We start from the raw sequence: 56,452 nt of genomic DNA on the forward strand, positions 1-56,452 counted from the left end.
GCCCGCCGACGTCAGCGCGACGACCTCGGCGACGCCCAGGATCAGGCCGCCCGCGTACAGCATGGGCAGGGTGGTGGCGTCCGAGGTCGCCGCGACCAGCAGGAAGGCTATTACCGCCAGGCGCATGCCGTTGGCGACCCACAGCAGGCGGCGGCGGTCGACCCGGTCGACCAGCACGCCGACGTGCAGCGCCACCAGCAGCCACGGCAGCGTCAGCGTCAGCCCGACCGCCGAGATCTGGAGCGGCGAGCTGGTCAGGGCGGTCGCCATCAGCGGCAGGACGACCTTGGTCACGCCGTCGGCGAGGTTGGTGACGGCGGTGAAGGCGACGAGCACCGCGGTGTTGCGGCTGCTGGTCCGGTCGACGCCTGCCGGCACGTCCGTGGTCGTCATCCGCTCTCCTAACCACCTATCGCGTTAGCCGGTCAGTCCTGCTTCGCGGGTTACCCTAGAGGAGTCCGGGGTAACCATCAACCGGGTTAGGTGGTGGGAACATGATCGAACCGTCCCGGGCAGCGGAGCTGACCAGGTCGTTCGCCAACACCGTCGATCTGGAGGACGAGACCGACGACCTGGCCGGCGCCGAGGCGGCCGCGGCCTGGTTGCACGCGCGCGGCCTGCTGGACGAGCCCGTGCCGCTGACGACCGAGGAGCACCGCAGGCTGCTCGACCTGCGCGCCGGCGTCCGGTCCGCGCTCGGCCAGGTCCAGCCGGACGGGCTGGCCGCGGGCGAGGCCGTGCTCGCGAGCCTGCCGGTGCTCGTCAGCCTCACCGCCGGCGGACTGGTGCCCGCCCTGGGGCTGCCTCCCGTCGACCGGGCCTTGGCGCGCCTGGCCATCGCCTGGTCCGAGCTCGTGACCACCGGCGAGTCGCAGCGGCTGAAGCGGTGCGCGGACGACGTGTGCGGCTGGGTCTTCTGGGATGTGTCGCGCAACCACAGCAGGCGCTGGTGCAAGATGCGGGTCTGCGGCAACCGCGCGAAGTCCCGGCGCTACTCGGCCCGGCAGCGGGAGCTGCGCCTCCAAGAGGTCGACTGACCGGCTGCCCCGATCACGGCCAAGCGGGTGGGGACTGATCATCCAGCAACCCGACTCCGCACAACCAGGTGAGGGTCGGGTTGGACGTCAAGGGCTGCTGCGCCACCGGCCGGGTGAACCGCCCAGCCGCGGACGGCAGCGGCTGGGCGGTCTGGTCGACGTGCCCTACCTGCGCGGTTCGGCGGGCACAGGTCTTCACGTCAGCCGCCGGCCACGTCCGCACCGGCCACCATCCGGAGGAATTCGCGCGCGACCGCGGCGGGGGTGTGGGTGGCCACCTGAAGAGGCGCCTGCCGGGACGCGCGCCGGTAGGCCTCCGGATCGGCCAGCAGCTCCTCGGTCGCCTTCCAGAGCCGTGCCGGTCCGCTCTCCAGGTCGATCATCTTCAGGGTCGAACCGGTGAGGGCGGGCAGGTGGCCGAACCCGCTCACCACGTTCAGCTCGACCATCCGGCCCGCCTCGCCGACGAGCACGGGAAGGTGGCCGAAGTCGTACCCGACGACGGGGGTTCCCATCGACAGCGCCTCCGCCGCGACGTTGCAGAACGTCTCCGGGCTGGTGGACGGCACGAGCACCACCGAGGCGCCGCCGAGGAAGGGCTGCGCCCCGGTCCACGGGATCGCCGGCAGGACCTCCACGTTCGGCAGCTCCGCGGCCAACCGCCGGCACTCGGCGATCATGTCGTCCTGCATGCCGGCCCACAGCTCGAACGCCGCCGCGGCCAGCACGACCTGCACCGGGCGGTCGAAGCCCCCGGGATGGGCGCGGAGCAGCTCCGCCACGCCCTTGGACGGGTCGGCCCTGGCGAGGATCCGCACCGGACCGGTCTGCCGCAGCCGCTCCCGCTCAGCCTCACCCGGCGGATCGCTGGGGCACAGCAGGGCGTTGGGCAACGAGTGCCACCGACGTGAGTCGAGCCCGGCGCGGGCGGCCTCGTCGGTCAGGAAGTCGCTGATGGAGATCACGGCGTCCGGCTCGTGGGCGAGGCTCTGCTTCATGGGCTCGTCGACCCGGAGGAAGTAGACCATCAACGCCGTGCGCACGCCCGCCGGAGCCGGGGCCAGGTAGCCGAGGCCCACCCCGGCATCGGTCCAGCAGGCCACGTCGACCTGGTGCTCCTCCATCAGCCGCAGGACTTCCCGCCGCACCGGCTCCGGGTCGGCGGGCATGACGTTCGGGTCGTCGAACAGCACCGGCCGGGGCAGCGTCACCGTCTCCAGGCGGATCAGGTCCGGGCCGTCCTCCGGGCCGGCGGGACCGGCGGCGATGATGATCGCGCGGTGCCCGAGCTCGCGCAGCCCGTCGGCCAGGGAGGCGATCCCCCGCTCGACGCCTGCCGGTTCGTCGGGGTTGTGGGTCAACAAGACGATGGCGATGTTCACGGATGCTCCACAGTGGACGAGGAAAGCAGGGTGCGCGCCTCAGCGCCCGGCGAAGATCGTGGCGATGAGTTCTTGACGGGCCGGGCCGTAGTCCTCGAACGCGCCTCGGAAGACCGAGGAGGTCATCAGGGCCGGGGTCCGGACCCCTCGCATGCTCATGCACAGGTGTTCGCCGCGGCCGATGACGGCCACGTCGGCGGACCCGGTGGCCGAGACCACCTCGTCGGCGATGTCGCAGACCAGCCGTTCCTGCACCTGCAGGCGGTGGGCGTGGCGGTGGGCGATGCGGGCGAACTTGGACAGCCCCAGCACGTCGCCGTCCGGCTTGTACGCGATGGTCAGCGTGCAGGAGAACGGCAGGAGGTGGTGCTCGCACAGCGACCACACCGCGATGTCCGAGACCATGACGATCTGCCCCTGCGAGACGATGGGGAAACGCGCGTCGGCGTCTCCCGCGTCGTAACCGCTGAACTCGCGCCACCACCTCGCGAACCGCGCCGGTGTCTCCTTCAAGCCGTCCCGGTCCGGGTCCTCCCCGATCTCCACCAGGAGCTTGCGGGCCAGGTCTTCCAGGGGGTCCCGGACCGACTCCGGGCCTTCCAAAGGACTGATCACGGTCACTTCCCCCTCCGATCGCCCCACGCTGAGACGTGCAGCCTGGTAGTCAGATTCCACCCTCTGGCGATCACGGCGTCGCCGAGTTCGCCGAGAGTGCGGTGCACCTCGCCCCCGGTCCTTCCCTCGGGCATGATCCACACCGGCTCGGTGCCGTGCCGGTCCACCACGGACGCCACTTCGTCCAGGTCCGCGAGGGACCTGCAGACGAACTTGAACGCCGTTCCCGGTAGCGCGGCGAGTGCGGTGAGGGCGGCCGGCACGAGCCTGCGTGATTCGGGATCGCCGGAGTGCGCCAGTTTCGGCGAGACGTTGAACCGCGTCAGGTCGGCCAGTTCCCGGATCGGCACCACGGTTCCGTTGGTCTCGACCTCCACCTGGTGGCCGGAGTCGACGAGCGCGCGTGCCAGCGGCACCAACCGGTGCTGCTGGTTGAGGGGTTCACCACCCGAGATCACGATCAACCCCACCTGGTACTCCACCAACCGGCGCAGGACGTCGTCCCACGGCATCGCGCGGAGTTCCACCTTCGGGTCGTACACGACTCCCGTGTCACCCACTCCGGTCCAATCCCACGTGTACGGGGTGTCGCACCAGCGGCAGGACAGGTTGCACCCGCCCAGGCGCACGAACGCGCACCGCCGACCGAGCGACGGCCCTTCTCCCTGCACCGCTTCACGTAGGGCCGAAGATCTCGTTCACGACGAGCTTCGGACCTGCTGCGGCACCACCTCCCCCGACGTGCGCCGACGTCGCGGTCACGGTCGGTACTCCGCCCACGTCTTGGGCGTCTCGGAGACGTGGACGGCGCTCAACTCCGGGTAGTGGGGCGCCCAGCGCTCGTAGATCCAGCGCGCCAGGTTCTCCGCGGTGGGGTTGCGGTCCTCCAGCACCTCGTTCAGGTGGCGGTGGTCGACCTCGTCGTCCAGCCAGTTCTTGAACGTGGACAGCTCGCCGTAATCGCGGACGAAGCCGACGGCGTCCAGGCCGTCCGCCGCCGCGCCGAGTTCCACCTTCACCACGTAGTTGTGGCCGTGCAGCCGGCCGCACTGGTGCCCGTCCGGCAGCCCTTCCAGCCGGTGGCTGGCCGAGAACTGGAACTCCTTGCTGATGCGAAAACTCATCCCGAACCTCCTGGACCGATGCTGCCCGCGTCACGCGGGGCGGCGCATCACGGCGTTGACCGAGAGGCGGCCGGACGACCTCCGAAGAGCGCGGGGTGCCCGAGCGGGCGGCCCGGTCCGGTCTCGGTCGGGCGGAGGCGACACTTCGGGCGCCGCCGTGATGTGCGGAGGGCCGGGCGGGACCGAGAATCGGATCCCACGTGGTCGCCTGCCGACGGGACCGTCGACCTGTCGACGTGGACCCGTTTCGAGGAGGGGGTGGGGCTGTGCAGAAGGTCCTGGTCACCGGTGGCGCCGGGTTCATCGGTTCCCACTTCGTCAAACACCTGCTCCGGGACGGAGACCTGTCCCGGGTGACGGTGCTCGACGCCTTGACCTACGCCGGGGACGTCGAGAACCTCCGCGACGTGTGGGAGCGCCCGGCCTTCGACTTCGTGGAGGGCGACATCCGCGACGCGGCCCTCGTCGTCGACCTGGTGGAGGCGCACGACGTCGTCGTGCACTTCGCCGCGGAGTCGCACGTCGGCCGGTCGTTCGCGGCGGCGGAGGAGTTCGTGTCCACCAACGTCCTGGGCACCCAGACGCTCCTGGACGCGGCGATGCGCTTCGGCGTGCGGAAGTTCGTCCACGTGTCCACCGACGAGGTGTACGGGCCGCTGCCCACGGGGACCGCCCGCGAGGACCACCCGCTGCGTCCGACGAGCCCGTACGCCGCGTCGAAGGCGGCCGGCGACATGATGGCCGTCTCGTACTTCCACACCTACGGCGTGCCGGTGTGCATCACCCGTTCCTCGAACAACTACGGCCCGGGGCAGCACGTCGAGAAGGTCATCCCCTCCTTCGTCTCCCGCCTGCTCAAGGGCGAGCGCATCGGCCTGCACGGCAACGGCGAGCACATCCGCAACTGGCTGCACGTCGAGGACCACTGCCGGGCCGTCGACCTGGTGCTCCGCAACGGAGTTCCCGGGGAGATCTACAACATCGGCGGCGGCACCGACCTGACCAACAACGAGCTGGCCTCCCTCGTCCTCCGGGCGTGCGGCGCCGAGTGGAGTTCCGTGGACTACGTCGCCGACCGCCTGTCCAACGACGTCCGGTACTCCCTGAGCTGGGAGAAGATCGCGAACGACCTGGCCTACCTGCCCGTCAGGTCGTTCGCCGACGGCCTCTCGGAGACGGTGGACTGGTACCGCGGGAACACCGACCGGTGGGCCACCACCCGACCGCGGGTGAACGAGGACAAGCTCCCGGCGATGCACGGGGTCGATCCGGATGCGGGGTGAGGAGCGGTCCGCCCGTGATCACGCTTCGAGCGGGCTGCGGACCTGCGTGCCGATCCGACCGGCCTCGTGCAGGATCTCGGCGCCCCAACGGCCCCACACGCTCCGCAGCCGCGAGGTGACGAAGACGAGGTCGACGGAGTCGTCGGGCAAGGTGGTGCGGACCCCGATGGCGTGGCGCACCTCGCTCCGGGCGGAGTTCACGACGTCGGGGTCGAAGTCGAACAGCACCGCGGAGTCCAGCCACGGCGGGACGTCGCGACCGCAGCCGAACACCGCGACCCTCTTGTGGGCCGCCACCTCGCGCAGGTCCGCCAACTCATCGGTGACGTCGACCGGCCGGGCTTCGTCGAGCGCGTCGAGGTAGAGCAGGTGCTCGTCCTCGACGTTCCACTCGTGGTCGACCTCGAGCCCGGTACCCAGCCGGGCGAACCAGGACCACAGCAGCTCGACCACCGGTTCGGTGTGCGCGCGCAGGAACGTGAGGAGGTTCGCGGTGTTGCTGTCCGGGTTCGACGCGCTCGCCTTCGGGTGCGGCGCCTCGACCGCCCAGGCGTCCCGGCTCACGGCGAAACCCGTGCCGTGGCGGAAGAGTCGGAACGCGAGCTCCAGGTCTTCACCGCCCCAGCCGCGGAACTCCTCGGCGAAACCGCCGACCGCCCGGAAGTCCTCCGCGCGCACCGAGCAGTTCATCGACCAGAACCACTGCCACGGCACCGTGCAGCGGCTCAGGTCGAAGCCGAAGCGCTCGAACGCGAGGTGACGGGCATCCGCGAAGTCCGGCGACTCGCGGTAGTGGCGGACCGCCTCCTCGGACGTCATCGCGGCACTGGTCTCGATGACGGGGGCCGATTCGTCGGGCCGGTAGCCGAAGGTGTAGCCGATCACCGCCGTGGGCGCGTCGGGGTCGGCGTCGTGGACGGCGAGGTGCGCGGCCAGGAAATCCGGTCCTGGCAGCACGCCCGCGTCGACGAAGGCCAGCACCGGGGCGGTGGTGAGCCGCGCCCCGGCGTTGCGGGCGGCCGCGGCCCGGAACCCGAGGTCTTCCTGGAAGTGGTACCGGATCGCCAACCGGTCGGCGAAGCCGTCGACCACGCCGCGCGTCCGGTCCGACGAGCCGTCGTCGGAGACGACCACCTCGAACCCGGCCGCGGGGATCCCCTGCCGGACCAGGGCTTCGAGGGTGCCCTGCAGCAGGGCCTCCCGGTTGTAGGTCGGGATCACCACCGCGATGCGCGGCCCGTTCGGGTGCTCGGACGACACCGTTCCTCCGATCTCAGTCGTGTGCGGGGTTCGGCCGCGTCGCGTGCACGACGAACGTGCGGATCTCCGCCGGGATCAGCGGCGCCGGCCGAACGGTGACCTCGAAGCCCCGCGAGCGCAGCAGCGCGCCCACCTCGTCCAGCCGCCCGTCCAGGTCCTGCACCTCCAGCACGAACCGGTCGATCGACGCCCACTGCCCGGGGTCGACTCCCCGCAGCACGGTCAGCTCCGCGCCTTCCACGTCGATCTTCACCAGGTCGACCCGCTCACCGGGCACCAGGAACGAGGACAACCGCAGGACCGGCACGCGCACCGGTTCGCCGACGTAGTGCGCCCGCACGTGTTCCTCGGTCCCCAGCCGGGACAGCACCGCGATCTGGAGCTCCTTGTCCTGCGGGTACCTGGTCGAGTTGCCGGGTGCGAGCGGGTAGTAGTGGAACAGCACCTCGTCCTGGGCCTCGGCGCCCAAGGCGCACTCCTCGATCGTCACGTCCCGCAGGCCGTGCCGCTCCACGTTGCGGCGCAACGCCTCCAGCACCGCCGGCATGGGTTCGAAGGCCCGGATGCGGGCCTCCGGGCACCCGCGCTTGACGAAGTAGGTGAACAACCCGATGTTCGCGCCCACGTCGAGCACCAGCGCGTCGGGGCGCAGCCGGATGCCGTCGTAGCAGCCCTGGTCGAAGATCTCCTCGTGCTGCCACCGCGCTTCGCCCTCGTGCGGCGCCCAGAAGCCGACGCCTCCGCCGAAGGTGACGTCGAGCAGGTCCGTCATGCGTGTCCTCCTTGGTGCGGCGGCCACGTCCGCGGTCTCACGGAGCGGCGAAGGTCGTGGTGGCGTCGAGGTAGCCGGTCGGGTCCGCGACCCCGGCGTCGCGGAACGCCTCGCGCCGCTCGTAGCACGTGCCGCAGACGCCGCAGTGCACGTCGCCGCCCTTGTAGCAGGACCAGCTCAGCTCCAGCGGCGCACCCAGGGCGACACCGTGCGCGGCGATCTCGGCCTTCGTCCAGGCCATGAACGGGGCCTGCACCTCCGGTGTGGGGAAGCCCTCGTTCGCCACCGCGACCAGCCCGCGCAGCGCCTCGATGAACACGGGCCGGCAGTCCGGGTAGATGAAGTGGTCGCCGGAGTGCATCCCGAGTGCCACCACGCCCGCGCGGCGCGCGACCGCGATCGACACCGCCACGTTGGCCAGCACCGCGTTGCGGTTGGGCACCACCGTGGCACGCATCGAGTGCTCCGCGTAGTGGCCTTCAGGCACGTCGACCGCGCTGTCGGTCAGCGCGGAACCGCCCAGCAGCGCCCCGAACCCGCTCAGGTCGACGACCTGGTGGACCGCTCCGTAGTGCTCCGCGACCCGGCGCGCCGAGTCGATCTCGCGCCGGTGCCGCTGCCCGTAGTCCACGGTCACCGCGACGATGCCCCGGCGCTGCGCGGCGTAGTGCGCCATCAGGGTGGTGGAGTCCAGGCCGCCGGACAGCACCACCACCACGACGAACGGGTCCGACCGGCTCTCGTCGAGTTCCATCTGGCCTCCTGGCGCTGGTGCGTCGGTACGTCCGCGGTGCCGGTCCGGCGGAGTCGGCACGTCGCACCCGAGTGTGGTTCGCGGGTGGGGGCCGGCACATCACGGCCGATGCCGAGAGGGACGGCGCCGCGCCGCCGAAGTCCGCACCGGCCGCGCGGGGTGGTCGGGGCGGTCGGCCGTCACGCCGAGGGCCGTCGACCGACCCGCGCCGCGCCGTCGGTGAGCAGCTCCCACACGCCGGGGTGGCCGAGCAGGTCCGGGAAGTCGTCGCGCCCGGCGATGTCGAGCTTGCGGTAGGCGCTCGACAGGTGCAGCTCCACCGTGCGGCGGGTGATCCGGCGGGTCGCCGCGATCGTCTTGTTCGTCAGCCCGCGCACCGCGTCGAGCAGGATCTCCCGCTCTCGGCGGGTCAACGTCAGCACACCCCGCAGCGGCACGTGCTGCACCGCGTGGCCGCCTGCGGCGAGCAGTTGCCGCCGGGCCTGCTCGCCCAGCGCGACCGCGCCGCAGCGGTCGGCCCGCCGCACCGCCTCGGTCAGCGCGACCACCGCGTCCTGGTGCCTGCCACCCCGCGTGAGCAGCCGGCCGAGGTCGCAGTACGCCCGGACCAGTTCCCAGCCGTCGGGACCCGCCTGCAACAGCGCGATGCCCTTGCGCAGGAGCTGTTCGCCCACCGCGCCGCCGCTCACCCAACCCCACGCCCGCAGCGCGCGCCCCAGCTCCTGCGGAGAACCGGTGCCCTCGGCGAACCGGACCTGCTCGCCCGCCGCCCGGGTGGCCTCCTCCACCGAGCCCAGCGTGTCCAGCAGCGCGACCCCGTGCACCCGCCACAACAGCGAGCCCACCCGCGGCAACCCCGAGTCCTCGTTGAGCGCGTGCAGCTCGGCCAGGTCCCGCCGGGCCCGGGCCAGGTCGCCCTCCACGACCCGCAACCGGACCCTGACCAGCAGCACCTCCCGGTGGTACCAGGCGGGACGCACGGAACCGGCGTACCCGTGCTGCTTCAGCAGTGCCGCGGCCCGAGCCCGGTCACCCCGGCTGAGCCACACGTCCGCGGCGAGCGCCACCAGGTTCGCCCGGATCGGAGCCACCGCACCCGCCGGGCACTCCGGGAGGGTGTCGAGACCGTCGGTCAACCGCTGCTCGGCGGTGGCCAGGTCGCCGTCGGTCACGGCGGTCCTCCCGGCCACGAGCGCCAGGCCCGCGCGCAGGGCGGCGGACGGGTGCGGCACGAGCCGCCGCAGTCTGCGGACGCACGCCTCGGTCTCCTCCCGCTGCCCCGCGTCGGCCAGGACGACCAGGGCCGCGGTCAACGCCGCGGGGTGCGAGGTCAGCTCGTCGAGCCCGCGTTCGAGCACCCGGCGCGCCCGCCGCAGCGCCTCGTCCACGTCGCGGTCGAGCAGGCGCACGCACAGCGCGCTGACCGCCAGGACCGCCATGCGCAACTCCACCCCCCGGTGGCCGTCGGACGCGTCCGCGTCGTCCAGGAAGCGCTCGGCGAGTTCCACCGCCATCGAGGGCGGGCTGTCCAGGGCAGCGGACAGGAGGCGGTACAGGTCGGACCAGCCCTGCGACGCCGTGCCCTCCACGGCCACGGCCACCCGGTGCAGCACGTCCTGTCCGTCCGCCCCGGTGTCGCCGACCTGGACGGCGCCCGCGATGCGCGCGAGCAACCCGCGCCGGGTCGGCTCGTCGGGAGCATGCCCGAGCGCCGCCACGGCCGAGTCCAGCCCCGCCACCCGGTCCAGGCGCAGCTTGACGTCGATCAACATCAGGTGCGCGTGGCCGCGCTCGTCCCCCGACGCGGTGCGCACCGCGACCTCCAAGTAGCGCACGGCGTCCTCGTCGCGGTCCGCCGCACGGGCCGCGCGCAACAGGACGCCGACCGACCACTCGCCGATCGGGGGGACCGTCGAGGCCACCAGGTGGTCCGCGATCCAGTCGCCCGGCGCGCCGCGCTCGTGCAAGTGGGCGGCGGCGGCGAGGTGGACGGCGTTGCGCGCCACGAGGGTCGTGGAGGCGGCCACGGTGTTGGACAACAGCGGGTGGCGCAGCACGACCGCGTCGTCGTCGGTCACGAGCCGCATGCGCGCCAGGACGTCCAGCGCGCCCAGCGCGCGGTGCTGGTCGAGCCCGCTGAGACGCGTCAGCACCGAGGTGTCGGTGCTGCGGTGGCGGTCGACCAGGGACAGCACCTCGACCAGTACCCTGGCGTCGGCGTCCACCCGGTCGACCCAGCCGAGGATCCGGCGCGCGACCTGCGGCAACACGGCCGCGCGCACCTCCTCGGGGGCACGTGTGCCCCGCGGCCCGGCCGCCACCCAGGCGGTCAGCTCGACCAGCAGGAACGGGTTGCCCGCGCTGAGCCGGTGGCACTCTGCGATCAACCCCTCGGACGGGCGCGTCCCGGTGCGGGCCTCGAACAGGTGCGCGGTCTCGGACCGCGACAACCCGTCCAGCGCAACCCACCTGGCCCCGTACAGCAGTTCGCCCAGCTCCGGCGCCATCGCGACCGAGGCGCCCGGCCTCAGGGACGCGACCACCACGACCGGCAGGTCGGCGCACGCCGCCAGCACGCGGTGCAGCAGCACCGCCCCACCGGCTCCCGCCTGGTCCACGTCGTCCACGGCCACCACGAGGCAGGACCGCCCGGCTGACCCGACCACCGCGTCACGGACGGCAGCCGCCAGTTCGGCCGTGGGCTCCACCGTGCCCGTCGGCTCCGCCGCTCCGGTCGACGCGTCGTGCCACGCCGTGCGGAGCCGCTGCGCCACGTCGTCCGGGGACAGCGCCGCCAAGCCGCGCACCAGGTCGTCCACCAGGGCAGCCGGACCGCGACGGTCGCGCCACTGCCCGCTCAAGCGCACCGCCGCGTCCCCGCCGGCGCGGGAACCCTCGACGAACGCGTCGAGCAGCGCCGTGCGCCCCACCCCGGGCTCACCGGTCACCACGCACGTGACCAGCCCTTCCCGCGTGCTGTCGTCGCGTGCCGAGGTCAGCGCGCCGAGCTGCGCACGCCTGCCCACGAAGACCGCGGGCGACCGATCGCTCACGACGGTGTCCCGGGACGGGCCACCAGCACGGTCGCCTGGTCCCCTACGGCGTGCGGGCGGTGCCGGAAGTGACGTCGCACGCGTGGCCTCAGGGCGGCACGCATGTCCTCGACGCGGGGGTGCCCCTCGTACCAGAAATCGCCGAGCACCGAGCAGGCGGCGTCCACCCGCTGGTCGAGGGAGACCTCCGGGAAGTGCAGCGCGGCTTCCGTGCGGTGCAGCGAGAAGCGGTCGAATCCGTGCTCGGCCAACACCGCCGCGGCGGTCGCGAGGAGGTAGCCCTGGTGGTCGGGCTCCTCACCGGCCAGGGGGACGCAGACCTCGTTCAGCATCGCGACCAGCTCGTTGTCGGGTGAGCCCCCGATGAGCACCACCTTCGCGTCCGGGGCCGACGCGTCACACACCCTCGCCATCTCCCGCGCCGCCCGCTCCGGGTCGTCCACGTACGGCAGGACCCAGGTGGCGTAGACCGCGTCGAAGGCGCCGTCGGCGAACGGCAGTGACTCGGCGTGCCCGGGGTGCACGTCGATGACGCCGTCACCGGAGGCCTGCAACGAGGCCACCCGGTCGGCGTGGGGTTCCACGGTCGTGCACCGGCCCACCTGCGCCGCCACCGCGTGGGCGATCTCCCCGGTGCCGCCCCCGACGTCGAGCACGCGGCGGTTGTCGGCGACGGCCGCGCGGATGATCGCGATCTCCTCCCCGCGTTCGAGCCTGGTCGTGAAGTTCACCCAACCGTCCCTGCCGAGCCGGTGCGGACCGCGGTAGCGGGCGGGCCTGCGGTCCGCCGGACCGCACCACGGGTGCTCCCGGACCTCTGCGGCGGTCAAGCCGGGGCGAGGTGCGGACATCACTGGTTCGCTCGTCGTCACGAAGTCTCCATGTCACGGGGGCAGTTCGAAGGTCGTTCGACGTACGCACACCGCACCCCGGCGAAGGGTGGGTCGGTGCCGCAACCGCGTTGGCGACTCGGCCCGTTTTCCGTGCGCACCTCCATCGAAATCGACAATTTCATTCTTACTTAATCAAGTAATCTATGTCAATCCTCGACGGTCGCCGAAGTATGCCCAGAAATGCTTGGTTCCGCTCCCGACCCCTGATAAAATCGCGCCTTCCCCGAAGAACCGCAACTGTCCGTCAACAGCCGGGTAACCCGTTCGGAGCAGGGCGAACACCCGCCGGCGAGGCATATACCGACCGGTCGGACGTCTGTCAAATTCTACTTCACCGCGAATAACGCCGACGGCCCACGACGGCCTGGAGTTCATGGCGAAATTGCGCTTCTCACGTCCACATCACCAAGAGGGATTTATTGCCGGCAACCGACAGCCATTGCCGCCCGCGTAGACGACACCGGACGCGAACTCGCTATCACGCCGCATTGTGCGGCGAGTCGACAATCAGGCGAGCGGGTTATCAGGCGTCGCGTGTGAAGCGGTATTCGGGGCAGCAGTGCCGGCTGATGGCGGGGTGGGCCGCCCAGCCGCCCGGAGGCACCTCGGCCGCCGCGTAGGTGCGGGGCATGGTGATCTTGGCCCCGGTGAACGACCAGCGGTCACCGACCCGCTGCAACTTGCGGCCGTGGTGGAGCTCGTGGAAGGCGTAGTAGTGGAAGAGCTCTCCCTGCTTCAGGTAGTGGGGTTCTCCGCCAGGTGGATCTCCAACTCCGGGCGCACACCGCCGGGCAACGAGCCCGGACAGCGGGGCGCCACGTCCTCCCGCGCCGGTACCGGGGTGCCACCGATGGCGCTGAGCATGTTGCCCACCAACGCCATGTGGGACATCTCGTCGAAGAGGATCTCTCAGAGCGACGATCGCCGCGTCCTGGTCCACTGGCGTGCACGGCTCTCGTCGCACCACTCCCCCCGCAACGTCATTCCGAGTGCCTCGGGATCGTGCGGAACGTGCGGATGCGTTCGGCCAGGTCCCGCGCGGTCGGGTGGGACCGTCGCCGTTCCGCTTCGTTGCGCAGGGGGCGCAACCGCTCGACCGTTCGTGTCGACACCAGTCGCGAGCACAGGTCCAGCGCCTGGTGGCCCACCACCGCCGCCAGGTCCACCCGGTCCTCCAGCAGGTGGCACGTCGCCAGCGACATCAGGCTGAAGGCCCGGCTGCGGGCCATGTCCGGACCGAAGCCCTCGGCGGCGGCGGTCAACTTCGGCACCGCCAGACCCGCGTACTGGGGGTCCACCCGCTGGGCCAGCTCCGTGTAGACCACCCCGACCAACGACGACAGGTCGGTGGCGGTGAAGAACGCCATCCAGCCGGGCACCGCCTCACCACCGGAGGCGGCGAACCGGCCCTCCGCGGCGGCCAGCAACGCCAGCACGGCGTCCTCCTCACCCAGCCGCGCCTTCGCCCACGCCTGGTTCGCCTTCACCAGCGCCATCGCCCGCGCCGACCCGCTGGCCCGGGCGTGCGGCTCCGCGAGCCCGAACTCGGCCAGCGCCCCCACCGGGTCGTCGTGGTGCAGCCGCACCCGCCCCAGCCGGTAGTAGACGTTCGACGTCAGCGACGCGTTGCCGACCGCCGCCGACACCCGCAACGCGGTTCGGAAGCAGTGGCGGGCCGCGTCGACCAAGCCGATGTCGAACGACGCCCAGCCGGCGAGGGCGTGCAGGTCGGCCACAGCCGTGTGCAGCGGCCCGACCAGCCGCTCGGCCACCGGCACGCCCAGCATCGCCAACGCCACCGGCAACGCCGCCACCGCCTCGTCCCGCGGACCCACCCCACCGTGCCGGTAGTCCCGCGCCCGCAGGCGCCGCGTCAACTCCCCCAACTCCACGACGTCCGCGAACCGGACACGAGTCGGCCCGTGTTCGGGCACCGACGGTTCCGCATCGGACAAGGCATACCTCCCGGAAGGCACCACCACAACGATCGGCGGGCCGCCGGGGTCCGGGGCGGACATGCGCGAAAAGCCTCCCACGCCCCGTCGGCACCCGCCGCACAGAGCACCCGCATGGCTCAACTCCAGTGACGCTCGGCGATCGTCGCACCTGGGTCGACTTCGCAACCCCGCCGAGGAATGGGACAGGAAGGGCACTTGTCGGCGCAGTAGATGCCGGTGTCCCGGGCGACTGCCGAACCGGCACCGCGTTCGACTCCGCAGTCGCGTGCCGCTGCGTGGCAGAGGTGGTACCGCGACGGCGCGGTCGGCCCGCGGCGGCCAGGTGATCAGCCACGCGTCCACCAGGCCACGACCACCAGGAGATCACCTACGACCCACTGGCCCTGTCCCCGTGCCCGGTATCGGTGCCGGACACGGGGTTTCCGAGGGAATCGGTGGGAGTGTTCAACCAAGGAACATTCGAAGCGAGGACAAAGGAGTCCGCTCGATGACCTCACCCCTGCTATCCAGGATCGGTCGCGCCGCCGCCGTGGCGTTCGCGGCCGCCGCGACCACCCTCACCCTCACCGGCGGCGCGAGCGCCGACCCCGCCGCGGCGTCGGTGGCGTTCAAGGCCGAGCACACCGACCGCTGCCTCAGCAGCCACACCACCGGCCAACTGGCCTGGCGCAACGCGCAACCGGACCCCTCGCCCCTGCCCGTGACCTCGGTCGAGGTCACCGGTGAAGTGGCGCTGCGCGACATCACCCCGTGCGCTCCGCCAACCCGCGCCGTCGCGGTGGCCGTGTTCACCGCTTACAGCGGCCGCACCGTCGTCGACACCGAGCGCCAGAGCACCACCGGCGCGACCAAGTTCGAGTTCGCGCTCACCGTGCCGATCGTCCCGACCCCGGTCCCGGTACCCATCGACCGCGTCACCGTCCAGGTCTGCCACACCGCCATCACCCCCATCCCCGAACCAGGCCCTCTCACCTGCGGCGACATCTCCAGCTACCCGATCTGAGCCTTGCCGGAAATGTGATTGATCGACGCGACCCCCGCCGGTTCTCACCTGGCGGCGGTCGCGCCGATCGGGTCCTGCGGTCAGATTCCGAGCAGGGGGAAGAGGACGGCGCCGGCGGCGCCGAGAATGCCTGCCACAGCGCCGTTGACGATGCCGATGACGGAGTCGATCAGGCCACCGATGATGACGATTCCCATGATGCCGTGCTCCTGGTGTCGATGATTCACATGAATAGAGCGTCCGGTGTGTGTCGCCGAGGAGCGATCAGCCAGTGCAGTTGGGCACCGCGGGAACGGTGCCGACGCGGGCGTCGCGTTGGATGGCCCTGATGTCGTCGAGCACCGCGTCCATGGTGTCGGCGAGCAGTTCGTGCACCGTCATGGGATCGTCGCCCGCGACGAAGTGCGGGGTGTAGCCGTAGCCGCGCATCAACGCGGCCAGCTCGTCGTCGGGGATCCGGGCCGGCACCGACGGGTTGGCGATCTTGTAGCCGTTGAGGTGCAGCACCGGCAGCACCGCGCCGTCGGTCACCGGGTTCAGGAACTTGTTCGAGTGCCGGCTCGCCGCCAGCGGACCGGTCTCCGCCTCACCGTCGCCGATCACGCACAGCACGGTGAGGTCGGGGTTGTCGAACGCCGCGCCGAACGCGTGCACGAGCGCGTAGCCCAACTCGCCGCCCTCGTGGATCGAACCGGGAGTCTCGGGCGCGACGTGGCTGGGGATGCCGCCGGGGAAGGAGAACTGCCGGAACAACCTCCGCATCCCCTCGACGTCCTCGGTGACAGGTGAGCAGACCTCGCTGTAGGTCCCCTCCAGGTACGCGTTCGCCACCAGGCCGGGACCGCCGTGACCGGGGCCGGTCACGAACAGCGCGTCCAGGTCGCGCTGGTTGATCATGCGGTTCAGGTGCACGTACAGCAGGTTCAGCCCCGGTGTGGTCCCCCAGTGCCCGAGCAACCGCGGCTTGACGTGCTCGGGGAGCAGCGGTTCACGCAGCAGCGGGTTGTCGAGCAGGTAGATCTGCCCGACCGACAGGTAGTTCGCCGCCCGCCAGTAGGCATCGACCAACTCCAGGTCCGACCGGGTGCGGGTGGGAGCCGGTTCGGTCAGCGTCACGGGAACTCCTCGTCGGTTCGACCGCCCGTCGGACGACCGTCCCCATCACCTCCTCCGCGCCCTCGTCGCCGGGCAGTGCCTCAGGTCCCTACCCGACCGGGACCTGAGCCCCCTGCCGGGGGGCCTGGGACACGCGCCTCTTCGTCATGGTGATCCTCCTGACCGGACTGATACACCTTCGTGTGATTGACGAGCCGTCGACGAAAGGTGCGTGGGAAGATCGTCCCGCGTTTGCCCCAGACCCCGGCGGACCGGTTCCGTCGGCGTCCGGAGGTAAGGTGCTCGAACCCGCACACGAGTCCGACAACGCTGCCCTGAGCGCGTTAAAACCCCGGACGACCCTTCCGTCCACGGGCTTGTCGGAGGTTGCGGACCTGGAAGCGTTCACCAGGCGGATGTGGGCCCTGGATCACCGGTACGGCGGTGCTGCCGCTCGTGCGGCGGCGGTGGACCGCCTGCCTGCGGCCGTGCGACTGCTGGACACCTCCGCCTCCGGTCCCGCGAAGGCCCGGCTGCACGCGGCGGTGGCCGACCTGCACAGCGTGGCCGGGTGGTCGTCGTTCGACACGGGGATGTCCGATGCCGCCGCGGAGTACTTCCGCACCGCGTTGCGGATCGCCTCGTCGGTCGGCGACACGGCGGTGATCGCCGACGTCTACTGCCGGATGGGGAGGATGTCGTTGCACCACAACGACCCCACCCGGGCGTTGGAGGAGTTCCGGCTCGCCGGGCTGGCAGCCGACGCGACCGGGTCCGCGCAGGTGGTGGCCCTGATCAGGGCCAACACGGCGTGGGCACGGGCACGGCTGGGGCAGGAGCGAAGCGCCTTGGCGTTGCTCGCCGACCTCGATGAGGCACTGGCCCGGTCGTCCGGCGATCCGGCGCCGGGGTCGCGGGGGTTGCCCACTCCCCACGACCTGTCGTCGTTGACCGGCATCGTCTACACCGAGTTGGCGCAGGTCGCCGATCCGCAGTACGCGCGCATGGCCGTCCTGCTGCTGACCTCGGCGGTGAACGACCACGGGGTCGACATGGCCCGCAGTCGGGCCTTCAGCCTCATCTCGCTGGCCGCTTCCCACTTGCTCGAAGACCAGGTGGACGCGGGGGTGGAGGTCGGGGCGCGTGCTGTCGACCTGTGCGAGCAACTGGCGTCCCACCGCACCGTCGAGCGGCTGCGACCGCTGCGCAACGAGGCGCAGCGGCGGCGGTCCCACCGCGGGGCCCGCAACCTCGCCGACCGCATCCGCGCGTTCCGGCCGCCGTCCTCCGGCCGTGGTGACACGTACCAGATCGCGGAGAAGCCGACCTCACGGCGCTGAAGGGCCAGTGGCTCGTCGCCAACCGGAGTCGCGTGACGAGCCACTGGGTCAACCGGTGGCGCGGGTGGGTTACGGAGTGGTCGGCAGGAGGCAGGCGTAGCTCAGCGGGAGCAGGTTCACGAAAGTCCCCTGGGCTCCGGTGCAGATGGCGCGGGCCTCGGTGACGCGGCGGTTGCCGGCGCTGAGGGGGTTGAACACGCACACGTATCCCACCGGGTTCACGGTGAGGGTGAGCACCCCACCCGTCGCGGTGCACAGCTCGGTCGCGTTCCCCGTGCCGGAGCCCGGTCCCGATCCCGGCGGGGTGCTCGTGTTCTCGCAGCTCGCGTGGATGTCGGGGTCCGGCGCGGGCCCCTGGCAGGTGTCGGTGCCGAGGCCGCCGTCGAGGCTGTCCTGGCTGCCGTCGTTGGAGGCGCCGACGAGGATGTCGTTGCCGGCGCTGCCGGAGATCGTGTCGATGCCCAGGCCACCGCTGAGGGTGTCGGCGCCGGTGCCACCGGTGAGGGTGTCGTTGCCATCGCCGCCGTTGACGATGTCGTCGAGGTCGGAACCGGTGACGGTGTCGTTGCCACCGCTGCCGTTGATCGTCTTGGCGGGGTTCGTGCCGCCGCAGTCGATCGTGTCGTTGCCGGGGGTCCCGATGACGACGGTGTCGGTCTGGGTGACGCCGGCGCTCACGACGCAGTTGACGGCGGCGTGGGCGGTCAGGGGGCTGATCGCCCACAAGAACGGGATGGCGAGGACGCCGGCAAGCGTGGCGACGACCCCTCGACGAATGCGACTCTTCAGGATTTCCATGCTCGTTTCCTTGACAGGTTGTCAGCGATGACCCGCACAGCGTGACGCGCTGGCGCGAATGACCTGGTGCGAATCGCACCCCACCACAGCCGGCGTGACTGTCGGCGTCCATTTCCTCCACACACGAAAAACCTCGGCCCGTGGGCGCGAACCGCTTCTGGAGGTCAGCCCACGTCACCGAGGTCCGGGGTGCGACACAGGACGCTACTCCTGTTGTCGCAAGAATTGGTGCTGCGTCGCCCGAATGGCCGCACCACCGGCATGAGCGATCTTGCGGAGCGTAACTTTAGAGAACCGAGCCGTTCCGACCCGCGCAACGGAATCGACGCCATCATCTCGACCGCCGGGTACGGCCCTCAATGGCGAGCGTCCCGGCTCCGGTGACGAGGAACACCCGTAATCAATGTTTGACCCCCAGGCCCGCGCGCGAGGATTAAAAATTCCTCCGTCGCCGGGAATTCCTCGCGACGGTATGACGAACCGCCGATTTGCTTGTGCATGTGGAGAAAACGGCACAGGGTTGGCCCGGCAGCGCAGAACGATCCGCTGCGGATCAACCGGAAAGCCGCGCTTCCACCACGACGACCTCCTCGTGCCCATCGACGGCGCCGAGGAGAAAAGAACCACTACACGATGTGGAGAAAAGTCATGCGATCGACCACGCGCAGCACCACGGCGGCACGGGTTCGACGTGCTCTGATCGGGCTGGGGACCGTGGCGGGATTCGCCCTGGTGGCTCCCGGTTCGGCCTACGCCGCGGACCCGGCCGGGTGTGTCCGGATCGGCGAGAACGTGACCTGCACCGCGGGCGTGCCCGCCGGTCAGGTCGTCACCGGCACCGCCAACGCCAACGTCATCACCATCAGCGGCGGCCCGGTCGCCGGCACGATCTCCACGCTGGCGGGTAACGACACCATCATCATCACCGGCACCGCCGGCCTCAACGGGGCGACGGGCCCTCCCGGTGCGAACGGCACGGCGGGCACCCCGGCGGGGACCGCGGGCGGCAACGGCGGCGTCGGGACCAGCGGCGGCGTCGGCGTCAGCAGCACCGGCATCGTCGACGGCGGTGACGGCGTCGACCAGATCACCGTCACCGGCGGTCTCGGCGGCAACGGTGGCGCCGGCGGTCCGGGCGGGACCGGGCTGAACAGCGGTGCGGGCGGCGCCGGTGGCAACGGCGGGGTCGGCGGCGTCGGCGGCGCGGCCAACGTCGGGTCCATCACCGGCGGGGTCGGCGGCGACACCGTCAACACCACCGGCGGCAAGGGCGGCCTCGGCGGCGTCGGCGGGCTGGGCGGCAACGGCGGGGCCATCGCGGGCGGAGCGGGTGCGGGCGGTATCGGTGGCGCCGCGGGCGTCGGCGGGGTCGGCAACTCCGGCACCGTCAACGGTGGCACCACGGACAGCGGCATCGACAACATCACCACCACCGGCGGTGCCGGCGGTGCGGGTTCCGCCGGTGGGATCGGTGGCTGCGGTAGCGGCGGCGGCGCCGGTGGCGTGGGTGGCGCCGGTGGCGCGGGCGGTATCGGCAACTCCGGGACCGTCAACGGTGGCGGCGGCGCCGACGTCCTCAAGACCAAGGGCGGTCTCGGTGGTCTCGGTGGCCTCGGCGCCAAGGGCGGCAACGGTCTGAGTGCCACCCAGCCCGGTGGAGCGGGTGGCGTCGGCGGTGCCGGTGGCGCCGGCGGCGTCGGCAACTCCGGGAACGTCAACGGTGACGCCGACAACGACGTCATCACCAACACCGGCGGTAGCGGCGGCAACGGTGGTGCGGGCGGCAACGGTGGCACCGGGTGTGCCGCTCCCGGCGGCGCGGGCGGCCTGGGCGGTGCCGCGGGTGCGGCCGGCACGGGCAATGCCGGCACCGTCAACGGCGGCACCGGCGTGAACACCATCACCAACCCCAACGGCGCTTCCGGTCTGGTCGGCGCCAACGGCGTGGCCGGCGTCAACAACGGCGGCGTCTGCAGCTGCTGATCGGCAGCGGCGGCCCCGCCGCGGGGCTGGTGCGCCTGGCAATCGTCAGGCACACCAGCCCCGTCGTGGCCGCAGGTGGAGTTCCGGTTCCGCGCGACGCCACCGACGAGCTGAACGGGGCCCGGTCGGACGTCGGCCGCTCTCAGCCCAGCGGCGCGCGGCGCGCGGCGCGCAGGGGCGCACCCGCGTCGTGCAAGTGGCGCAGCACCTGGGCGTAGGAGGACCGCAGGCCGGCCTTGCTGTAAGGGATGCCGTTGCGGGCGCAGAAGTCCTCGACGACGGGCTGCGCGCGGCGGAGGTTGGGGCGGGGCATGTGCGGGTAGAGGTGGTGCTCCACCTGGTGGTTGAGGCCACCGAGCAGCGCGTCGACCCACCGGCCGCCGGTGACGTTGCGGGAGGTGAGGACTTGCTTGTGCAGGTGGTCCAGCCGCTGCCCCTCGGCGATGATGGGCATGCCCTTGTGGTTGGGGGCGAAGGAGCAGCCGAGGTAGACGCCCATGAGGCCCTGGTGGACCGCGATGAACACGACCGCTTTCAGCGGGGACAGCACCAGGAACACCGCGGTGAGGTACGCCGCCGCCGGAAGGATTTGCAGCGCGGCCTCCCTCCAGGGGCGCTTGAGCTCCCCGTGCCACAGGGCTTGCAGGCCCGAGATCCGCAGCACGACCGCTTCCACCAGCAGGAGCGGGAAGAACAGGAACGCCTGGTACTTGGTGACCCACCGGTAGATGCCGCGCTTCTCGCCTGCCTGCGCGCGGCTGAAGGCGATGGCGTGGATCTCGATGTCGGGGTCGTGGTCTTCGTGGTTGGGGTTGGCGTGGTGGCGGTTGTGCTTGCTCACCCACCACTGGTAGCTGATCCCGGTGATGCCGCCGTGCAGGTGGCCCACGATGTCGTTGTGGCGGTGGCTGCGGAAGATCTGCCGGTGTCCGGCGTCGTGGCCGATGAACGCGAACTGGGTGAAGACCACCGCGAGGAGCACCGCGGTCAGCACCTGCCACCACGAGTCGCCCAGCAGCGCCATCGCCACTCCGGCCACCACGAGCAGCAGGACGTTGATCGCCATCCGCGTCGCGTAGTACCCGCGCCGCCGGTCCAGCAGGCCGGCGTCCTTGAGCTCCCGCGTCAAGCGGGCGAAGTCGCTGCCCTGCCGGGCATCGGGAGGTGGCGAGGGGACGGTGGGTGAGGGAATCATGGACATCTGCTTTCCGGGTGAACGGGCACCCGCTCCGCTTCCCGGTCCTCACGGTGCCCGTGACCTGGAGGTGGAGCGAGGCCCGGAGGAGGGTCCGGCCGGCCGATCAGTCGGCGTGGTCTGTTCCGGAGGACCACGAGGCCGGGGAAGTGCGATCCGGTGACGCCCTGGAGATTTCGGTGGACGGGATGGCCCACGAGCCGGAGTTGCCCGTCATCGGGTCGAACGCGACCGACGGTCGGCGGGTTCCCGTTCTCGATCACGTGTGACACCCGGCACGTGCCGGCCCGTTCACCGCAGACCTCCCGATCGCACCTGGTGTGACCACAGGCCGCCGGGGTCTGAGGCGGCATTACCACCGCAGACGACGCCGTCGAATCCTGGAGGCGTCACCGTGATGACCTCAATGGTCGCACCCACCGCTTCTCCCCGCAACCGGGCAGGCGCACGCCGAGCACCACCGGACGCGGCCGACCGCTGCCGGAAGACGATTCGAGGTCGACGTGGAATGCACTCGACCAGGCACACCGAATTCATACACGAACGAGCACATCCCGCGTTTTCAGAACTGCCGGGTGCATGCTCGACGTATGAGCCGATTCACTTCCATCGACTTTGTTCCCGCACTCCGAGAGATTTTTCGGGCATGCCGGGGCTCGCCTTTCCCCACAACAGGAGTCACCCCATGAACGTTCGACGCATCGCAGCCTCGATCCTGACCGCCGACGCCCTCACCGCGCTGGCGGTGGCGCCGATCAGCAGCGCCGCGCCCGTTCCGGACCGGGTCGCGGCCGAGCACCAGGTGTCGGTGGCCGCCCCTCCCGCCGGTTGCGCCACCGCCATCGCCGCGGCGGTCGACAGTGCCAACGCGGCCACCGCGGCAGCCGCCAACGTCGCCGACTCGGCCGCAGCGGCAGCCGCGGCCAAGGCGTTCGCGGAAGGTGTCCTCACCGGGACGCCGGCCGCCATCAACGCGTCCGCCGCCAACCTGGCCACCTTCAGCGCCGCCGCGGCCAGCGCCGCCGCCTACGCCGCCTCCGCGGGCGCGACCACCGCCGTCCTCACCGCCTGCGCGCAGGCGGTGACGTCCGACACGGGACCGCTCAGCCCGCAGCGGGCGGTTCCCCGGACGCCGCGGCCGCGGCACGGGCTTCCACCAGGACGGTGAGGCCGGCCGCGCCGAGGAAACCCACCTCGCCGAGGTCGACCACCAGGTCCGGACCGGCGGAGCTGATCAGCTCCAGGAGACGGTCACGCAGGTAAGGCGCGGTGGACACGTCCATTTCGCCGGACACCGCGCACAGCAGGGTGAGAGCCGACAGCGGCCGCACCGCGACCGCCAGGAGTTCGCCGGCCGACGGGACCACGACTTCCGGTGACGGCGGTCGAGCGGCACTTCGGAGTTTGTCACCCACGGAGGTTCTCCTCGCCTGAGCATGGCGGCCGCGAGGTCCGGGCGGGCTGACGAATTTCAGGCATCGAGCCTATCGCCCGACGAGATCTCCGCACAAGACGATGCCAAATCCGACCCGGACGTTTCCAGCGCTCGGAGTATTTCCACGCCACCCGCCCGGGGACTTCGGGAAATCATTTTCGTGACTTCGGCCGGCGCACTGCGGGAAGCACCGAGGGTGCATCGAGCGCCGGCATTCGAACCGACACCACCCGTGCCGCGGGTTTCCTGCGACCTCAAGGCCTCGTCGTGACCGCCTTCCACCCCGGCGGAGCGGACGGTCACGCCGCCGACCGCGGTGGCACCCCGTGCCGGCCCTTCGCGGGTCGGACGGCCTCGATGCGCGTTCGGGTGAGGTGCCGGCATCCGGCCGGCCCGGCCGGCAAGTGGCGGGGTTGCCGCGCGTAAAGTCAGGACGATCGTGTTCCCACCGTGCGAGAGATGCGGGTCGCGCCCCTGTTACCAGGCGACTGGGAGGTCTCCGGATGGCCCGGTACACCACCAGCCGGTTGGCGCAGGTGAGTCGCTGGGTCGCGGAGAAGGCCGATGAACTGGACGGGCCCGTCTCGGTCGGAGCCCTCTGCGAGGCCGCGGTGGTCCGGTTGGGCGTGAGCGGGGCGGTGCTCACCGTGGACACCTCGGGCTGGCCGGAGGTCAGGTGCGCCACGGACGCGCTGGGTGAACGCCTGGCCGAGTTGCAGGTGACGGTGGGCGAGGGCCCGGCCGTGGACGTCTGGCGCGGAAGCGGCCCGGCGCTCGTCGCCGACCTCGACGCCCCGTCCAGCCAGGCCCGGTGGCCGATGTTCGCGCCGCTGGCCGTCGAAACCGGAGCGGCCTCGCTGTTCGCGCTCCCGCTGTGCGTCGGCGTGATCCGGGTCGGGGTGCTGTCGCTGTACCGGGTCGACGTGGGCCACCTCGACGCCACGACCCTCACCGACTCGTTGGCGTTCGCGGAACTGGCCCTGAGACTGCTGCTGGACGAGCAGGCCGACCTGAACACCGCGGACGTCACCGCGGACGCCCTCCCGCTGCAGAACCCCCAGGTGCACCAGGCCACCGGGATGGTGGCGGCGCAACTGGGTCTGGGCATGGCCGACGCGTTCGCCCACCTGCGCGCACGGGCGTTCGCCGAGCAGGTGCCGCTGAGCGGGCTGGCTGCCGACGTGGTGGCCCGCCGGCGGCGGTTCGACGGCGACGGGGGACGACCGTGAGCACGCACGGAACACGACCGCACTCTGAGCACACCAGCGGAGGTGGCTGCGATGGACGGTGAACGTCTCGTCGAAACGTTCGTCGAGTTGGCCGACACCCTGGTCGAGGACTTCGACGTCATCGACTTCCTGCACATGCTCGTGGACCGGTGCGTCGAACTCCTCGACGTCGACGCCGCGGGACTGCTGCTGGCCGACCAGGGGGGCAGGTTGCAGATGATCGCGTCGTCCAACGAGCAAGCCCGGCTGCTGGAGCTCTTCCAGCTCCAGAACGACGACGGGCCCTGCCTGGACGCGTTCGCCACCGGCACCAGGGTCAGCCACCCCGACCTCGCCAACGCGGACGGCCGGTGGCCGAGGTTCACCGCCGCCGCCACCGCCGCGGGGTTCGCCGCCGTGGACGCGGTGCCCATGCGCCTGCGCAGCGAGGTCATCGGCGCGCTCAACCTCTTCCGCAACCGGTCCGGGGAGCTGGACGCCACCGCGTTGCGCACCGCCACGGCACTGGTCGACGTGGCCACCATCGGCCTGCTGCAACAACGGTCGATCCACCACCACCAGGTGCTGACCGAACAGCTCCAGGCCGCGTTGAACAGCCGGGTGGTCGTCGAGCAGGCCAAGGGGCTGGTGGCCGAACGCCTCCGGGTCGACATGGACACCGCGTTCGCCGCGCTGCGCGGCTACGCCCGCGGGCACAACCTCAAGCTGAGCCGCGTCGCCCACGACGTCATCGCGGGCACCATCGACACCCTCGGCCTCCTCGACGCACCACCCACCAAGGTCAAGCCACTCCGACGCTGACCGGACGGCCGGTCAGCCGCGCAGCGGCCTCGCGTGGCCTCCGACCAGTTCCCGGAGCGCGGGGGTGGGCGCCAGACCCAGGTCCAGGTGCAGGAGGCGGCTGAACCGGTCGAACGCGTGCACCGCCTCGGACCGGTTGCCCTCGGCCAGGTGGACGCGGATGAGGGCGGTCTGCGCGCTCTCCCGCAACGGATCGGCTCGGACGACCACGCCCGCCGCGGCCGTGGCGTCACCGAAGCGCCGCGCCGCGACCAGACCGTCCACCACCGCCTCCAACGCGTGGAGCCGCAACTGGCGCCAGTCCTCGGCCTCGCAGGCGATCCAGTCGTCGTACCAGAGCGGCAGCAGTTCCGACGACAGGGTGGCGACCGCCTCCACGCCCAGGTCCACCGCGGCGTGCGGACCGGCTTCCAGCAGGCGGTGGGCGAGCGCCTGGGCGTCGTGCAGATCGACCCAGACACCGGGCGCGAGTTCCAGGCTGGACGGGGTGACCAGCAGCGTGTCCCGGCAGGCTCGGTTCATCCGGATCGACGTCGACCTCAGGGCCGCGTAGGCGTGGCCCTCGGTCGCGTCCGACCACAGGGAACCCGCCACGAGCAGTCGCCCCACGGCCCGCCGGCGCGTCGCCACGAACGCCAGCAGGCGCTCGGCTCCACCGGGGATCGGGACTACGTCGGCCCCTGGACGAGCCGGAACCCGTCGAGGAGCGCGACGCGCGAACCGGCTCGGCGCCCGCGGGCCGCCAAGTGCGCTTCCGGCGCCGCGAGCGAGGTCACGGGCCCGATGGCGGCGTCGTGTCGAAGAGGTCCGAGAAGATGGTCACGGGTGGCCTTCCGGCTTTGACGTGCACGGTGTGCGCCGAACTCGCGCACTCGCGGCCGAGTCGAAGCCGGCTGCGGTGGAACCGTCGACTGACGTCCTGCCTGCCAGGTTACCAGCGCGGGCACGGTGAACGGCCCGGTCGCGGCCGATCCCTTGGCAGCAAACGAATCCGTCACGCGTGAGGCGGGATGCGCCGTCGCTCAAACCACCCGTTCAGGGGTTACGTTCACAGAACCCGGGATGACACGAGAAGCGACCCGGTCCCCTTCCAGGGCCTGGTCGTCGACGGCATGTCGTGTCCGCGGGTCGTTCCGTGCCGCCCGAGCGGCTACGACTCGCAGCTGCTGCGGAGGTCCGGCGGCACTCCGACGGGTCCGCAGGAGTCGGTGTTGTCGCCGCCGTTGAGGGTGTCCTGCGCGACATCGGTGCCCGGACCGCTGAGCGCGTCGTTGCCCGCGGAGCCGTTCAGCGTGTCCGTGCCGAGGTCACCGTAGAACGTGTCGTCGCCGACCTGGCCGGTGAGCGTGTCGTCGCCCGTGCCGCCGTAGATCGTGTCGATGTAGGCGGTGCCGGTGATGGTGTCGTTGCCACCGCTGCCGTAGACGGTCTTGCCGGGGTTGGCGCTGGTGCAGTCGATCGTGTCGTTCCCGCCGGAACCGAACACCGTGGTGTCGTTCTGCGTCACGTTGGGACCGGTGGTGCACGGAACCGCCGCCGAGGCGACACCCCCGCCCAGGAAACCGCCCACGACCAGGACGCCTGCGGCCAGGATCGGGTAGAGCTGTCGAGTTCGCACTTCGTCCTCCGCTTCATCTCCGGAAATCCGGATGACCACAGCGTGTTCCACGACGCGTCACCGACGCGTGACGCCTCGCGGCGCTCTCGGCGGGTCGGTCCATCGCCACCTCCGGCGCGCACAGGCGTCCGACGCCCACTGCCGGCCCACTGCCGGTTGAGGCGCCTGTCGTTGCCCCACAACGGCTTCAGGCAGCGGAACCGGTCCACACGGGACGGCGGGCATCAGGAATCGGGGTCCGGAGGCGCGGGCCAACCGCTCCGGCCGACTCGCTTCAGGCCGACTCGCTCCGGTCGTCCCGCGCGGGTGAGGCGGTGTCGATGTCGGCGCCGTTGTCGGCCCGGCGTTCGGTGCGGCCGATGCCGTGCCAGTCCAGGCAGAGCACGGTGGCGTCGTCCTGGAGGTGGTCGCCGCACGCGTGCCGCACCGCCCTGGTCACCGCCCGCACCACCTCCCGGGGGTGCAGCCCCTCGGTGTCGCGCAGCAACGCGGGCAGGTCGACGTCGGCGGCGTCGCGTTCGAAGATGCCGTCGGTGACCAGCACCAGCCGGTCGCCGGGCCGCAGGTCCAACCGCTGCACCCGGTACTCGTGCTGGGCGACGCCGAACAGCAGGTCGACCTCCAGCTCGACCTGCTCCGCCACGCCGTCGCGCAGCAGCAGCGGTGCGGGGTGGCCGGCGTTGACCAGCTCGCCTGCTCCGCTGATCAGGTCCACGCGCAGCAGCAACCCGGTCGCCAGCGAGCCGCCGCCGTGGTCCAGCATCGCCTGGTTGGCCTGCCGCGCTTGCCCGGCCAGGTCCCGACCGGCCCGACGCGCCCCGCGCAGCGCGCCGACCAACAGGGTCGCGGTCAGCGCCGAGGCCACGTCGTGACCGACGGCATCGGTCATCGACAGGTGCAGGGTCTCGCGGTCCAGGGTGTAGTCGTAAGTGTCGCCACCGATGTCGTCGGCGGGAACCAGGGCGCCGGCGACGGTGAACTGACCCGCCTCGCAGCACGACGCCGAGGGCAGCAGCTGGTGCTGGATCTCCGCGGCCAGGCTCATCGTCGTGGTGCGGCGACCGGTGTGGTAGAGGTCGGTGAAGCGGCGGTCGGTGAGGATGACGTAGGCCAGCGCGTGCGCGGCTTCTCCCAGCTGCGCCAACACGTCCTCGTCGAGGCTGGGCACGGTCACCTCCAGCACACCGACGCAGTCGCCGCGGTTGGTCACCGGCAGCACGACCCGCACCCCGTCGCCGTCCTCCTGTTCCTGCTCCTGCCAAGGCCGCTGGGTGCGCAGCACCTCTTCGTAGGCGCTGCCCCGCAGGTCGACGCGCTCCGCGTCGCGCCCGTCCGGGTCCAACGAGGTCGAGGTCAGCCGCACCAACTGCTCGTCGACGAGGTCGGTCAGCAGGTACGACACGTCGAAGGCCCCGAACCGCTTCGCCAGGTCACGGGCCACGACCTCGACCGACTCCCCCGGCGGCGCGCTCTCCGCCGCCGCCAGCACGTCACCGGTTCCCACCACGCCACCGTCCACGGCGACCTCCGACCACTCGGGGCTCCACCCAACCACACCACCCACGTGCCCGAGCACGACGAGGCCGTCCGCCGCAGGATCACCGCTCTGCCCCGACCGGTTCGCGCCTCAAGCCCGCCCTGAGCCGTCACCGGTGTCCCGGCCCGCGGCGACCAGGTTCAGGAAGGCGTACACGGTCGTGCCGTGAGGGCTGGTGTGCGTGCGGACCAGATCGGCGAGCTGGTTGACCAGGAGCAGCCCACGACCGCCAGCCTGCCCCGGCGCGGGAGGGCGGCGGCCCGCGAGGGGATCTGCCAGGTGTCCGCTGTCCTCGACCGCGCAGACCACGTGGCCGTTGTCGTGCCAGATCCGCAGCAGGCAGCCGGCCCCGGTGTGCCGGAGGCCGTTGGTGACCAGTTCGGTGGCGATCAGCTCGAGGTCGGCGACCCGCTCGGCGGCCAACCCCAGCCGCTGGGCCCGCGCGACGGCGAACCCGCGGGCGCCGCGGATGTCCGCGGTGGCGGTGACGGGAAAGCCCGCGGTGCGGGGTGCCACGTCGAACGGTCGGTTGTACCGGCCGACGATGGCATCGGGGTCGTACCGATCGCTGGCGCCGCGGTGGGCGCCGTGCCACACCGCGGGATGGGTGAGCAGGGCGTCGTCCAGGACGTGCGGGTCGAGGGACGAGGTGTCGTACGGGCAGAGGATGGTGGCGTCGCGTCCGGCGAACGCCAGGTTGATCAGCGCCTCGTGCTGGGCGCACGCGGGGTACTCCGCGTCGGTGCGGTCGGCCCAGATCGGCTCGCCGACGATGCGCACGTGGCCGCTGACGTGGGTGTCGGCGAACCGGCGCAGCACAGCGGGGATGATCCGGCCGGGGTTGCGGCCCGCGACCCGCATGTCGAGCATCCGCACGTGGGCAGCCGCGTCGCCCAGAGCGTCCCGCAGCAGCCTCATCCGCGCCCCGGGCACCGCCACGGCGACGGGCTGTCCGGCGGCCAGGCCGTCGAGGACGAAGGGCACGAGGGTCTCCACGTACTCCTCGTCGGAGGCGTAGAAGAACGCCGGGTGGGTGAAGCCCGCCGACGACGGCGCTTCCAGGGTGGTCATGTGACCGGTTCCCCGTGCCCGTCACGGAGTCGCGGATCATCAGCTCGGTCCGAAGTCGGAGCGAACGGCTTGCTGGTGGACATGTCCACCTCTCCGCCTAGGACGGGCGTCCGGTCGGCCGCTGTGCGCGGACAGGGACCGTCACCACGGAGTGGGTGTTCGAGTGCACGCACGCGACCTGCGCGAATGCCCACTCCTCTACGTCCGGGCCAGCATAGCCGGACGGCGCCGGGGGTCGAACGCGGTGTTCCGGTGTGCCTTGCGCCAACGCGGACTTCGGGACGTCGAGGGTGCCGACCAGCGCAAAGATCAGATGCCCGGCGCGAAGAGGGGCCCGGCGCCATGTCGGCGCCGGGCCCCTGGGGTTACGGGTTGACTTCCACCAACCGGTCCTGGGACCGGCTTGTCATGTCCACGCCACCCGCACGAACTCCGGATGACGCGGGGATCGCATGTACGTGACCGGAAACCACCATCCAATCGATCTGGAGTGCGGTACCCGCCCGGACGACTTCACTCCGCGGCAGGCGATCCGATGGCGTGCAACCCTTCCCTTCTCTGTCGTTCCTTGCCTAGCCCGTCGCCTTGCTCGTACTGCCTCGACGGTCGACGCCGGACTCTTCGAGCACTCCGGCTCACTCACTCCGGCTCACTTCACCGACCGCCTGCGGCCACCGTGCCGGAACCCCTTCCACTGATCGGCTCCAGCGCGCCTGACCGATGCTGCTACCACTGCCGACAGTCGGACCCCGGGCCGTGCGAACTGCTGTCGAGCGTATTGCGGTTGTGCTCCCGGTACTACTTGTGCCGACTGCTTTCGGCTTCGCCCGCAGAACCTTCCACTACCGGTCCCGGCCGGCGAGGCCGCACTGCTCCCAACTCGCGGGTAGTTCGTCATCTCCCGCGCCGATAGGACGTTCTCTTCTGTTCGACAAGGAGAACACTACACACACCGGCGTGCGAATGTCTACCCCAGCGATCACAGATTTCCTCGAACAGGTGGCCCAGGTGTGCCTACCTGCGGCGATGCTCCGGGCGACATCCGAGCGGCGAGGTGGCGTGGACCGGTGACCGGCGAGCGGCGGTGACCGCACGAAGCCGCGCCTCCGCGGTGTACGTCCGCGCGGCCCGGGTAACTGGCGTAGTGCCGCAACGAGCGATCGCGCGGCGGTAGGGCCGCTTCCAGCGGTCCGGGCCCGGGCGGCACGGAACGTTGAGCAAGCAGCGCCCGTGCCGCCCGGGCATCTCCGGCACGCCACCGCGTCGGTGTGGAAACCGGGGTCCTCGGGTACGTCGAGGCCATGAGCGCGGTCGAGCGGGTCGACTCCGGAGTGCAGGACGACGGCCGTGGGAGTGACCGCGGCCGGCTCGTGTTGAGCGTGGACCTGCCGACGTCACCGATGCCGGACCAAGAGCTGCGCCAGTGGGTGCGGGCGGCGTTGTACCGGGTAGGCGAAGACCACGCGGAGAAGGCCTGGTTGGTCCTCGCGGAACTGACGGCCAACGCCCACGACCACGGACGGTCCCCGGTCGGGATCAGGGTCTGGGAGTCGACGCCCTCGTCGGTGGTGCGGGTCGAGGTCGAGGACGCGTGCCGCGAGGCGCCCGTCCCACGGGCTTCGCGGTGGGGCGGGACGTGCGGATCCGGCCTGCTCCTCGTCAGCGGGTTGGCCCGCCGATGGGGTGTCGACATTCACCCGGCGGGCAAGACCGTGTGGGCCGAGCTGATCGACGAGAGCACCGCCGAGGCCCCGCGAGGACTGCCCGCAGAGCCGGGGCCCGATAGACCGGTGGACTATTCCCGGGACACGTTCCGGCCATGAACCCCGATATCCCGAAAATAAACCGACCACGCCCAACACGGGTACATCATCGACATTCGACCACGCCTCGACATGGCCGGCAGCCCCGCCGCCGACGACGGCAGTGCAGAGCCGTGGGCGGTCAAGCGCGGGTTGCACTACGCACTTCCTCACGGTTCCGACCGATCCGCCATCGGTAACCGAGATGGCGTACCGATGCCCGGTGACCTGCCGGATTTATGCGGTGCACGCTACTCAGGGTCGTTGTCAAGATTCCAAGGAAGACCACATCGGATCAGCGGCAGACCCGTTTCCCGATCCGCTTTCCGATGGTCCGTCGCTAGGCTGGGTTCCATCCCCGGGTCATCGACGGAAGAGGTGTGCGCCATGCCGGACCAGGTGCTGCTCGACAACATCGATCGCGTTTTCGCGATTCTCGACACGGACGGCGACGGTCGGATCAGCAAGGACGACTTCACGTCGATGGGCCGAGGAGGGGTGCGCGAGTTCGGGCTCGACGAGAACTCGTCGCAGGCCCGGCGACTGGTCGAGGGGTACGAGGGCATCTGGGACTACATCTGCGGCGCGGACCTGGACGTGGACGGCGTGGTGAGCGCAGCGGAGTTCCGGGAGGCCCACACCTCGGGACGGGTGACGACCGAGGTGCTGGTGCAGAAGTGGGAGTGGGCGTCACGGGGCAACTTCGAGGCGGCCGATGCCGACGGTGACGGCTACATCGACCTGGAGGGGTTCGCCAAGATCTACCGGGGAGCCGGGATCCCGGACCGGGCGGTGGCCGAGGCCGCGTTCGCGGCGATGGACGTCGACGCCGACGGCCGCCTGGACTGGGCCGAACTGTCCACAAACGTACGAGGCCTGTTCACGGCGACCGACGAGTCGGCCAAGGGCGCCCACATGGTCAGCGGCGACTGACCCCCGACAACCCCGACCGGCCGGAGTCCGGTGACGGTCGCCGATCCCTCGCCGACGCCGGGGTCGGCGGCTCAGCCGACGGGCTCGGAGCGCGGGTCGTCGAACCACGCCGTGGCGAACGCCTTGAGCGCGTCCAGGTCGAACTGGTCGCACTTCAGGGTCTGGTAGGCGTGCACGGCCTTGATCCGCTGGGCCTGACCGGGGCTCGCGCCGGCGACGACGCGGTTGCCGTCAGGGCCGGTGACGTGAGCGCGCAAGGCGTCCACCTGGTCGGCGGGCAGAGTGGCCGGGTAGTGCACGAGCAGGTAGCCATCGCCCAGAACGTGGGCGAAGTCCGGTTCGGGATAGGTCTCGGTGGGCTCGTAGAAGTCCTTGCTCGGGTGTCCGCCGTCGCCGAGGCGGTAGCTCTCCTCGTTCGGGCCGGTGGTGCAGGAGCCCAGCGCGTCCCGGTCCGCCTGGGCGGGTGACGGGGTGGCCACGAAGGGCAGCACCGCGGCGGTGACCAGGCCGGCGACGGCCAGCAGCACGCCGGCGGCGCGGGGCGCGCCCGACCAGGTCACGAACCTGGCCAGGAGCTTGCCGAGCACGGCCGCGGTGCGACGTGTGGACATGGCGAAGCTCTCCTGGACAGGGTCGAAGGGCACGCCCGATGGGCGAGACGAAGGCATCTCTACCAGGAGCCGGACGGTGGGCCGCGCCGCGCGTGGGCTCCGGCGAGCCGGATCACCACGGCGTGCACGCGCTCGTCCGCACACGGCCCCCCGAAGTCAGTCGTGGTCCGGGCGGCCGGTCACCTGGTGGTCGGCCGCCTCGATCGCCTCGCCCAACAACCGTCGCACGTGACCGCCGCGCACCCGGTACACCGCACGGCGACCGTCACGGCGCAGCGAGACCAGGCCGGCCAGCTTCAGCTTCGCCAGGTGCTGCGACACCGCGGGTCGTGCGATGCCCACGGCCGCGGCCAACGTCGTCACGTCGTACTCCGAGCCGCAGAGCAGCCACATCATCCGCAACCGGGTCGGATCGGCCAGCATCCGGAACCCGTCCACCGCCGCCTCGACGTGGTCGCCAGTAGGTAGCTGTTGCCAGTCATGCGTTGTTGCAACGTCGTCGCGTGCATACATGAGCACGTATGGTGTCAGTCGGTCCAGCGAAACGCCAGTCGACGGAGGTGCCACGCGATGCTCGCCATACTGTCCAACCGCACGTACCGACGCCTGTTCACCGCCCAGGTCCTCGCCCTGACCGGCACCGGACTGGCCACCGTCGCCCTCGGCCTGCTCGCCTACGACCTCGCCGGACCCGACGCGGGCGCGGTGCTCGGCACGGCGTTCGCCATCAAGATGATCGCCTACGTCGGCATCGGCCCCCTCGCCGGCGCGCTGGCCGCGCGTTTCCCCCGCAAACCCCTGCTGGTCTCCCTCGACCTCGTGCGCGCCGCGGTCGCGGTGACCCTGCCGTGGGTCGACCAGGTCTGGCAGGTCTACCTGCTGATCTTCCTGCTGCAAGCCGCGTCCGCCGCGTTCACGCCGACCTTCCAGGCAACCATCCCGGACATCCTCACCGACGACCGGGACTACACCCGCGCCCTGAGCCTGTCCCGCCTGGCCTACGACCTGGAAAGCCTGCTCAGCCCCCTGCTCGCCGCCGTGGTGCTGCTGGCCGTCAGCTACGACTCCCTGTTCCTGGGCACCTCGATCGGCTTCGCCGCCTCCGCGCTGCTGGTGCTCGCGGCGGCACTGCCGACCGCGAGCAGCGCCACTCCCCCATCGGGACGCACCCTGGCCGCGACTACCCGCGGTATCCGCGTCTACCTGCGCACGCCCCGACTGAAGGGCCTGCTCGCCGCACACCTGGCCGTGGCCGCAGCCGGGTCGATGGTCCTGGTCAACACCGTCACCTACGTCCGCGACCTGCTCGGACGCGACGAGACCGCCGTCGCCGTCGCCCTGGCCGCCTACGGCCTCGGCTCCCTGGCCGCCGCGCTGGCCCTGCCCCGCGTCCTGGACCGCCACCCCGACCGCCCCGTCATGCTCCGCGCCTCGGTCACGCTGGCCGCGCTGCTGTTCCTCGCCGCACCGGCCACCGCGCTGCTCGACGACCTGCGCTGGCCCGCCCTGCTGGCGCTGTGGGCCGCGATCGGCGCCGCCGGATCACTCGTGCTCACCCCCGGCGGACGCCTCCTGCGACGATCAGCGCACCGAGCCGACCTCCCGGCCGTCTTCGCCGCCGACTTCGCCCTCTCCCACGCCTGCTGGCTGCTCTGCTACCCCCTGGCCGGATGGCTGGCCGCCACCACCTCGATGACAGCCACCCTGCTGGTCCTCGGCGTCGTGGCGACCGCAGCCGCCACCGTCGCGATCCGGCTGTGGCCGGCCGGCGACCCCGAGGTGGTCGAACACGAGCACGACGGGCTCGACACCGACCACGACCACCTGGACGGCGCGCTCCTGGTCGACGGGCGACCCAGGCACGCGCACACCTACCGCATCGACGACCTGCACACCCGCTGGCCCTCGTGAACCCGGAGGTCAGTCGGCAGCGCCGTCCTGCCGTGTGTCGCTGAGACCGAGCCGCAGGTGCTCGACGTGGTAGACGGCGTGATCCAGCAGTTCGGCGACGTGGTGGTCGTAGAGCGCGTAGACCACCGAACGCCCGCGCCGCTCGCCCACGACCAGGCCGAGGTTGCGCAGCAGGCGCAGTTGGTGCGAGCAGGCTGACTGCTCCATGCCGACCTCGGCGGCCAACTCGGTGGCCGGCAGCGCCCCTTCCCGAAGCCGGGACAGGATCAACAACCGCGACGGTGTGGCCAGGGCCTGGAGGGTGGTCGCCACCTTCGCCGCACCGGCCGCGTCCAACCGCGTGCGCGGCACGACGTTGTCGCCGGTGGGGACGACTCGATGACCCATGAACACATCCTACGTTCAGGAACGAATGAAGACCTGTTCATGTGTTCCTGTATCGTGGCGGAGTCGTCTACGCGGAGGATCACCGCCACCATGTCTGCCACCCTCACCGATCGCCCGGCGCCCGTCGCGCGCACACCGGCCGTCCCCAGGCGGCGGACCCGCGTGTTCGCACTCGCGGAAGCCCGCTGGGCGGCGGCGGCCACGGTCGCGTTCCTGGTCGCCCTGCCGCTGCAACTCGCCGGCGTCCCGGCCTGGCTGTGGGGTCCGCTGTACGCGATCGCCTACGCCACCGGCGGCTGGGAACCGGCGTGGTCCGGGTTGCGGGCCCTGCGCGAGAAGACCCTGGACGTGGACCTGCTGATGATCGTCGCCGCCCTCGGTGCGGCGGCGATCGGGCAGGTGATGGACGGTGCGCTGCTGATCGTCATCTTCGCCACCTCCGGCGCCCTGGAGGCACTGGCCACCGCGCGCACCCAGGACGCGGTCCGAGGGCTGCTCGACCTGGCACCGGACACCGCGAACCGAGTGGACGACGACGGCAACGAGCAGACCGTGCCCGCGGCGGGACTCGCGGTCGGCGACGTCATCCTGGTCCGCCCCGGCGAGCGGGTCGGCGCCGACGGTCTCGTCCTGGACGGGGCCGGCGAGGTGGACCAGGCCACCATCACCGGCGAACCGCTGCCCGTGGCCAAGGAGCCGGGCGACGAGGTGTTCGCCGGCACCCTGAACGGCACCGGTGTCCTGCGCGTGCGGGTCGAACGCGACGCGTCCGACTCGGTGATCGCCCGGATCGTGGCCATGGTCGAGGAGGCGTCCGCGACCAAGGCCCCGACCCAACTGTTCATCGAGAAGGTGGAGCAGCGCTACTCGCTCGGCATGGTCGTCGCCACCCTCGCGGTGTTCCTGATCCCGCTCGGCTTCGGCGACGACCTGACCGGCGCGCTGCTGCGCGCGATGACGTTCATGATCGTCGCCTCGCCGTGCGCGGTGGTGCTGGCCACCATGCCGCCGCTGCTGTCTGCCATCGCCAACGCCGGACGCCACGGCGTGCTGGTGAAGTCCGCCGTGGTGATGGAACGCCTCGGGCAGGTCGACGCGGTCGCGCTGGACAAGACCGGCACCCTCACCGAAGGCACGCCCCGCGTCACCGACATCCGCCCGCTCAACGGCTCCGGCCTTGACGAGAACGCACTGCTGACCCTGACCGCCGCAGCCGAACGCCCCAGCGAACACCCCCTCGCCCACGCCGTCATCGACGCCGCCCGCACCCGCGGCCTCTCCGTGCCCGACGTCCAGACCTTCGACTCCACCTCCGGCGTCGGCGTCACCGCGACCGTCGACGGCCACACCATCACCGTCGGCACACCCGCCCGCCTGCTCGACGGCCCCGACGACGCGGCCCACGCGGTCGTCGCGGAACTGGAGGACGGAGGCCACACGGCGGTTCTCGTGCTGCGCGACGGGAAGCCGGTGGGCGTGCTCGGCATCGCCGACCGCCTGCGACCCGACGCGGCCTCGACCGTCACCGCCCTCACCACGCTGACCGGCCGACCCGCGATGCTCCTGACCGGCGACAACCACCGCGCCGCCGCACGCCTCGCCGCCGAGGTGGGCATCACCGACGTCCGCGCCGGACTGCTGCCCCAGGACAAGGTCGCGGCGGTGCACGACCAGCAGCAAGCCGGGCGGAAGGTGCTCGTGATCGGTGACGGCGTCAACGACGCACCCGCCCTGGCCGCCGCCCACACCGGCATCGCCATGGGCCGCGCCGGATCCGACCTCGCGTTGGAGACCGCCGACGCGGTCATCGTCCGCGACGAACTCGCCACCGTCCCCACCGTCATCGCGCTCTCCCGGGCCGCCCGCCGCCTGGTGGCGCAGAACCTCGTCATCGCCGGCACCTTCATCACCGGCCTGGTCCTGTGGGACCTGATCGGCACCCTGCCACTGCCCCTCGGCGTCCTCGGACACGAAGGCTCGACCGTCATCGTCGGCCTCAACGGACTCCGCCTGCTGCGCGACGCCGCATGGCGTCGAGCCGCCGGCGACAGGTGACCGCAGGGCGTGAGGCCGGTCGCCTCATCGGATCTTCCTCGATCGGGTCACCGCCTCGGCCTTGCTGGTGCTCGCGGCGCACTGCCGACCACGCGCAGCGCCGGCCCGCAGTCGGGACACACCCTGGCCGCGACGACACGCGGTATTCGCGTCTACCCGCGCACACCCCCACTGCGCGGGGTGCTCGCGGTGCACCTGGCCGCCGCCGGGTCGATGGTCCTGGTCGACGGCCCAGGCACGCGCACACCTACCGCATCGACGACCTGCACACCCGCCGGCCCGCGTGACTCACGCGTCGCTCCGCCGGCGGCGCAACGCCTTGCGCGCCCCCACCGCGAGCGCGACGTGGCCGAGCAGCCCGACGCCGGCGGCGAGCAGGCCGACCCGGTAGCCCAGTCCGATGTGGACGGCCAAGCCGACGAGGATCAGCAGCCCGAGCGCGAGCCGCCCCACGTGCCGGCTCACCGGTCCCCGCCCGGCTTCACCGCGCCGACGCAGTGCAGGAACGGGCCGACCCGATCCTCCACCACCGCCGCGAACCCGACCTCGGCCAGCATCGGCGCGATCCGCCCGACCGGGTTGTCCCGCATCGCCTCACCCGCCGTCGCACCCACCAGGTGCCTGCCCAGGCGACCCCGCGGCGGCCGGAAGTCCGCCAACAGCACCCGACCACCCGGCCGCAGCACCCGCAACGCCTCGGCGAACGCCGTCGCCCGCACGTCTTCGGGGATGTGGTGCACGGCCAGGCTCGACACCACCACGTCGAACGAGCCGTCCGCGGCGGTCAACGCCTCGGCCCGACCCACCTCGAACGAGCACGAACCACTCCCCCGCAGCCGACGGGCCTGCTCGACCATCGGCCCGGACGGGTCCACCCCCACCGCGCTCCCGCCAGGGCCAGCCGCCTCCGCCGCCAAGGCGGTCAGGTAACCCGGACCGCACCCCAGATCCAGCACGCGATCACCGGGCCGCACCCCGGCCAGTGCCACCAACCTCCCGAACGTCCGCCGACGACTGCCCGCGAACACCACCTTCGACAGCAGCTCATAGGCCACGGCGTGCCTGATCACGCCCGGCGCGTCGGCGTTCGGACGCCCGTGCGGCAGTTGCCCCGGTTTCATCGGACCCACCCTTACTTAGTTGTGACTAAGTTGTCTCGGTCGCTAACTTAGTGACAACTAAGTTAAAGGGCAAGGGGCACTACGATCGGCCCGTGACCGAGCCCGCCGCCCGCCGCACCCGCATGAGCGCCGAAGACCGCCGCGCCTCGATCCTGGCCGCCGCCACCGAGGTGTTCGCCGAGCACGGCTACCTGCGCGGCAAGGCCTCCGAGGTCGCCCGCCGCGTCGGCGTCAGCGAACCGGTCGTGTTCCAGAACTTCGGCACCAAGGCCACCCTCTTCGCCGCCGTGGTCCACCACGCCGCCGACCACGTCTGCCGGCTCCTCGACCGCACGACCACCGGCAGCACACCCGTCACCGCCGTGCTGGCCACCATGCTCGACCCCGACCACCTGGCACACGTGCACAGCGCCGGCGCGGTCGGCGCGATCTTCGCCGACGCCTCCGCCGTCACCGGCGAACCCGCCGTCGAAACCGCCGCCCGCGACTCCACCCGCCGCTTCGCCACCGCCATCACCGCCCTGCTCGACCGCGGCAAGGCCGACGGCGAACTGCGCCCCGACCTCGACACCGGAGCCGCCGCCTGGTGGCTGCTCTCCCTCGTCGCCTCCCAGCGCTTCCGCCACGCCACCGCACCCGCCGGCATCGAGGCACGACTCGCCCGGAACACCTTCGAGTCCATGATCGCGGCGGATCGGCGCTGAACGCGCTGCACTCGACAAGCCAACCGACCGCGACCGCCAAGAACGCCGGAGACTCACCCGACCTTCGGCGAAGGCGCGCTTGGCGTTGTCCGGTGTGCCCGGGTTCGCGTCACCGCGCGCGGTACTCCTGGTCGGTGACGTGCTCGCCCCACTCGGACTCCGGCCCCTCGGCCACCAGTTCCGCCATGACGCCGCCGGTGTCCTCGATCGGCGTGCCGGGATCCACGCGGTGCTGGTAGTACAGGTCGATGTGATCCGTCGCGCCCAGGCCGATGCGGGAGACCTCCAGGTCGCCCAGCTCGACGTGCTTCACGGTCACCGTCCTTTGAGGTCAGAAGCGGATGAGGGTCTTGAGGGCTTCGCGGCGGTCCATGGCGCGGTAGCCGTCGGGGGTCTGGTCCAGGTCGACGGTGAGGTCGAAGACCCTGCCCGGGTCGACGGTGCCGTCCAGCACCGCGGGCAGCAGCTCGTCGATGTAGGCGCGCACCGGGGCGGGACCGCCGGTCAGCGTGATGTTGTGGCCGAACAGGCTGCCGAACCCGACCGGGGCGTCCTCGTACTGCGGCACGCCGACGCGGCTGATGACGCCGCCGGGACGGACCACGCCGACAGCCATGTCGTAGGCGCTCATGTGCCCGACCGCCTCCAGCACCGCGTGCGTGCCGTCGCCGCCGGTCAGCTCCCGGACGCGCTCGATGCCCTCCTCGCCGCGCTCGGCCACCACGTCGGTGGCGCCGAACTCGCGGCCCAGGTCGGTGCGGTCCTTGTGCCGTCCCATGAGGATGATCCGCTGCGCGCCCAGCTGCTTGGCGGAGAGCACGGCGAGCAGGCCGACCGCGCCGTCGCCGATCACCGTCACGGTGGTGCGCGGGGTGACGTGTGCCTGCTTGGCGGCGTGGTAGCCGGTGCCGTACACGTCGGACAGGGTCAGCAGCGACGGCAGCAGCGGTGAGTCCTCGCCGACACCGGGGAGCTTGACCAGCGTGCCGGACGCCTGCGGGACGCGCACGGCCTCGGCCTGCGCGCCGCCGACGTCGGGCGCGCCCCAGAACCCGCCGTTGCGGCAGGAGGTGTGCAGGCCCTCGCGGCAGAACTCGCACGTGTTGTCCGAGTACGCGAACGGCGACACCACCAGGTCGCCGCGCCGCAGCCCGGTCACCTCCGAACCGAGGTCCTCCACGACGCCGAGGAACTCGTGGCCCATCGGCGTGCCCTGCGCGGAGGCGGGCATGGAGTGGTAGGGGTGCAGGTCGCTGCCGCACACGCACGACCGCACGACCCGCACGACCGCGTCGGTGGGCTGCCGCAGCACCGGGTCCGGCGCGTCCTCCACGCGCACGTCACCGGCCCCGTACATGAATGTGGCTCGCATGAATTCCTCTCAACATTTGTTCGTTCGAGTTGCCGGGGTGATCGGCGTCGGCCCATGACCGGCCCGCAGCGCCACACCGCCGGCCACCTGCGTCAACACCGCTGGTCAGCGGTGTTCATCCGCATACCCTGGTCACGGTCGATGAAACTCCACGGCACGCGTGCCCGGGAGGGCCTGCCTTTCCGGGTAATGGCAGAACCCCTCAGCGGGGTTCCTCCTCGGACCCGACGCCGCCTTCATCACCGGGACCGACCTGCTCATCGACGGCGGCGTGATCGCGGCCCTGCGCCGGACGCTGGCAACTGGCCCTGTGACTCCTTCCGCGGTGAGCGCCGACGCGGAGGGGTGCGGGCGGCTTGGTGAAGAGGCGGCAGGGCCCGCCCACGGTGGCGTCGTCCCGATCGGTCCGTGACGACGCCACCGCTCTTGCGGGAGCGGGGTCGCAGGCCGCCACCGGCGACCCCGCCCACCCCTGCGCGGTTTCGGGCCGGGCAGGGGTGTCCGGGTGTTCCAGGCGGGCGCGCCGTCGACCGTGAACGCGGTCGGCACGGTCGCGTTCACCGCCGCCGATGTGCCATCCCGTTGTGGTCTACTTTCTCGCGCCGATCAACTCTTCGGACTGTTGTGGCTGATCAGCGGACATGAGCACCAGGCACGCGGTGATCAGGACGAGGTTCTTCACGACGAACTCGCCCTCGGTGGTGAGCAGGAGCGGGTTGCCCGCCTGGAACGCCGCCTGCGGCTGGACCACCAGCACCAGGAACGTCCCCAGCAGGTGGACCAGGGCGACCGCCGCGACCCAGCGCAGTCGACGGCCGAGCCACAGGGCCGTGCCCAGCACGATCTCCGCCGTGCCGAGCGAGACCAGCAGCAGGTCGCGGTCCAGCCACGGCACGGTGCGGGCGACCAGGTCGGCGACCGGTGTCACGTCGGCGACCTTGAGCGCGCCGAACCACACGAACACCAGGCCGAGCGAGCCGCGCAGCAACGTCACCGCGCGGCCGGTCACGGCGCACCGCAGGTGGTGGTGTCGGCGGGGTCGACGCGCCACTGCCCGTCGTGCAGTCGGAGCAGGTGCTCGCCGGTGCGCTCGCCGTGCCGCCAGGCGACCCGGGCGAGATCAGGCCCGTCCGCTACGACGCCGAGCACCTCGTAGGGGACTCCTGGTTCGCAGTCGGCGAGCCGGTCGGCGAACGCCTCCCGCGGGTCGCGCCGCTGGGCGTCTGCGGTCCACATGTCCCACGCCGTGGTCGGGTCGCCGCCCGAGAGCAGGCCGAGGTAGGTGGTGGCGACACCACGCAACCGCGCGGCGTCCTCCGCCGTCATCCAGTGGTGCTGGTGGTGCGCGTGGTCGGGTTCGCCGGACGTGCAGCCGGCGGCGACCACGACGGTCAGGGCAAGGCAGACGAGGGTTCTCACGTGGGCTCCTCCCGGGGTGGCCGGGCAGCGGCCCCGCGTCGTTGCGGGACCGCCACCCACCTGGCGTCAGTTGCCCAGGCGCTTGGTGCCGTACCGGGAGATCCAGTCGTTGCCGCCGACGTTCATGTCGGCCAGGACCTCGACGGAGTCACGCGTGGCCTCCAGGCTCATCGAGCCCTGGTCGGAGCCTGCCAACTCGTAGCTCCACGTCTGCCCGACCGGGATGTTGCGGTCGGCGAGCGGGACGTCGTGGAAGCCGAACCGGATGATGTAGTGCGACTCGCCGTTGCCGCGCGCGACCTCGACGTAGTCCTGCTGGGGGTGCCCGTACTGGACGGACGCCCGGTAGTGGTGGTCCACCGAGCCCGAGGGGGCGCGGAACTTGAGCACCAGGCAGTCGGTGTGCACGGGCGAGCCGCTGGTGTTGGTGAAGACGAGCTTGCGGCTGCCGTAGAACGTGCCGCCTTCGAGCTGCACCTTGACCGACAGGCCGACGTTGCTCTTGAAGCCGGTGTTCAGCGGCTCGTCCAGGACCGGGTTGCGACCCGGCACGGCGTAATCGGTGCCGCGCCGGCACCGCTCCAGCGGCGAGCCGTCCACAGAGGAGGGACCGTCCGGGTACTGCTGGCCGTGGGCCGCCGGTCCCGCGCTCACGGGGGACGTGACCGCGACGACGTTCGCGCTCGCGGGCAGCGAGGACACGACGAACGCCGCGGACAACGCGATACCGGCGACTCCGGTGGCGGACCAGGCCGTCTTGGTTGATTTCTTCATGGTGTGCCTCCGTCAGGATCGGAAGGAAGCACCGGGGGAAATGTGTCCCGCCGGGGCTGGAACACCGTGGCGGCGGCTTCTTCAGATTAGTGAGACGAGCTTTTCGATGTCAATGGCGAAAAGTACCGCTACTCGGTCGGACCAATACCGGCATTCACTTGTCACCCTTTTCGGGGCGGGCATTTTCCGAACACGCCTCCGCCGCGATCCGCTGGTTTCGCGAATCGCTCGACGAGTGTGCGCGGGAATGGGCCGGTGGCCGCCGGCCGGGTGTTCCGGCGGCCACCGACGGGTGGTGGTCAGCCGGTCAGGGTCCACTTCTGGCTGTTCCACGTGCCGCAGTCCCACAGGTGCAGGCGGGCGCCGTCAGCGCCGCTCTGGCCTTCGACGTCCAGGCAGCGGTCGGACTTGAGGTTCTTCAGGGCGCCGTTCGCCTGGAAGGCCCACTTCTGGCTGTCCCAGGGGCCGCAGTCCCACAGGTGCGCCTTGGTGCCGTTGGCGGTGGCTCCGCCTTCGACGTCGAGGCACTTGCCGCCGGACTTCAGCTGCTGCCCGTCGAGTGCCCAGGTCATGGAGGGCGCCGCGGCGCAAGCCCACTGCTGGATCGCGGTGCCGTTCGCCGTGCCGCCACCCGCGCGGTCGAGGCACTTGGCGGTGGCGCCGTTGGTGATCCGGCCACCGGCGCCCGGGTCGGGTCCCGGACCCGGGTTGTTGCCACCCGGACCCCAGGCGTTCCAGTTGTCCCAGGTCTCGGCGTCGAAGCCGATCCGGCCGGGCTTGTCCGCGGCCCAGTTGGCGCCGGCCTTGTCGATGACGGCGCCGCCGACGGTGTAGTTCTCCAGCTTCAGGCCGCGGCTGTCCCGCGTCTCGTTGCCCAGGGACACCTTCTGCCCACCGCCGTTGCCGTGCCGCTTCAGGAGGCTGACCTGCGAGGACGCGTCCAGCTGGCTCCAGGCGTCGATCTTGAGGTTCTTGACGTGGATGTTCTCAGTGCTGGACAGGGCGAAGACGCGGATCGCGCAGTTGGTCATGCCTTCGACGGTGATGTTCTCGAAGGTCATGTTCTTGACCCACGCGTTGGGGTCGGCCTTGGTGGTCGATCCCATGTCCTCCCAGTGCGAGGAGGAGTTGAGGACGCAGGTGTTGTACTTGACGTCCTTCCAGTACATCCGGTTGTGGATGACGTGGGTGTTGCCCACCCGGACGTTGTCGATGTTGCGGGGCGTCCAGCCCCATTGGATGACGGGGCCGTTCTCGTTCTTCCAGATGACGGTGTTGTCGATGTTGACATTGCTGTGGTACATCTTCAGCACGTCGTCGTTGGCGTTGAAGAACGTGTTCTTCATGGTGCTGCCGCGGTAGAGCTCGATGCCGTCGGTCTGCCAGTACCAGGAACCGACCTGCTTGTAGTTCTCGACCCTCATGCTGAAGGTCTGCTCGTCGCCGTAGACGACGAACGAGTGGTACGGCGGTTCGTTGATGGTCACGCCCTGGAGGTCCAGGTGCTGCTGCCGTCCCTGCGCCGAGGCGAACTGCAGCATCTTCACGCAGGTGGAGTGGCAGTTGGACGCGCCGGAGAGGTGGTCGTAGTTGTTGGCGGTGTCGGCCTCGTAGACGTACTGCTCACCGGAGAGCACGCCGTAGCCGGTCACCCGGTAGAGGCCCTGGCTGTCGTCGGGGAAGCGGATCGCCCCCTTCACGTACGCGCCGGGCGCCAGGTAGACCCACTTGACCTGCTTGGGCAGCAGCGCGTGGTACTTCGAGGTCATGTAGTAGGTGCCGGGCCGGAAGTGCACGACCTCCTCGCTGATCGTGTTCAGGTTGGTGACCTGCCCCTGCGGCGGGTAGTAGGTGCTGCCCGAGGCCGGGGTCGGGATCAACCGGTCCCGCTCCGCCCCGGTGGGCGCCGGTTCGGCGAAGATCATCATGGAGTTGCGCGGCTCGGTGTGGATGGCGCGGTTGCCGTTGCCCGACGCGGTGGTGAGCTTGCCCGCGTCGGTGGCCGGCCCGGACATGTCGTTGTAGGCCGTGTACAGCTGCGGGTCGAACTCGACGGAGAAGCGGTAGCCCGCGGCGTTGTAGGGGACCTTGACGCGCACGGTGTCGCCGTCGACGAGCTGCTTGGCGAAGCCGAGGCCGCTGGGCTTGATCTTGACCTGGTCGGCCGAGGAGATGCTCTGACCGGTGCGCAGGGAGACGTCGACCCACACGTCGGTGGCGTACTGGAACGACGACCAGCTCATGGTCAGGTTCGCCGACGAGGAGAACTCCGCGCCGTCCTCCTTCGTGTAGCCGATCTTGCCCTTGCCGCTGCGCGCGATGCTCATGTACGCGAACGAGTCGTACCTGGTCGCCGGGGCCGCGGCGGTGGCCACCTGGACGTCGTAGAACGACGAACGCCTGACCTTGTCGCTCGCCACCGGGCTGCCGGTGTTGAACTCGTGGTTGTCGTGCCACCACGTCTTGAGCTGATCACTGTCGGCGGTGGAGACGGCGGCCTGGGCCGGTGGCGTCCCCGCACCCATCCCAGCCGGCGCGACGGCGCCGACCAGGGCGAGCGCCAGACCGGCGGCGAGCGCCACCGGCCTGCTCATCCTTGCTGCGGACATGCGAAATCCTCTTCTCGTCATTGGGAAGGGTTTGCGTCGTGCTGCTGCGGCCTCATGTCATGAAGACGTGCGCGGACCACGGCTCCATGACGATCCGGCCGCTCACGACCGTCGGCTCGTCGACGTTGGACAGCAGCAGGTCGGCAGCCGACCACACGACGTCCAGGGTGGCGGTTTGCCTCGTGCCGCTGAGGTTGGCCACGACGAGCAGCCGGTCGTCGTCCAGGGTGCGTTCGTAGGCGTAGAGATAAGGCTCGTCGGCCAGGAGCATGCGGAAGTCGCCGAGGGCGATGACGGGGAGGTTGTGGCGCAGTTCGATGAGTCGGCGGTAGTGGTTGAAGACGGAGTCCGGGTCGTCGTACTGGGCTCGGGCGTTGAGCCAGGTGTGGTTGGGGTTGGCCGGGAGCCAGGGTTCGCCGGTGGTGAAGCCGGCGTTGGGGGTGGTGTCCCACTGCACGGGGGTGCGGGCGTTGTCGCGGCCCATGGCACGCAGGCCGCGCAACACCGATTCCGGGTCGCCGCCGGCGGCGAGGGACTGGCGGTAGTGGTTGAGGGATTCGACGTCGCGCATCTCGTGCACGCCGGCGAACGGCGCGTTGGTCATGCCCAGCTCTTCGCCCTGGTAGATGTACGGCGTGCCCCGGTGCAGGTGCAGCACCGTGGCCAGCGCGGTGGCGGATTCGCGCCAGTACGTGCCGTCGTCACCGAAGCGGGACACCACGCGGGGTTGGTCGTGGTTGTTCCAGTACAGGCTGTTCCAGCCCACCTCGCCCAGCGCGGTCTGCCACCGGCCCAGCGACGCCTTCAGGTCGCGCAGGTCCAACGGCTTCGGGTCGAACTTGCCACCGGGACCGTGGTCGAGGGAGACGTGCTCGAACTGGAACACCATGTCCAGCTCGCGCCGTCGAGGATCGGTGAACAGCCGGGCGTCCTCCCAGGTGACGCCGGGCATCTCCCCCACGGTCAGCAGCTCACCCGGCCGGCCGTCGAACACCTCGCGGTGCATCTCCTGGAGGAACTCGTGGATGCGCGGACCGGTGCCGTAGTGCGGGAACCCGTCGCCGAGGCCGCCGACGCCGGTGGTGGCCCCGTCGGGCAGGTCCGGGTCCTTGGAGATCAGGTTGATGACGTCCATCCGGAAGCCGTCCACGCCCCGGTCCAGCCACCACCGCATCATCCCGTGCACGGCCCGGCGGACCTCGGGGTTCTCCCAGTTCAGGTCCGGCTGCTTGCGGTCGAACAGGTGCAGGTAGTACTCCCCCGTCGCCTCGTCCAGCGTCCAACTGGGGCCGGAGAAGAACGAACCCCAGTTGGTCGGCTCCGCGCCCGGCTGCCCGGCCTCGAACCCGTCACGGGGCGGGCGCCACCAGTACCAGTCCCGCTTCGGGTTGTCGGTCGACGAGCGCGACTCCACGAACCACGGGTGCTCGTCGGAGGTGTGGTTGACCACCAGGTCCATCACCAGCTTCATCCCGCGCGCGTGCACCTCGGCCAGCAGGCGGTCGAAGTCCTCCAGCGTGCCGAACGCGGGGTCGATCGCCTGGTAGTCGGAGATGTCATAGCCGTTGTCGGCGTGCGGCGAGGCATAGACCGGCGACAGCCAGATCACGTCCACGCCGAGCCGCTCCAGGTGGTCCAGCCGGGAGGACAGACCCGCCAGGTCGCCGACGCCGTCACCGTCCGAGTCGGCGAAGCTGCGCGGGTACACCTGGTACACCACGGCCGAGGTCCACCACGGGGCTGTGGCCAGGGTCGGGGTGACCGTCTGGTCGAGAGTCATGGCTGTCCTTCGTGGGGAGTTATTTGACCGCGCCGAGGTTCACGCCGCGCATGAGCGTGCGTTGGAAGAGCAGGAAGAACACCAGTGCCGGCAGGATGCCCGCCAGCGACGCGGCGGCCAGGGCCGTGGGGTCGCTGGTGTACTGACCGCTCAACGCGCCGAGGGCGACCGACACGGTCTGGTTGTCCGCGGAGGGCAGCAGCACCAGGGGCAGGAAGAAGTCGTTCCAGGTCCAGATGAAGAAGAACGTCATCAGCACCGCCATCGTCGGCCTGGTCAGCGGCAGGACGACCAACCGGAGCACCTGGAACCGACTGGCGCCGTCGAGCCGGGCGGCTTCCAGCACCTCCGGTGGGAAGGTGCCCAGCACCGAGGACAGCATGTAGGTGCCGAACGCGCTCTGGAGCACGGCCAGGATGACGATGACACCGGTCATCGTGTCGTAGAGCCCGAGGTCGCGGGTGAGCACGAACAGCGGGTACACCAGGGCTTCCTGCGGGATGGTGAACGCGAGCATGAACAGCGCGAGGATCCACACCCGGCCGCGGATGCGGCCGATGCCGATGGCGAACGCCGACAGCAGGCTCAGCGCCACCGCGATCAGTGCCACGCTGCCGCTGATCACGACGCTGTTGAGCAGCTTGCGGTTGAAGTCCACGCCGACCCAGAAGTCCACCAAGGCGGAGAAGTCCAGCTCGGTGGGCAGCGAGACCGGCCCGTTGGCGATGTAGTCGGGTGCGGGCTTGAAGGCGTTGATGATCGCGATCCAGAACGGGAACAGCATCAGCAGGCCGACACCGGCGACCAGGGCGAGCACCACCCAGCCGCTGACGCCGCGCTTGCGGCGCTTGACCGCGCGCACGACGGGCACGACGGGCTCTGCCGCGCTCACCACCGTCTTCTCCAGGCTATCCACGGCCATCTTCGAACCCTTCGGAGTTGCGGGTCTGGTAGCGCAGCAGCGCGACCGCGACGACCGAGATCACCAGTGCCAGCACGGAGGCCACCGCGGCGCCGTAGCCGACCTTGGTGGTGGTGAAGAAGTTGGAGAACGAGAAGTAGGCGGGCACGATCGTGCTGGTGCCCGGCCCGCCCCGGGTGAGCACGAAGATCGGCGCGAACACCTTCAGCGCCGCCACCGACGTGGTGATCAGCACGACCGCGATCTCCGGCCGCAGCTGGTTGAGCGTGATGGTGCGGAACTGCTGCCACCAGGTCGCGCCGTCCAGCTCGGCGGCCTCGTACAGCGCCGGGTCCACCCGGGACAGCCCGGCCATGAACACCACCACGGTGTAGCCGATCTGGAGCCAGACCAGCACGTTCATCACCGCGTAGACGGCCAGGTCGGAGTCACCGAGCCAGTTCTGCGCCAGACCGCCGAGGCCGAGGTCGCGCAGGGTGGTGTTGATGATCCCGTACTGCGGTTGGTACATCCACTTCCAGAGCACGCCCGCGACCGCGATCGGCAGGATCTGGGGCAGGTAGTAGGTGGCGCGCAGGAAGCTCGCGACCTTCGACCCGAACTTCGGCGAGATGAAGTTGAACAGCACGGCCGCGACCACCACCCCGATGGCGGTCGGGAGGATCGCCATGGCCACGATGAACGCCGCGCTGTGCCGGAACGACGCCCAGAACAGCGGGTCGCCCAGCAGCCGCCGGTAGTTCTCGAACCCGATGAACACCGGGTCGCCGACGCCTCGGAAGGAGGTGAGGCTGTACCAGAGGTTCATCCCGAACGGCACGGCGACGACGGCGAGGAACCCGACCGCGCCGGGCAGGACGTACCACCAGTAACCGCTCCGGCGTTCCGACGTGCCCTTGCGCGCCCGGCGGGACGTGGTGGTGCGCGTGGCTGTGCTCACTGAGGACATGGCGATCCTTTCGGCGGTCCGACCGGGCTAGGCGGTCGGCTTGCCGGCGTCGTAGGCGGTCTTGATCGCCTCGACCACCTGGCGCGGGCTCGCGTCACCGCCGACGAGGTCGGTGGTGTTGGCGACCAGGACGTCGTTGAGCCCGGCCACCGGGAAGTCCGGGTACAGCGCCAGCCCGCCGTCGTCGCCGGACAGCAGCTCGGTGAACCGGTCGCCGACCAGCAGGCCCATCGCCGAGCTGGCCGAACCGGGCTCGGGCGCGACCGGCACCCCGCCCTTGTCGGCCAGGAGGTTCTGCACCTCGGGTCGTTGGGTGATCTCCAGGAAGTCGTAGGCGAGGTCCTTGTTCTTCGCCTTCGCGGGCACGACCCACAGGTTGCCGCCGGAGCCGGGGTGCAGCTCGTTGCCGGGGAACAGGAACTGGCCGGTCTTGAACGTGGGCTGCTCGGCGATCTGCCCGGCCCACCAGGTGCCGGAGACGAACATGGGGTACTGGCCCGCGATGAACGCGTTGCCCGCGTCCTGCGCCGGGATGCCGGTGGAGTCGGTGCTGATGAACTTCTCGTCCACCCACCGGCGCATGGTCGTGGCGGCCTTCTCCCACGCCGACCAGTCCACTTCGCCCTCGAACCGCTGGTAGGCGGCCAGGGACCGCTGGTCCATGTGCGCCAGCGCCAGGGAGTACAGCAGGTGCGGGCCGGGGTAGTCGGCCGAGCCGAGCGCGAGCGGCGTGACGCCCTTGTCGGCGAAGGTCTTCAGGGCGTTCTCGAACTCGGCCGGCGTCGCCGGCACCCGCACGTCGTGCCGGGCGAACAGGTCCTGGTTGTACCAGACGCCGACGTACTCGCCGTAGTTCGTGATGCCGTACCGCTTGCCCGACCCCATCAGCCCGTTGTCGTCGTACAGGCCGACGTCCTGGGCGCTGTTGTCGAGCTTCCAGCCGCGGGTCGTGGCGACCTCGGTCAGGTCGGTGAGCAGACCCGCCTTCGCGACCACGCCGGCGGTGGCGTTGCCCTTCAGGTACTCCAGCACGTCGGGGGTGTCGTCGGAGTCCAGGATGAGCTGGCCGGACTGCTGCATCTGCTCGTAGGTCTTGAGCTCCTGCTCGACCACGACGCCGGGGTGCTCGGCCTCGAAGATCGAGACGGCCTGCTTCCAGGCGGCCGACAGCGCGCTGTCGTCGGTCTCCCACCACCACACCTTGAGCGTGTTCGAGTCGCCGGAGTCACCTCCGCTCGAACACCCGGTCATCACCAGCGCCAAGGCGGCGGCCACCGCGGTGGCCAGCCGTAGGGGGTGCTTGCGCATGTCGGTCCTCCAGAGTCGCGACGGCGGCGTCGCCTACCGGGGTTTTCTTTGTCGCAACATTAAGGGCGATGCGACTGTAACGCGTCAACCCGCAGCTAGTCACGTTTTCGTCACGTAGAGGGTCTTGTCAGGTAGTTTCGTCGCGGTACTATTGCGTTCCGGTTAACCCTGACCTCGACGAGGAGCGCACGGTGCTCGACGCCGCCTCACCCTGGGCACCCCTGCTGCCCTCCGCTCGCCGCGTGACGCTGGAAGTCCTGCTCCACGGACCGCTGGCCCGCTCGGAGCTGGCGGACCGCCTGGGCCTGTCGACGGCGAGCCTCACCCGGCTGACCAAGCCGCTGATGGACGCCGGCCTGCTGCGCGAGGTGGACACGCCGAACCCGCGCGGCGGCGGGCGACCGTTGCAGCCGCTGGACGTCGACCCGGAGGTGCAGCGGTTCATCGGCATCAAGCTCGCCGGGTTCCGCGCCTACGGCGTGCTGACCAACCTGCGCGCCGACATCCTCGACAGCGCCACCGTCGAGATCGCCGACCACGCGCCGGAGGCGGTGGTGGCCCAGGTCGCCGCCCTGGTCGCCGCCCTGGACGACCCGGCCCGACCGGTCACCGCGATCGGCATCGGCATAGGCGGTGTGGTGCACGACTTCGCCCGCGTCCGCCAGGCGGTGTTCCTGCACTGGCAGGACGTCGACCTCAGCGCGGCGGTCGGTCGGGCGACCGGCAGGCCGGCGGTGGTGTCCAACGACCTCGACGCCCTGCTGGAGGCCGAGCACTGGTTCGGCGACGGCCGGGACGTGGACAGCTTCGCCGTGCTCACCATCGGCGCGGGCGTCGGTGGCGGGCTCGTGGTGCACGACCGGCTGGTCGGCGGCCCGGACTCGGGCTTGGGCCTGCTCGGGCACTTCCCCATCGACCCGCTCGGCCCGGTCTGCCCCGAGGGGCACCGCGGCTGCGTGAAATCCCTGCTCACCACCGACGCCATCCAGTCGCAGGCCGCCCTGACCCTGGGTCGGCCCGTCACCTACGACGAGGTGCTCGACCTCGCCGAAGCCGGGAACCAGGTCGCCGACCAGATCGTCGGCCGGGCCGGGCACGCGTTCGGCACGCTGATCGCGGCCGTCGCGAACATCGCCCAACCCGAGCGGATCATCCTCACCGGCGAGGGCATCCGCCTCGCCCAGGTCGCCGAGGCACGCGTGCGGGCGGGCATCACCCAGGCCCGCCACGCCGAGGCGTCCCCGATCGACCTGCGCTTCCTCAACGACGACCCGACGCTCTGGGCCCGCGGCGCCGCCGCCGTGGCGATCCAGCGCACCGTGCTCGCCACCCTTCCCCTGCGCACCGCCTGACCCGCTCGCACGAACCCCATTCCACGGCGGGTCGCCGAGATCCACCCCGCCCGCTGTTCGGAGGGGAACGGAGGTGGGCTTGGATCACCGGCATGGGTGACGCGGAACAGATGTGGATCACCGCCGTGCCGGCGCTGGAGGACGGCGAGGCGGACGAGGCCGAGCTGGTCCTCATCGGGATCGACCCCACCTCGGACGACCCCGGCCAACGGGTGGTGGACATGCTGCTGGACCGGGGCCACGAAGGGGAGGAAGGCGTGTTCTACCTGCTCCCCTTCGACCTGGGAGTGCGCTGCGAACGCGTCGCCGACCGGTTGGCCGTGCTGCTGCTGACCTCCCCCGAGGTGTACGACCGCATGGTGCGCGAGCACCGGGACGACCTCGCGGTCCACCTGCGCGACGCCCCGCTGGTGGACGGCGGTGTGCTCCTGCTGCGCCGGGAGATCACCACCGACTTCGACCCCGCCACCGACGACGGGGACCGACCCGTGGTCCTGCTGCTCCGCGAAGGGCGCGCGGCGGAGCCGGACCTGTTCTCCGCCTTCGACGAGGGCGAGGCAGCGCTCGCGGTCCTCGGCACCTGGGGTGGGGACGAGTAGCCGGCACCAGCCGAACCCGGCGGCACCGCGCATCACCGCCCCGCGCGTCCCACCGTTCAGTGCTGGGGCGGAGCGCCCGCCCGACCCGCCGTCGCGGTGTCGAAGTCCAGTACCCGCTCGGCCTCGGCTGTGACCTGAGCGGAGGCGACCCGTGCCCACGAGGTGAACAGCGACCGGAAGTAGTCGCCGTGCTTCCGCGCCACCGCCGGATCCTGTTCGACCACGTCCAGTTCGTTGACGATGCTCAGGTCGACGAACGGGCGCAGCCAGTCGCGGTCCAAGCGCTCGCTCCCGCCCGTGAAGCGGTTCCAGACCTCGCCGGTGTCGGCCAGTCGAGGCCAGGTGAGGTCGCGGTCACAAGCGCCGTACAGGTAGACCAACCTCTCCGCCGACTCCCCGATGAGGTCCCTCAGCGTGGTGCGATCGGCGGGATCGAGCAGCGCGAGGGCGAAACCGTCCGTGCCGTACGCCGCGTGCGCCAAGCCGGCCAACCTCACGTCGGCGCCCAACCCCAGTCCGCCGAGGCGGTCGTGGACGCGTGACAGGTGGGCGTAGAGAGTGCCACCAGGGTGGTCGATCGACTCGGCTCCGCACTGACGCAGCCATGCTCGCACGTCCTGTCCGGTGCTCATGGCTCGACCGTAACCTCGCGGGTGCACGGCGGGCAGGCTCGTCAACGAAGCACGGACACGTCGCTTGACCGGCTGTGATGACCCGTCAAGCTGATCCAGCCGCAGCAGGCGGATCAGCCGGCGAAGTCCGGCACGATGCCGTAGCTGCTGTGGTGCCACGACTCGGTCGGGAAACCGCCGTCGTAGCTGTGGACACCCGCCGAGACCGGGAGCCGGAACGGGTTGGACACCACTTCGCCGCTGAACTGCCACTCCGTCGACCGGTAGGGAAGGCCCTCGGTGGAGTACGACACGACGTAGCGCTCACCGGCGGCGACCTGCGTGTTCTGCGGCAGCGAGACCCGGTAGCCGTACATCGGGACGCCGGTCACATCGGCGAGTACGTCACCCGTCGAGTTCCACAGCCGCACGCGGACCGGCGTCGGAGGATTGCCGGGCCGGGTGACCTCCACGTGGGTGATCTGCCCAGGCCGGTCCACCTGGAAGGCCAGACCCAGTTCGACCGGCTGGGGGTCGACGTCCACGGTCGGGTACACGTCGGCGACGAAAGGCCGGCACCCGAGGATCACGCCGCAGTCGACGGGCTTCATCGTCGACGGGCCGCCGACATGCACGACGGTGAACCTAGGCAGCCCGGTGTACCCGTAATCGTGCGCACGCGTGGCGATCCTGAGATCACCTTCGACGGTGGGCGTGTAGAGGTACTGCCAGTTCTGCGAGGTGGGCGGCATGTCCACGTAGTCCCAGGTCTCGCCCCCGTCGAACGATATCTCGGCCCATTCCGAGAAGTCCGTCGTCCCGTAGTGCGCCGAGCCGCTGATCTGCAGCGGAACGCCCACCTCCACGTGCGAGCCCGCGGTGGGGGTGAGGAGCTGAACGCTCGGGTCGTAGATCGCCTCGGCCACGGCGGTGCTCGACAGGCCGGCTGCCCCTACCGCGACGAGCAACGCCGCCACCAGAACACCTGCGGATCGGAACATCTGAATCCCCTCGCCTGCGGACGCGAACACCAACGTGATCGCCTGCTACCACTCCCCCGCTACACCCCGGCCGCGAATTGCTGCGCCTGCCCGTGCCACGTCCGCCAACAGCCCACGGCCCTGCGCCACTCGGGGGTCGCACGAACCGGTGCAGCGGGACGTCGGCCGGTTCGGGGACGGGCCGATCCGGTCAGGCTCACGGAGAGGTTCGTCGACTGGACGGGAGATGGTGATGGCAGCGCAGCAGCAGGTTGATCTGCTCAAGCGCAGCGTGGAGGAGTGGAACGCGTGGCGGGAGGAGCACCCCGAGGTCAAACCCGATCTGCACGAGGCCGAGTTGGACATGGCCGACCTGACGGGCGCGGATCTGCGCGGTGCGGACCTCCAGAGGGCGAGTTTGCGCGATGCCACCCTCATCGAGACTGATCTGCGCGACGCCGACCTGCGGAACGCCGACTTGTCCGATGCCTCGGTGCGGGGTTGCGACCTCCGTGGCGCCGACCTCACGGACGCGGCCCTCGACCAGGTCAACCTCGACGACAACACCGGTAGGCGATGGGGTCGTCGTGTGGTGGTTCGCCTGTGCGGCGGATCGGCACACCCGACCGGGAGAGCTCACCCGCGGGCAACGCGCTGTCGGCCGAGCCCTTCGCCGCCGCCCGCGACTTCGCTCCGCGGCGGGTCGAGACCGGCACCGGGTGCGGCTTCCCGGTGACAGCGCACCGGCGGGCGTCCGACACCCAGCGGAACGCCGGTGCGGGCGCTCTGCAGCCGTGACGCGCGGGAGTGGCAGCTGGACGCGGCTTCGGTCGGGATGACCGGCTCGGCCTTCGCTCGTGCCGGTGGGGTGTAGTCCGGCAACCGGGCCGGGCCCCACGCGTACGGGTCGGCCTGGGCGCTGCCGAACGGCGACCACGCCAACCGGGACTTCCCCGTCCTGTCCTGGCTGTCGGAGTCGTAGACCAGCGCGTTGACCGTCACCGCCTCCGGGTCCACCTCGTCCGGCAGCGCGGCGATCGGGACCCTCACCTCGACGGTGTAGCCGGTGTCCCGCAGGACGGACGCGTGCTCGACACCGTGCGCCGGCCCTTGGTGCTGGTCGGCGTCCCTGGACGCGCAGGAGCGGCCGTCCTCGGTGAAGGGCAGCACGGCCAGCTTGTAGGTGGTGGACGTGTCGTCGGACCGGCCGCGTGGATCCACGGTCAGTTCCACCGAGTCGGTGCGCCAGTGCCGCTTGCAGTCGCTCGACGGCAACGCCGTGCCGCGCACGTCGTCGGTGACGTCGAAGAACGCGTACAGGTGGTCGCCGTGGCGGGACAGGTGCGCGGTGGCCGAGCAGTCGTTGTCGTCCACGCACTCATCGCCCTCCCAGTACCCGAGGCGCAACTCCTCACCGGGGTACTCCTCCTCGTCGCGCTCGCCGTCCACGACCGGTTGCCCGACGGCCTGCTCGACGGTGGTGGCCGGGTTGGCGGGGTAGTCGGGTTGCGCCCCGTCCGCCAGCCACGGCATCCCGATCCCGACCGCCCACCGGGTGAACTCGTCGTAGAGCGGCTTGAGCTCCCGGTCCGAGCGCGGTGGGACGGGTTTGCCGCCATCCGCCAGCACGGTGAACCAGTCGCAGCCCAACTGATCCCTCGGCTTCTCGATCCGCTTGGGCAGTGCGCCGAAACCCTGCGAGACGTACACCCGGGCCGCGTCACGTTCCCGCTGCGCCCACGTGCTGTGGTGCCTGCGGGACCAGGTTCCCTCCCACACGCCCTCCAGCGGCAGACCGCTACGGGGGTCCGCCAGGTCGGCCGTCGCGCAGCCCTGGCCGACAGGTCCGTCGAAGCCCCAGTACTGCGCGAGCAACCGGTCGGCCTGCCAGACCCGGTACCCCTCACGGGTGATCTGATCGGGGAAGGCGTTGGCGTCGCCCGCTCGCAGGAACGCCTCCGCCGCCAACCGCCCGGCCAGCTGGTGGGCTCCGTGCTGCCCGAACGGGTGGGGGTCCATCGTCACCACCACCTTCGGCGTGGTCGCCCGGATCAACCGCACGAGCCGTTCCAGGGTGTCGGCCTCCTGCGGCGGCCCGTCCCACACCGAAGCTGTCAACGGCGCGGACAACGTGTACCAGAAATCGGGTTTGTCCAGGTAGTACACGTCTTTGACGCCGACCAGCCCCACCGCCCGGCGTTCCTCCCCCTCGCGCAGCAGACCCAGCGGCGCACCCTCCTCCGGACCGACGGCGTTGCCACCGCCCTCGCCTCGGGTGATCGTCGCGACGCCCACGCTCCGGCCGCGGTACTCGATCCACTGACCGAACGCGGCGAGCGACTGGAACTCGTCGTCCGGGTGCGCACCGATGAACAACACGTCCACGTGGGCACGGACGAGCGATCCCGCCGGCCGCGCCGCGACCGGAACCACGGCGAACGCCGAGACCGACCACACGAGCGCGACGAGCAAGGCCACTCGACCACGACGGCTTCGCGGCGTCCAGGAACTGCGCATTGTCCGACTTCCCCACACGGCGGCGGTGACCACGGCGGCGGTCGGCGGGCGACCGCCACCGAAGTCCAGGCTCGCGCACCATCCCGGCGCCGGCTGGATCGGCAACCCGGTCGTGAACGGGCAACACCGCTTCGGGTGATGGCGGGTGGGCGGGACCGGTCAGGTCTTCGTGGCGGTGATCCAGCGGTTGGCGGCCAGTGCGTCGTGGGGTTCGGGCAGTGGCCCGCGGCCGTGGTGGTGGGTGAAGTCGAACGGGGTGTGGACCTGGGTGGTCCAGCCGCGGGCGGTGAGGGCAGCGGTCGAGTCGGGGCGGGGTTCGTCGCTGAAGAGGGCGAGCAGGTCGATCCCGGTCTGGGTCTTGGTCGAGGTGTAGACGGGGTTGTCGCGGACGGCGGGGTGTTCGCGGACCAGCTTGACCTCGTAGGCCAGGGTGCTGCCGGGTGCGGACAGGCGGTCGACGGTGTCGATCAGGCGGCGTTCGGCGTCGCCGGGCAGGTACA

At 71.0% G+C, this 56,452-nt stretch carries 54 protein-coding genes and 2 pseudogenes (2 of these 56 cut by a window edge); 16 read left to right on the top strand and 40 right to left on the bottom strand.

Translation table 11 applies throughout. The annotated features are described in order from the left end of the window. Positions 1-393, bottom strand: partial view of an MFS transporter gene (locus ACQPYE_RS21665; RefSeq protein ID WP_498713884.1) — the 5' end (the start) only. 861 nt of this gene lie to the left of the window's left edge; only the first 393 of its 1,254 coding nucleotides appear in the window; the start codon lies at positions 391-393; the stop codon falls past the left edge of the window. 101 nt (positions 394-494) lie between these two features. On the opposite strand from ACQPYE_RS21665, the gene ACQPYE_RS21670 reads away from it, so the two are divergent. After that, positions 495-1,037: a CGNR zinc finger domain-containing protein gene (locus ACQPYE_RS21670; protein WP_498713886.1), complete on the top strand. Its 543-nt coding sequence runs from the start codon at positions 495-497 to the stop codon at positions 1,035-1,037. Between the two features lie 200 nt (positions 1,038-1,237). On the opposite strand, the gene ACQPYE_RS21675 is transcribed toward ACQPYE_RS21670, so the two are convergent. The 4 genes from ACQPYE_RS21675 to queD all read right to left on the bottom strand — a co-directional run bounded on the left by ACQPYE_RS21675 (position 1,238) and on the right by queD (position 4,158). Continuing rightward, positions 1,238-2,419, bottom strand: a complete 1,182-nt coding sequence (locus ACQPYE_RS21675) for a glycosyltransferase family 4 protein (RefSeq protein ID WP_498713888.1) — start codon at positions 2,417-2,419, stop codon at positions 1,238-1,240. A gap of 39 nt (positions 2,420-2,458) precedes the next feature. After that, the gene (folE, locus tag ACQPYE_RS21680; protein WP_498713889.1) at positions 2,459-3,034 is read right to left on the bottom strand and encodes a GTP cyclohydrolase I; all 576 of its coding nucleotides are present in this window, start codon (positions 3,032-3,034) and stop codon (positions 2,459-2,461) included. A 2-nt stretch (positions 3,035-3,036) separates the two neighbouring features. After that, the gene (locus tag ACQPYE_RS21685; protein ID WP_498713891.1) at positions 3,037-3,705 is read right to left on the bottom strand and encodes a 7-carboxy-7-deazaguanine synthase QueE; all 669 of its coding nucleotides are present in this window, start codon (positions 3,703-3,705) and stop codon (positions 3,037-3,039) included. A gap of 87 nt (positions 3,706-3,792) precedes the next feature. Next, the gene (gene queD, locus ACQPYE_RS21690) at positions 3,793-4,158 is read right to left on the bottom strand and encodes a 6-carboxytetrahydropterin synthase QueD (protein ID WP_498713893.1); all 366 of its coding nucleotides are present in this window, start codon (positions 4,156-4,158) and stop codon (positions 3,793-3,795) included. 266 nt (positions 4,159-4,424) lie between these two features. Here queD and rfbB point away from each other — a divergent pair, with 266 nt between their 5' ends. Further along, positions 4,425-5,441, top strand: a complete 1,017-nt coding sequence (rfbB, locus tag ACQPYE_RS21695) for a dTDP-glucose 4,6-dehydratase (protein ID WP_498713895.1) — start codon at positions 4,425-4,427, stop codon at positions 5,439-5,441. Positions 5,442-5,459: 18 nt separating this feature from the next. Here the strand turns inward: rfbB and ACQPYE_RS21700 are convergent, their stop codons facing one another. The 8 genes from ACQPYE_RS21700 to ACQPYE_RS21735 all read right to left on the bottom strand — a co-directional run bounded on the left by ACQPYE_RS21700 (position 5,460) and on the right by ACQPYE_RS21735 (position 14,191). Then, positions 5,460-6,701, bottom strand: a complete 1,242-nt coding sequence (locus ACQPYE_RS21700) for a glycosyltransferase (RefSeq protein ID WP_498713897.1) — start codon at positions 6,699-6,701, stop codon at positions 5,460-5,462. 13 nt (positions 6,702-6,714) lie between these two features. After that, the gene (locus ACQPYE_RS21705; RefSeq protein ID WP_498713899.1) at positions 6,715-7,473 is read right to left on the bottom strand and encodes an FkbM family methyltransferase; all 759 of its coding nucleotides are present in this window, start codon (positions 7,471-7,473) and stop codon (positions 6,715-6,717) included. A gap of 37 nt (positions 7,474-7,510) precedes the next feature. Next, positions 7,511-8,227 (bottom strand): 7-cyano-7-deazaguanine synthase QueC, encoded by a 717-nt coding sequence (gene queC / locus ACQPYE_RS21710; protein WP_498713900.1) that lies wholly within the window; start codon positions 8,225-8,227, stop codon positions 7,511-7,513. Positions 8,228-8,406: 179 nt separating this feature from the next. Next, positions 8,407-11,280: an AAA family ATPase gene (locus ACQPYE_RS21715; RefSeq protein WP_498713902.1), complete on the bottom strand. Its 2,874-nt coding sequence runs from the start codon at positions 11,278-11,280 to the stop codon at positions 8,407-8,409. Then, entirely contained in the window at positions 11,277-12,131 is an 855-nt protein-coding gene (locus ACQPYE_RS21720; protein ID WP_498713905.1) for a class I SAM-dependent methyltransferase, read from the bottom strand. Before ACQPYE_RS21720 ends, ACQPYE_RS21715 begins: the two co-directional genes overlap by 4 nt. A 565-nt stretch (positions 12,132-12,696) precedes the next feature. Then, complete coding sequence (locus ACQPYE_RS21725; RefSeq protein ID WP_498713907.1) at positions 12,697-12,852, bottom strand: hypothetical protein; 156 nt, start codon at positions 12,850-12,852, stop codon at positions 12,697-12,699. 56 nt (positions 12,853-12,908) lie between these two features. After that, on the bottom strand, positions 12,909-13,079 hold the full coding sequence (locus ACQPYE_RS21730; protein ID WP_498722960.1) for a ferritin-like domain-containing protein: 171 nt from the start codon (positions 13,077-13,079) through the stop codon (positions 12,909-12,911). A gap of 74 nt (positions 13,080-13,153) precedes the next feature. Then, positions 13,154-14,191 (bottom strand): NsdA family TPR-like regulatory protein, encoded by a 1,038-nt coding sequence (locus ACQPYE_RS21735; RefSeq protein ID WP_498713909.1) that lies wholly within the window; start codon positions 14,189-14,191, stop codon positions 13,154-13,156. Between the two features lie 427 nt (positions 14,192-14,618). Between ACQPYE_RS21735 and ACQPYE_RS21740 the strand changes: the two genes are divergently transcribed. Further along, on the top strand, positions 14,619-15,134 hold the full coding sequence (locus ACQPYE_RS21740) for a hypothetical protein (RefSeq protein WP_498713911.1): 516 nt from the start codon (positions 14,619-14,621) through the stop codon (positions 15,132-15,134). A 279-nt stretch (positions 15,135-15,413) separates the two neighbouring features. On the opposite strand, the pseudogene ACQPYE_RS21745 reads toward ACQPYE_RS21740, so the two are convergent. Further along, positions 15,414-16,250, bottom strand: a pseudogene (locus ACQPYE_RS21745) (phosphoketolase family protein); the annotation flags it as partial. Between the two features lie 146 nt (positions 16,251-16,396). Between ACQPYE_RS21745 and ACQPYE_RS21750 the strand changes: the two are divergent. Next, the gene (locus tag ACQPYE_RS21750) at positions 16,397-17,569 is read left to right on the top strand and encodes an NsdA family TPR-like regulatory protein (protein WP_498713913.1); all 1,173 of its coding nucleotides are present in this window, start codon (positions 16,397-16,399) and stop codon (positions 17,567-17,569) included. A 69-nt stretch (positions 17,570-17,638) separates the two neighbouring features. Here ACQPYE_RS21750 and ACQPYE_RS21755 read toward each other — a convergent pair whose 3' ends face one another. After that, positions 17,639-18,367 (bottom strand): calcium-binding protein, encoded by a 729-nt coding sequence (locus tag ACQPYE_RS21755; RefSeq protein ID WP_498713915.1) that lies wholly within the window; start codon positions 18,365-18,367, stop codon positions 17,639-17,641. A 648-nt stretch (positions 18,368-19,015) separates the two neighbouring features. Here ACQPYE_RS21755 and ACQPYE_RS21760 point away from each other — a divergent pair. Then, on the top strand, positions 19,016-20,350 hold the full coding sequence (locus tag ACQPYE_RS21760; protein ID WP_498713917.1) for a hypothetical protein: 1,335 nt from the start codon (positions 19,016-19,018) through the stop codon (positions 20,348-20,350). 142 nt (positions 20,351-20,492) lie between these two features. Here ACQPYE_RS21760 and ACQPYE_RS21765 read toward each other — a convergent pair whose 3' ends face one another. Next, positions 20,493-21,545: a fatty acid desaturase family protein gene (locus tag ACQPYE_RS21765; RefSeq protein WP_498713918.1), complete on the bottom strand. Its 1,053-nt coding sequence runs from the start codon at positions 21,543-21,545 to the stop codon at positions 20,493-20,495. A gap of 685 nt (positions 21,546-22,230) precedes the next feature. Here ACQPYE_RS21765 and ACQPYE_RS21770 point away from each other — a divergent pair. Continuing rightward, the gene (locus tag ACQPYE_RS21770) at positions 22,231-22,713 is read left to right on the top strand and encodes a hypothetical protein (protein ID WP_498713920.1); all 483 of its coding nucleotides are present in this window, start codon (positions 22,231-22,233) and stop codon (positions 22,711-22,713) included. Here ACQPYE_RS21770 and ACQPYE_RS21775 read toward each other — a convergent pair. Then, positions 22,649-22,960 (bottom strand): STAS domain-containing protein, encoded by a 312-nt coding sequence (locus ACQPYE_RS21775; RefSeq protein WP_498713922.1) that lies wholly within the window; start codon positions 22,958-22,960, stop codon positions 22,649-22,651. The two genes, ACQPYE_RS21770 and ACQPYE_RS21775, sit on opposite strands and share 65 nt — an antisense overlap. 523 nt (positions 22,961-23,483) lie before the next feature. Between ACQPYE_RS21775 and ACQPYE_RS21780 the strand changes: the two genes are divergently transcribed. Further along, positions 23,484-24,209 (top strand): GAF and ANTAR domain-containing protein, encoded by a 726-nt coding sequence (locus tag ACQPYE_RS21780; protein ID WP_498713923.1) that lies wholly within the window; start codon positions 23,484-23,486, stop codon positions 24,207-24,209. A 51-nt stretch (positions 24,210-24,260) separates the two neighbouring features. After that, a complete protein-coding gene (locus tag ACQPYE_RS21785; RefSeq protein ID WP_498713925.1) occupies positions 24,261-25,010 on the top strand; it encodes a GAF and ANTAR domain-containing protein in 750 nt (249 codons plus the stop codon). Between the two features lie 12 nt (positions 25,011-25,022). Here ACQPYE_RS21785 and ACQPYE_RS21790 read toward each other — a convergent pair whose 3' ends face one another. The 4 genes from ACQPYE_RS21790 to ACQPYE_RS21805 form a co-directional block, all read right to left on the bottom strand. Then, positions 25,023-25,640 carry an AfsR/SARP family transcriptional regulator gene (locus ACQPYE_RS21790; protein ID WP_498713927.1) on the bottom strand — a complete coding sequence of 206 codons (618 nt, stop codon included), beginning with the start codon at positions 25,638-25,640 and terminating at the stop codon, positions 25,023-25,025. 520 nt (positions 25,641-26,160) lie between these two features. Beyond that, positions 26,161-26,628 (bottom strand): calcium-binding protein, encoded by a 468-nt coding sequence (locus ACQPYE_RS21795; protein WP_498713929.1) that lies wholly within the window; start codon positions 26,626-26,628, stop codon positions 26,161-26,163. 274 nt (positions 26,629-26,902) lie between these two features. Continuing rightward, a complete protein-coding gene (locus ACQPYE_RS21800) occupies positions 26,903-28,192 on the bottom strand; it encodes a PP2C family protein-serine/threonine phosphatase (RefSeq protein ID WP_498713931.1) in 1,290 nt (429 codons plus the stop codon). A 63-nt stretch (positions 28,193-28,255) separates the two neighbouring features. Next, complete coding sequence (locus tag ACQPYE_RS21805) at positions 28,256-29,236, bottom strand: anti-sigma factor RsbA family regulatory protein (RefSeq protein ID WP_498713932.1); 981 nt, start codon at positions 29,234-29,236, stop codon at positions 28,256-28,258. 1,268 nt (positions 29,237-30,504) lie between these two features. On the opposite strand from ACQPYE_RS21805, the gene ACQPYE_RS21810 reads away from it, so the two are divergent. Together ACQPYE_RS21810 and ACQPYE_RS21815 are read left to right on the top strand one after the other, a co-directional pair. Further along, complete coding sequence (locus tag ACQPYE_RS21810; protein ID WP_498713934.1) at positions 30,505-31,059, top strand: ATP-binding protein; 555 nt, start codon at positions 30,505-30,507, stop codon at positions 31,057-31,059. A 366-nt stretch (positions 31,060-31,425) separates the two neighbouring features. Continuing rightward, on the top strand, positions 31,426-31,971 hold the full coding sequence (locus ACQPYE_RS21815) for an EF-hand domain-containing protein (RefSeq protein ID WP_498713937.1): 546 nt from the start codon (positions 31,426-31,428) through the stop codon (positions 31,969-31,971). Between the two features lie 71 nt (positions 31,972-32,042). Here the strand turns inward: ACQPYE_RS21815 and ACQPYE_RS21820 are convergent, their stop codons facing one another. Together ACQPYE_RS21820 and ACQPYE_RS21825 are read right to left on the bottom strand one after the other, a co-directional pair. After that, a complete protein-coding gene (locus tag ACQPYE_RS21820; protein ID WP_498713939.1) occupies positions 32,043-32,582 on the bottom strand; it encodes a DUF3105 domain-containing protein in 540 nt (179 codons plus the stop codon). A 156-nt stretch (positions 32,583-32,738) separates the two neighbouring features. Then, positions 32,739-33,095, bottom strand: a complete 357-nt coding sequence (locus ACQPYE_RS21825) for an ArsR/SmtB family transcription factor (RefSeq protein WP_498713941.1) — start codon at positions 33,093-33,095, stop codon at positions 32,739-32,741. A 57-nt stretch (positions 33,096-33,152) separates the two neighbouring features. On the opposite strand from ACQPYE_RS21825, the gene ACQPYE_RS21830 reads away from it, so the two are divergent. Next, positions 33,153-34,493, top strand: a complete 1,341-nt coding sequence (locus ACQPYE_RS21830) for an MFS transporter (protein ID WP_498713943.1) — start codon at positions 33,153-33,155, stop codon at positions 34,491-34,493. A 9-nt stretch (positions 34,494-34,502) separates the two neighbouring features. Here the strand turns inward: ACQPYE_RS21830 and ACQPYE_RS21835 are convergent, their stop codons facing one another. Beyond that, positions 34,503-34,880: an ArsR/SmtB family transcription factor gene (locus ACQPYE_RS21835; RefSeq protein ID WP_498713945.1), complete on the bottom strand. Its 378-nt coding sequence runs from the start codon at positions 34,878-34,880 to the stop codon at positions 34,503-34,505. Positions 34,881-34,970: 90 nt separating this feature from the next. Here ACQPYE_RS21835 and ACQPYE_RS21840 point away from each other — a divergent pair, with 90 nt between their 5' ends. After that, positions 34,971-36,935 carry a heavy metal translocating P-type ATPase gene (locus ACQPYE_RS21840; protein WP_498713947.1) on the top strand — a complete coding sequence of 655 codons (1,965 nt, stop codon included), beginning with the start codon at positions 34,971-34,973 and terminating at the stop codon, positions 36,933-36,935. A gap of 288 nt (positions 36,936-37,223) precedes the next feature. On the opposite strand, the gene ACQPYE_RS21845 is transcribed toward ACQPYE_RS21840, so the two are convergent. Next, entirely contained in the window at positions 37,224-37,400 is a 177-nt protein-coding gene (locus ACQPYE_RS21845; RefSeq protein WP_498713949.1) for a hypothetical protein, read from the bottom strand. Next, positions 37,397-38,056: a class I SAM-dependent methyltransferase gene (locus ACQPYE_RS21850; protein WP_498713951.1), complete on the bottom strand. Its 660-nt coding sequence runs from the start codon at positions 38,054-38,056 to the stop codon at positions 37,397-37,399. Before ACQPYE_RS21850 ends, ACQPYE_RS21845 begins: the two co-directional genes overlap by 4 nt. 92 nt (positions 38,057-38,148) lie before the next feature. Here ACQPYE_RS21850 and ACQPYE_RS21855 point away from each other — a divergent pair, with 92 nt between their 5' ends. Beyond that, positions 38,149-38,760, top strand: a complete 612-nt coding sequence (locus ACQPYE_RS21855) for a TetR/AcrR family transcriptional regulator (protein WP_498713953.1) — start codon at positions 38,149-38,151, stop codon at positions 38,758-38,760. Positions 38,761-38,923: 163 nt separating this feature from the next. Here ACQPYE_RS21855 and ACQPYE_RS21860 read toward each other — a convergent pair. From ACQPYE_RS21860 to ACQPYE_RS21905, 10 genes and pseudogenes are all read right to left on the bottom strand, one after another. Continuing rightward, positions 38,924-39,016 (bottom strand): annotated as a pseudogene (locus tag ACQPYE_RS21860) (aldo/keto reductase); the annotation flags it as partial. Positions 39,017-39,091: 75 nt separating this feature from the next. Continuing rightward, positions 39,092-40,132: a zinc-binding dehydrogenase gene (locus ACQPYE_RS21865; RefSeq protein ID WP_498713955.1), complete on the bottom strand. Its 1,041-nt coding sequence runs from the start codon at positions 40,130-40,132 to the stop codon at positions 39,092-39,094. A gap of 589 nt (positions 40,133-40,721) precedes the next feature. Continuing rightward, complete coding sequence (locus ACQPYE_RS21870) at positions 40,722-41,141, bottom strand: DoxX family membrane protein (protein WP_498713957.1); 420 nt, start codon at positions 41,139-41,141, stop codon at positions 40,722-40,724. Then, positions 41,138-41,551, bottom strand: coding sequence for a hypothetical protein (locus tag ACQPYE_RS21875; protein ID WP_498713959.1), 414 nt, complete (start codon positions 41,549-41,551; stop codon positions 41,138-41,140). The genes ACQPYE_RS21870 and ACQPYE_RS21875 overlap by 4 nt, the downstream gene beginning before the upstream one ends. A gap of 66 nt (positions 41,552-41,617) precedes the next feature. Then, positions 41,618-42,325, bottom strand: a complete 708-nt coding sequence (locus ACQPYE_RS21880; RefSeq protein WP_498713961.1) for a hypothetical protein — start codon at positions 42,323-42,325, stop codon at positions 41,618-41,620. 299 nt (positions 42,326-42,624) lie between these two features. Beyond that, entirely contained in the window at positions 42,625-44,934 is a 2,310-nt protein-coding gene (locus tag ACQPYE_RS21885; protein WP_498713963.1) for a family 49 glycosyl hydrolase, read from the bottom strand. Between the two features lie 52 nt (positions 44,935-44,986). Beyond that, positions 44,987-46,714 (bottom strand): glycoside hydrolase family 13 protein, encoded by a 1,728-nt coding sequence (locus ACQPYE_RS21890; RefSeq protein ID WP_498713965.1) that lies wholly within the window; start codon positions 46,712-46,714, stop codon positions 44,987-44,989. 19 nt (positions 46,715-46,733) lie between these two features. Then, positions 46,734-47,636 carry a carbohydrate ABC transporter permease gene (locus tag ACQPYE_RS21895; RefSeq protein WP_498713967.1) on the bottom strand — a complete coding sequence of 301 codons (903 nt, stop codon included), beginning with the start codon at positions 47,634-47,636 and terminating at the stop codon, positions 46,734-46,736. Then, a complete protein-coding gene (locus tag ACQPYE_RS21900; RefSeq protein WP_498713970.1) occupies positions 47,623-48,576 on the bottom strand; it encodes a carbohydrate ABC transporter permease in 954 nt (317 codons plus the stop codon). The genes ACQPYE_RS21895 and ACQPYE_RS21900 overlap by 14 nt, the downstream gene beginning before the upstream one ends. A gap of 36 nt (positions 48,577-48,612) precedes the next feature. Further along, positions 48,613-49,893, bottom strand: coding sequence for an ABC transporter substrate-binding protein (locus ACQPYE_RS21905; RefSeq protein ID WP_498713973.1), 1,281 nt, complete (start codon positions 49,891-49,893; stop codon positions 48,613-48,615). A gap of 191 nt (positions 49,894-50,084) precedes the next feature. Between ACQPYE_RS21905 and ACQPYE_RS21910 the strand changes: the two genes are divergently transcribed. Both ACQPYE_RS21910 and ACQPYE_RS21915 read left to right on the top strand, forming a co-directional pair. Continuing rightward, on the top strand, positions 50,085-51,245 hold the full coding sequence (locus tag ACQPYE_RS21910) for an ROK family protein (RefSeq protein WP_498713977.1): 1,161 nt from the start codon (positions 50,085-50,087) through the stop codon (positions 51,243-51,245). Positions 51,246-51,337: 92 nt separating this feature from the next. After that, a complete protein-coding gene (locus tag ACQPYE_RS21915) occupies positions 51,338-51,844 on the top strand; it encodes a hypothetical protein (RefSeq protein ID WP_498713980.1) in 507 nt (168 codons plus the stop codon). A gap of 56 nt (positions 51,845-51,900) precedes the next feature. On the opposite strand, the gene ACQPYE_RS21920 is transcribed toward ACQPYE_RS21915, so the two are convergent. Beyond that, entirely contained in the window at positions 51,901-52,476 is a 576-nt protein-coding gene (locus ACQPYE_RS21920; protein ID WP_498713982.1) for a DUF6817 domain-containing protein, read from the bottom strand. A gap of 113 nt (positions 52,477-52,589) precedes the next feature. After that, entirely contained in the window at positions 52,590-53,456 is an 867-nt protein-coding gene (locus tag ACQPYE_RS21925) for a DUF4082 domain-containing protein (protein WP_498713985.1), read from the bottom strand. Between the two features lie 343 nt (positions 53,457-53,799). Here ACQPYE_RS21925 and ACQPYE_RS21930 point away from each other — a divergent pair, with 343 nt between their 5' ends. After that, positions 53,800-54,171: a pentapeptide repeat-containing protein gene (locus ACQPYE_RS21930; protein WP_498722961.1), complete on the top strand. Its 372-nt coding sequence runs from the start codon at positions 53,800-53,802 to the stop codon at positions 54,169-54,171. Here the strand turns inward: ACQPYE_RS21930 and ACQPYE_RS21935 are convergent. Continuing rightward, positions 54,072-55,913 (bottom strand): sugar-binding protein, encoded by a 1,842-nt coding sequence (locus tag ACQPYE_RS21935; protein WP_498713987.1) that lies wholly within the window; start codon positions 55,911-55,913, stop codon positions 54,072-54,074. The two genes, ACQPYE_RS21930 and ACQPYE_RS21935, sit on opposite strands and share 100 nt — an antisense overlap. Before the next feature lie 198 nt (positions 55,914-56,111). After that, positions 56,112-56,452, bottom strand: partial view of an SAM-dependent methyltransferase gene (locus tag ACQPYE_RS21940; RefSeq protein WP_498713989.1) — the final stretch only. 508 nt of this gene lie beyond the right edge of the window; only the last 341 of its 849 coding nucleotides appear in the window; the start codon falls outside the window, past its right edge — the gene reads right to left on this strand; its stop codon occupies positions 56,112-56,114.

This window comes from Actinosynnema sp. CA-299493, from assembly GCF_050946825.1.
Taxonomy (GTDB): domain Bacteria; phylum Actinomycetota; class Actinomycetes; order Mycobacteriales; family Pseudonocardiaceae; genus Actinosynnema.

Coding starts and splice junctions, on each gene's coding strand:
- ACQPYE_RS21840 (WP_498713947.1), top strand. CDS start 34,971: ATGTCTGCCACCCTCACCGATCGCCCGGCGCCCGTCGCGCGCACACCG.
- ACQPYE_RS21865 (WP_498713955.1), bottom strand. CDS start 40,132: ATGCGAGCCACATTCATGTACGGGGCCGGTGACGTGCGCGTGGAGGAC.
- ACQPYE_RS21755 (WP_498713915.1), bottom strand. CDS start 18,367: ATGGAAATCCTGAAGAGTCGCATTCGTCGAGGGGTCGTCGCCACGCTT.
- ACQPYE_RS21735 (WP_498713909.1), bottom strand. CDS start 14,191: ATGTCCGCCCCGGACCCCGGCGGCCCGCCGATCGTTGTGGTGGTGCCT.
- queD (WP_498713893.1), bottom strand. CDS start 4,158: ATGAGTTTTCGCATCAGCAAGGAGTTCCAGTTCTCGGCCAGCCACCGG.
- queC (WP_498713900.1), bottom strand. CDS start 8,227: ATGGAACTCGACGAGAGCCGGTCGGACCCGTTCGTCGTGGTGGTGGTG.
- ACQPYE_RS21670 (WP_498713886.1), top strand. CDS start 495: ATGATCGAACCGTCCCGGGCAGCGGAGCTGACCAGGTCGTTCGCCAAC.
- ACQPYE_RS21815 (WP_498713937.1), top strand. CDS start 31,426: ATGCCGGACCAGGTGCTGCTCGACAACATCGATCGCGTTTTCGCGATT.
- ACQPYE_RS21850 (WP_498713951.1), bottom strand. CDS start 38,056: ATGAAACCGGGGCAACTGCCGCACGGGCGTCCGAACGCCGACGCGCCG.
- ACQPYE_RS21805 (WP_498713932.1), bottom strand. CDS start 29,236: ATGACCACCCTGGAAGCGCCGTCGTCGGCGGGCTTCACCCACCCGGCG.
- ACQPYE_RS21830 (WP_498713943.1), top strand. CDS start 33,153: ATGCTCGCCATACTGTCCAACCGCACGTACCGACGCCTGTTCACCGCC.
- ACQPYE_RS21905 (WP_498713973.1), bottom strand. CDS start 49,893: ATGCGCAAGCACCCCCTACGGCTGGCCACCGCGGTGGCCGCCGCCTTG.
- ACQPYE_RS21890 (WP_498713965.1), bottom strand. CDS start 46,714: ATGACTCTCGACCAGACGGTCACCCCGACCCTGGCCACAGCCCCGTGG.
- ACQPYE_RS21920 (WP_498713982.1), bottom strand. CDS start 52,476: ATGAGCACCGGACAGGACGTGCGAGCATGGCTGCGTCAGTGCGGAGCC.
- ACQPYE_RS21895 (WP_498713967.1), bottom strand. CDS start 47,636: ATGGCCGTGGATAGCCTGGAGAAGACGGTGGTGAGCGCGGCAGAGCCC.
- ACQPYE_RS21765 (WP_498713918.1), bottom strand. CDS start 21,545: ATGATTCCCTCACCCACCGTCCCCTCGCCACCTCCCGATGCCCGGCAG.
- ACQPYE_RS21770 (WP_498713920.1), top strand. CDS start 22,231: ATGAACGTTCGACGCATCGCAGCCTCGATCCTGACCGCCGACGCCCTC.
- ACQPYE_RS21820 (WP_498713939.1), bottom strand. CDS start 32,582: ATGTCCACACGTCGCACCGCGGCCGTGCTCGGCAAGCTCCTGGCCAGG.
- ACQPYE_RS21750 (WP_498713913.1), top strand. CDS start 16,397: ATGGTGATCCTCCTGACCGGACTGATACACCTTCGTGTGATTGACGAG.
- ACQPYE_RS21780 (WP_498713923.1), top strand. CDS start 23,484: ATGGCCCGGTACACCACCAGCCGGTTGGCGCAGGTGAGTCGCTGGGTC.
- ACQPYE_RS21825 (WP_498713941.1), bottom strand. CDS start 33,095: ATGTATGCACGCGACGACGTTGCAACAACGCATGACTGGCAACAGCTA.
- ACQPYE_RS21705 (WP_498713899.1), bottom strand. CDS start 7,473: ATGACGGACCTGCTCGACGTCACCTTCGGCGGAGGCGTCGGCTTCTGG.
- ACQPYE_RS21785 (WP_498713925.1), top strand. CDS start 24,261: ATGGACGGTGAACGTCTCGTCGAAACGTTCGTCGAGTTGGCCGACACC.
- ACQPYE_RS21925 (WP_498713985.1), bottom strand. CDS start 53,456: ATGTTCCGATCCGCAGGTGTTCTGGTGGCGGCGTTGCTCGTCGCGGTA.
- ACQPYE_RS21720 (WP_498713905.1), bottom strand. CDS start 12,131: ATGTCCGCACCTCGCCCCGGCTTGACCGCCGCAGAGGTCCGGGAGCAC.
- ACQPYE_RS21740 (WP_498713911.1), top strand. CDS start 14,619: ATGACCTCACCCCTGCTATCCAGGATCGGTCGCGCCGCCGCCGTGGCG.
- ACQPYE_RS21835 (WP_498713945.1), bottom strand. CDS start 34,880: ATGGGTCATCGAGTCGTCCCCACCGGCGACAACGTCGTGCCGCGCACG.
- ACQPYE_RS21760 (WP_498713917.1), top strand. CDS start 19,016: ATGCGATCGACCACGCGCAGCACCACGGCGGCACGGGTTCGACGTGCT.
- ACQPYE_RS21915 (WP_498713980.1), top strand. CDS start 51,338: ATGGGTGACGCGGAACAGATGTGGATCACCGCCGTGCCGGCGCTGGAG.
- ACQPYE_RS21880 (WP_498713961.1), bottom strand. CDS start 42,325: ATGAAGAAATCAACCAAGACGGCCTGGTCCGCCACCGGAGTCGCCGGT.
- ACQPYE_RS21930 (WP_498722961.1), top strand. CDS start 53,800: ATGGCCGACCTGACGGGCGCGGATCTGCGCGGTGCGGACCTCCAGAGG.
- ACQPYE_RS21885 (WP_498713963.1), bottom strand. CDS start 44,934: ATGTCCGCAGCAAGGATGAGCAGGCCGGTGGCGCTCGCCGCCGGTCTG.